Source organism: Bradyrhizobium sp. SZCCHNR1053, assembly GCF_032381235.1.
Taxonomy (GTDB): domain Bacteria; phylum Pseudomonadota; class Alphaproteobacteria; order Rhizobiales; family Xanthobacteraceae; genus Bradyrhizobium.
Genome location: NZ_JAUHJM010000002.1, coordinates 228981 through 284211 on the forward strand (window position 1 = coordinate 228981; position 55231 = coordinate 284211).

Sequence of the window (55231 nt, forward strand, 5' to 3'; positions counted from 1 at the left end):
GTCGACGATGCGCTCCCAGAAGCGGCGGCGCAGCGGCATCTCGGTGATCAGCGGATTGATGGTCCTGCGGAAGTCGCCGATGAAGCTCGCGAGCTCGCCGATCCGCGCCGGCAGCAGCGCCTCGATGCGCTCGCGCACGCGGCGTGCCACCACGGGCGAGGAGCCGCCGGTGCCGATCGCCACCACGACGTCGCCGCGATCGACGATCGCCGGAAAGATGAAGCTGGAATGCGCGAGGTCGTCCATCACGTTGACGGGCAGACCAACGCTGCGTGCCCGCGCCGACATCGCAACGCCGATGTCGCCGGCGCCCGCGCACAGCACGGCGATGACGCCAGTGAGATCGGCGCTCAGCGGGTCGCCTTCGGCGCGCTCGATCTGGCCGTGCTCATCGCGCAGACCCGCGAGATCGAAGTCGCCGTCGGTGGCGAACCAGCGGATGCGCGCGCCCGCGGACAGCAACACGCGCAGCTTGGCGCGCACGAGCTCGCCCGCGCCAATCAGCAGCACGGGGCCGGTCTTCAGATCGAGAAACACCGGCAGATATTGCATCGCGCTCTTCGGTTTCGACTCTTCGGGGTTGACTGGAATTATTTTCTATATAAGTGTCACGCCGCACACGTAAAGAGAAAATTATTCCTTGGCTTCGCCATAGAATTTTCTCCCAAGCAGGCGATGGCTGATAGCATGCACATTCTCACCAACGACGTTTCCAGAGATCGGTTGCCCTCTTCCGAGATCGAGCAAGCATCTTCCATGCCGCGCGTCCTCAGCGCCGCACCGACCATGGATCATCTCGATCAGCTCGAGGCGCAGAGCATTTACATTCTCCGCGAGGCCTTTGCACGGCTGAAGAAGCTCGCGCTGCTCTGGTCGCTCGGAAAAGATTCCAACGTCATGATCTGGCTGGCGCGCAAGGCGTTCTTCGGCCGCGTGCCGTTTCCGGCCATGCATGTCGACACGGCCAAGAAGTTTCCGGAGATGTACGCCTTCCGCGACACCTACGCGAAGGAATGGGGCCTCGATCTCAAGGTCGAGCCGTGCCCGCCGATCGACGCGGTGGATCCGACCCTGCCCCCCGCGGCGCGCTCGGCTGCGCGGAAAACCGAAGGCCTGAAGATGGCGCTCGCCAAGCACGGCTTCGACGGCCTGATCGCCGGCATCCGCCGCGACGAGGAAGCGACGCGCGCCAAGGAGCGCGTGTTCTCGCCGCGCGGCGCCGAAGGCCATTGGGACGTGCGCGATCAGCCACCTGAGTTCTGGGATCACTTCAACGCCTCGCCGCCGCAGGGCGCTCACTTGCGCATCCATCCGATCCTGCATTGGACCGAGGCCGACATCTGGGCCTACACGGCGCGGGAGAACATCCCGATCATTCCGCTGTATCTGTCCAGGAACGGCAAGCGCTATCGCTCGCTCGGCGATCAGGACATCACGTTCCCCGTGGCATCCAACGCCTCCAACATCCCCGAGATTCTCGCCGAGCTCGAAAGCACCAAGGTGCCGGAGCGCGCCGGCCGCGCGCTCGACCACGAGACCGAGGACGCCTTCGAGCGCCTGCGCGTCGCCGGCTATCTGTGAGCGGGGACGAGGCCATGAACATGCGAGTCCCGTCAGCCGCCCCCGCCACGCCGAACGGCACCACCCGTCCGCAGGTCCGCATCGTGATCGTGGGCCACGTCGATCACGGCAAGTCGACGCTGGTCGGCCGCCTGCTGCATGAGACCGGCAGCCTGCCCGAGGGCAAGCTCGAAATGCTGCAGGCGGTCTCCGCCCGCCGCGGCATGCCGTTCGAATGGTCGTTCCTGCTCGATGCGCTGCAGACCGAGCGCGACCAGGGCATCACCATCGACACCACGCAGATCCGCTTCCGCACCAATGCGCGCGAGGTCGTGCTGATCGACGCGCCCGGCCATGCCGAATTCCTGCGCAACATGATCACCGGCGCCTCGCAGGCCGACGGCGCAGTGCTGATCATCGACGCGCTCGAAGGCGTGCGCGACCAGACCCGGCGCCACGGCTATCTGCTGCATCTGCTCGGCGTGAAGCAGGTGGCGGTCGTCGTCAACAAGATGGACCGCGTCGATTTCAGCGAGGAGCGCTTCGACACGATCAAGGCCGAGATCTCCGCGCATCTCGAGGGCCTCGGCGTCGAGCCGGTCGCGATCATTCCGATCTCGGCGCGCGACGGCGACGGCGTCGCCCAGCTGACCTCGCGGATCGGCTGGTATGGCGGCCCGACCGTGGTCGAGGCGCTCGATGGCCTGGAGCCGGCAAAGCCGCTGTCGAGCCTGCCGCTGCGCCTGCCGGTGCAGGCGATCTACAAGTTCGACGACCGTCGCATCGTCGCCGGCCGCGTCGAGGCTGGCGAGCTCAAGACCGGCGACGAGATCGTGATCATGCCGGCCGGCAAGATCGCCAAGATCAAGACCGTCGAGGGCTGGCCGCAGACGCCGGTGACGGCGCCGCAGGGCGCCGGCCGCTCGGTCGGCATCACGCTCGACCGCGAGCTGTTCATCGAGCGCGGCGACGTCATCGCCCATGTCGGCCGCGAGCCGCAGGCGGCTCGACGCCTGCACGCGCGCATCTTCTGGCTGCACGACCAGCCGCTCGCCAAGGGGGACAGCATCCTGGTGCGGCTCGGCACCCGCGAGGCGCGCGGCAGCGTGGTCGCGATCGAGAAGGCGGTCGATCCAGGCTCGCTGTCCAACGAGCAGAATGCCGCGATCGCGCGCAACCATGTCGGCGAGATCGAGATCGCACTGACACAACCGGTCGCCATCGATCCCTACGCCGAGAACGCCCGCACCGGCCGCCTCGTCATCGAGGTCCAGGGCCGCATCGCCGGCGGCGGTCTGGTGCTCACGGTCGACGCCGGCAAGCGCGCCGCGCCGGTCGACATCATGCCGGTGGAATCGGCGCTGCAGCCGCAGGAGCGCGCCGACCGCTACCGCCACAAGGGCGCGGTGGTGTGGATGACCGGCCTGCCCGGCGCCGGCAAGTCGACGCTGGCGCGTGCGCTGGAGCGGCGGCTGTTCGGCCGCGGCGGCGCGCCCGTGCTGCTCGACGGCGACACCGTCCGCGCCGGCCTCAACAAGGATCTCGGCTTCACGCCGGAGGACCGCGCCGAGAACATCCGTCGCCTCGCCGAGGTCGCGACCCATCTCGCTCGCAACGGCCACATCGCGATCGTGGCCGCCGTGTCGCCCGCGCGCGAGGACCGCGCGGCCGCCCGTCGCGTCGCCGGCGACCTGTTCCGTGAGGTCTATGTCGCGACGGCCGCCGAGATCTGCGAGAGCCGCGACCCCAAGGGCCACTACGCCAAGGCCCGCGCCGGCAATCTGCAGAACTTCACCGGCATCGGCACCGACTACGAGCCGCCGCTCGATGCGGAGCTGGTGATCGACACCGCGACGCGCGGGATTGCGGACGCCACCGACGAGCTCGAGGCGCTGCTGTCGCGGACATCAGTGCTGTTCGACGACATCGCCGATCTCGGTGCCAACATCTGATTGCGTCGTCACTGCATGATCATGGACCGCGCACACACGGTCCATGACAGGGTTGGCAGATAATCAAGCCTCTCACGTTTGCCTGTCAGGCTCGTGATACGCACTGTCATTCCGGGGCAAGGCCGCAGGCCTTGAACCCGGAATCTCGACATTGTCTTGCGTCCATTCTTAACAAGCTCGAGATTCCGGGTTCGATCGTCAATGCGAAGCCGCTTCGCGCCTTCGCATTGCCAATCGCCCGGAATGACTGTGAAGACGCGACCGCCAGCTTCTTGTCAGTGCCACGCTACAGCGCGCCGACATAGGCGGTGAGATCGTCGAGCTCGGCGTCGGTCGGCAGCCGCGAATCCATCTTCTTGGCATAGACCTCCCACATCAGCTTGACCGCGTCGCGCAGCGAGGCGGTGCGGCCGTCGTGGAAATACGGCGCCGTCGACGCCACCGCGTGCAGGGTCGGCACCTTGAACTTGCCGCCGGTGCCGATGTCGTCGCGGCTCCTCTTGTCGAAGCTCGGCAGCACGTGGCAGGTGCCGCAGCCGCCATCGCCGACATAGAGCTCATAGCCGCGCTTCACGGCCGCGCTGGCATCGTCCCTCGGCGTGCCGTCGTCCTTGACCTGCCAGTTCGCCGGATAGTTCAGCGTCCGCACATAGGCGACCAGCGCCGCCAGCTTCTCCTTCGACGGCTCCGGCCCCTTCATGCGGTTGACGATGATGCCGCGAATGCTGTCCTCCAGCGTCGCCGCCTGCCCGGCCCAGCCGAACACCGAGCGCTCGCCGACGCCCCACAGGGTCGGCGTATTCCGGCCATTGGGATCGCCGTCGGCGACCACATCGAGGCCGACATAGGTCTTGTTGTTGGTATGCCCGGTCGAGAAGTGGCAGGTGGCGCAGGACGCCTTGCCACCGTCCGACAGGCTCACGTCGTTGAACAGCGCCAGCCCCTTCGCGGCGGGGTCCGCCTCGGAGAGGGGTGCAGGTGGAGTCGCGGCGGCGCCGACCGTGGTGGGCGGCGCCACGGGCGGCTCGGTCGCTACGGCGGCGGGCGGGGCCTTCGGCTTCCTTGCTGCCGTCGCAACGTGCCTGACCCTGGGCCTGTGCGCGGGCTCGGCCGCGTGGACGGATTTCGGCTTCAACGCAGCTACGAGCATCTGAAGCAAGGTCGGCTTTCTCTCAACCGCGCGTCCCTCAGTCGCGTGCAGGTACGGTGCCGTTGGCTTGTCGGCTGCGAGTGCGGGCAGAGCGAACAGACCGAGACACAGGACGACCGACCGCAGCCCAGTGAACGACATGATGCGCCTCCCCACCCCCGCTAGATGCAAGTAGTTATCGATAGCTTTTACGTCCGAAGTGGGACTGTGCGGGGGCAATGAATCGGCGCGGGCGGGATTGAGCGACAGCATCGTGCCGGCCTGACCACGTCTCATGGTGAGCAGGTCGCGCTATCTTGCGCGAGAGGGACATCGACCCCGGCTTGATCGACATCGTCGACCGCACACACCTCACCCGAGGTGCCGCCCGCAGCCTGGCTCAAATTCGGCCTCGTGACGTCACCCGCGACATCGGCGAGCAGAGCGACAGCCGCAGCCAAGCGTGGTCACCTTCTCCCCGAAGAACTACGGAGGAGTGCGCCGGTTCGCTCTTGGACCCTAAGCCTGCCCATGGGGCCGCCGTACGATCTGCAAGCAGAAATTAGCACTTGATCCGCACAGTTCACGGCACGCGCAGCAACGCTGTCGAGGCGCAGGATGGAGCATCTGGCGGCCTATTGGTCGAGGGCAGAACTGGAGACGAACGGGATTCTGCTGCTGCACCTGATGGGTGCAGCAGCCGTCGGCCTGCTGCTGGGCTACGAGCGCACCTATCACGGACGCGCGGCCGGCATGCGGACCTACGCGCTGGTTTGCGTCGCATCGACCTTGCTGACGGCGATCAACGGCTTTCCCGGCAGCTGGTATGGCGGCATGGCGGTGTCGCCGACCGTCTCCGATCCGACGCGCGTGATCCAGGGCCTGATGACCGGCATCGGCTTCCTCGGCGCCGGCGTCATCATCAAGGACGGCTTCACCATCCGCGGCGTGTCGACGGCCGCCTCGATCTGGATGACGTCGGCGATCGGCATCATCATCGGCATCGGCTTCTACGGCACCGCGCTTTGCGCCACGGCATTGTCCCTCGCCGCGATGACCCTGCTCGGCAAGGTCGAACAATGGCTGCCGCATCAGACCACGCTGTCGCTGTCGGTCGTCTACCGCCATGGTCTGCAGCCGAGCGAGGCCGAATTGCGCGAATGCATGCGGGCCTATGGCTTCGACGTGCTGGACTGGTGCTACGAATACAGCGAGGCGAAGCGGCAATTCCATTTCGAGCTCGTGCTGCAGGCCGCCGGCCGGTTCGAGACCGCCCAGATGGCGCGCGACCTGTCCACGGCCGAGGACGTGGTCGAATTCCGCCTGGCGCCGTCAAGGGCATGAGGGGAGCAGGACGGAAGCATATGGCCGTCGATCGCAACTGGGCCGATCGGACAAGCCAGCGATGTGCCGCCCTCGGATTGGTTGAAGCTCCGGCTCGTCACCTTCGGCGCGTTGTAGCCACAGCAACGGCGATTCACACCGCCCGCCGGTTGGACATGCGACATCCCGGAGAGATCCGCGCATCGCAACGCATGCTATCTTGCGAGTGCTTGCCCTATCTCGCATATGGAGTCGCTCGATGTGGAAGGCGCTTTGGCGGACATGGACGATCGACCGACCCGCCCTCCTGGGTGACTGGTTGTGGGACGTCTTTGTCGTCCAGCTCGCGGCCTTCCTGGACCGGCTGACGCTGCGGCGGATCATCGCCTTCCTGCCGGTCATCATCCTCGTTGTGGCGTATTATCACAGCATTCCGATCCCGCCCGAATTGATGCTGGTCGGCGATATCCTGGCCTATATCGATGTCTTCTCCGTCCTGCTCCTGGTCGGCATCCTCAGCCGCCTCACGACGATCCTGTTTCTCATCAAGCAGGCGACCGCGTCGATCGGACGCCTGGCGAACAGCCTGGCGACAGCGGCGCGCCGCTTGGATGGCCGGCATCGGCGCGAGCGCGGCACAAGCGTCCGGAGGCCCGTGACCAAGGGATCCAACAAGGAAAGCGACGGTCCGGCCATCGTGATTGGGATGGCGTGGGCATAGATCCATTGTTGCGTAGGAGGGCAAAAGCGACTTTGGCAGTCGGCGCGTGGCAGCATGCAGAGTCAGGCACGAGATGATGCAACAGACAACAGACCTGCTCCGTCAATCCGTCCTGCAGTTCGTCGCGGCGCAGACGACGACGCGCAGGCCGCTCTTCGACGAGACCGACGTCGCCCGCGACCTCGGCGTGGACGGCGAGGATGCGCGCGAATTCCTGCTTGCATTTCAACGGCAGTTCGAAGTCGACCTGCCCGACTTCGCGTTCGACCGTCATTTTGGACCGGAGGGCTTCACGTTGACCGGGTTTGTCCTACGGCTTCTCAGCTTGCGCCACCTACGGCAGCCCTTGACGATCGGAATGCCGGTCGAGGCGGCACGGCTTAGGCGGTGGCCTCACAACGGCGCGTAGCCGGGATGAACGGGGCGACATCCAGTGCCTGACGATGATGCGCTACTGGTATCTTCGCTTCTTAAACGCCGCTACGTCCGCGTTAGTCAGCTTAAACCACTCACCGTTCGCTCGCTTGTCTACGAAGCGACGATGCCAATATGCCTCGATGCCTGCGGGATCATCGGTGCGGATCGAGTGAACAAGCGTTGCGGCTTCGGGAAGAGCGATACGAATTTCTTTGACTCGGCGTTCCAATTCATCGCTGCGGCCAATTTTGTAGTGGGTACCGGATTTTATGAGATAAACTAGACCTTCCCTCGAGTTGGTCGGAGTTTCGGCCTCCACTTTCTGGCCGAGCATCTGGACGATATCGTCGTATCCCGGCCTGCCCTCCAACCATGCCCTGAGGTTCGAGATCAATCCCTCTTTTGATCCAAAATAAGAGTGGATTGTCTTCTCGTTCGGGAAGTCCTCGCGCTGCCGCCTGAACATCCGAATTTCCATAATGGTCGGCAGCCGCTTATAGTATCGGGCCGCTTCCACGAAGCTCGCCAGAATATGATCGGCCTCAGACTTACCTTGAAACTTGTTCGCCGCGTAGCCAGCCTCGGCTAGGGCATCACTCCAACGAGCCCAATACAGGCCGCGCCAAGTCCCCTCGGTAATGCCGGTTGCGCTCTCGAACGCGCGAACACCTGGAGCCTGACCGCCGTTAGCCTCCGCAAGTCTCTTTATTTCACTCGAGATTCTGGCGCTCATTGTCAATTTCTACGATTTATCGAGTCTGCTGCGAGAATACTCTATTTGAGGCCCGCTTGAGTAAGCAAGATTGCGCTGCAAACTCCACAGACCGTAGAGCCGGCGAGACGACGCGCGCCGATCATTTCAGTCGCCAATCACTTCGGGCAGGCACCGCGTGTCGCGAGAGCTCACGCGGGCTCCCCTTCACGAACCATCCTTCGTATGGGATCATCAACTCGATGTCCTCAGGCACGACGTCATAAAGCCCGGCATGCTCTCCGTCAGAAAAGAACTCGACCAGATATGCCGGCGGCCTGGAACGATGATCGATCACGATGGTACCTTGCGCGCCGATCGGAAGAGGTATGGTTGGCACCAACCTCCGAAGACGAACGACGTCGTACTCCCTGAACAGCCGCTTCCGCCGCCGGAGGCTCGCAAGGCAGGCTCGGAAAGTGCGGAACACGTGTAGCTCCGTATCAGCAACAGCGATACCGAAGGCCAGACCTATATATCGCCCCGTTCACGCTGGTTTAGCCGCCCGCCACGAGGTACTGACTGCATCAGGCGAGGATCTTCAACCCGTGCTTCTGGACGATTGTCAGCAGCTTGAGCGCCATGCCGCTCGGCCGCTTGGCTCCAGTCTCCCATTTCTCGATGGTGCTTTCGCTCGTATTGAGATATCGGGCGAACACCGGCTGACTGACATTGTTGGCCTCACGGAGCCGCTTGATCTGAGCAGGCTTCATTTCACTGGCGACGGCTAGATGACGGGAATCGAAGTCCCGCATCGTCGCCTTGTCGAGCGCGCCGACTTTGTGAAGCATCGTGGCGGACGAATGAAGCGCTTCCGAGAGGTCGCTCTTGAACCTATTTTTTTTCGTCATGACAGATCTCCACCAAGTCTTCGTCCGCCAGGAGTTGCGCGAGTTGTGCGCTATTCAATGCGGCATAGCTCTTTGCGAGAGTTCGGAAGTCTTCCAGCTCATCATCGTCGATGTTCGCTCTATCCTTCTTGGCGAATAGATATTCGTAGATCCAGTATCGACCGCTCTTGGCGAGGATGATGCTCCGGTGCATGTTCTTGTTCAGACGCTTCTTGAAGACCCCACCTCCCAGATCGTCAGCCTGACCCTTGATGACTGCCTCGACGGCCTCGCAGAGCTCGATGTCCCTGATACGAGCCTTGCGTGCCGCCTTCGAGAACCATGCGGTTTTGAAAACTCGCTTGAATTGGCCAGCCATGGTTTTATATAGCACCAGGTGCTACAGATTTCAACGCGTACCTCTCGCACGGAAAAGCCTGTTTCCCTCGTCCGGCCAAGCTGATTTGCCCTATCCAGTCCTCGGCCCAAAAATATTCCTCTTTCCTTTTTTCCGAATTCATGCTTATCTTTGCGCATCCCGTCCCACACGAGGGACAGTTCGCGACCGTCACGGACGTCGGGTGCGGGATGCGGTGGGCGCTTTGGGCTGCGGCGTGAGCAATCATGTCGACGGACAGTCCCGAGGCGCACGGCCAAGCCGTGGGGTCCTGGCATCCCGATGCTGATGCCACGCGCGTGACAGCGCCAACGCGCTGCGCGGGCAACGGTGACCAGAAAGCCCGGCGCACCGGGGAGACCACGGAGCAACCGTAGAGCCATCGCGCAGGGAAGGCCGGATGTCCGGCTCGTACCTGTGGTTCCTGCCGCCTGCATTTTTTTCTGCAGGCGGGCCATGGGTGCAGCCTGCACCCGGCCTTCCCTGCGCCTCTCGTCATCGAGGGGCGGCACGTCAGCAAAGCTCGGACGCGATCACGCGCCGCGAGGACGAAGTCGCATGAGCCATCACCTCCACGAGCGATCACCTTCGTTGAGTTGTCCGCAGCCGTTTGGTGTACGTCGGAACGCCATTTGCGGCACGCTTTGCGTTGTCACCCTCCCCTGGAGGGGGAGGGTCGGCGCGCGTCGCGGCAGCGATGCGCGGCGGGGTGGGGTGATGCCACGCGCACCGGCGCTCGTGGAGAGATCACCCCACCCCGCCTCGCATCTCGCTTCGCTCGTTGCGAGTCGACCCTCCCCCTCCAGGGGAGGGTGGCAGCGTGCCCGATCCGAGAGCTCCGCACGGTTGTGGGCTCGCGGCCGAACTCTGAGGCGGTCCTGCGAAATTACTTGGCATCACTCCGCCCGGAACCAGCCCGCCTGTCCGCTGCCCCCCGACCAACTGCGATACCCCTCCCCCCTTTCGTGGCCCCCGCTTTGGCGCTAAATGCACTGCACACGCCGCCTTCGAGGCGGCCATTTCAGCACGCCAAGACACGCGCAACGTCGCCCTTATTCGAGAGAAACGTCTCATCATGACTCGTATCGACGCCCATGGACTGAAGATCGCCCCCGTCTTGTTCGACTTCATCGCCAAGGAGGCCACGCCGAAGACCGGGATCGATCCGGACGCATTCTGGGCCGGCCTCAGCGCGATCCTGCGCGATCTCGCCCCGAAGAACCGCGAGTTGCTCGCCCTCCGCAATGCCCTGCAGGACAAGATCGACGCTTGGCACCTCGCCAACAAGGGCAAGGCCTTCGACCTCGGCGCCTACACCGCGTTCCTGAAGGAGATCGGCTACCTGCTGCCGGAGCCCGCGACCCACAAGGTCGAGACCGCCAATGTGGACGAGGAGATCGGCAAGATCTGCGGCCCGCAGCTGGTGGTGCCGCTGACCAATGCCCGCTACGCGCTCAACGCGGCGAATGCGCGCTGGGGCTCGCTGTATGACGCGTTCTACGGCACCGACGCCATCCCGCACGATCCGAGCGAGTCCGGCAAGGGCTACAACAAGGCCCGCGGCGACAAGGTGATCGCCAAGGCCAAGGCGTTCCTCGACGCCGCCGTACCGCTCGCCACCGGCAGCCACACCGACGTGACCGCCTACAGCGTGATCGCCGGCCAGCTCTCCGCCAAGCTGAAGAGCGGCAACGCCACCGCGCTCAAGAACGCCGACCAGTTCGCCGGCTACCAGGGCTCGGCCGACGCCCCCTCCGTGGTCCTGCTCGCCAACAACGGCCTCCACGTCGAGGTCGTGATCGACCGCAGCCACATCATCGGCAAGGACGATCCGGCCGGCGTCTCCGACATGATCCTGGAGGCCGCAGTCTCGACCATCCTCGACATGGAGGACTCGGTCGCCGCCGTCGACGCCGAGGACAAGGTGCTGGTCTACCGCAACACGCTCGGCCTGATGAACGGCACGCTGTCGGCCGATTTCGAGAAGGGCGGCAAGACGCTCACCCGCGCGCTGAACAGCGACCGCAGCTACACCACGCCGTCCGGCGGGACGCTCACCTTGCACGGCCGCAGCCTGCTGCTGATCCGCAATTGCGGGCACCACATGTTCACCGACGCCGTGCTCGACGCCAAGGGTGAGGAGGTGCCGGAGGGCATTCTCGATGCCGCCGTCACCGGCCTCCTGGCGATCCACGACCTCAAGAGCAACTCCAAGGTTAAGAACAGCCGCACCGGCTCGATCTACATCGTCAAGCCCAAGATGCACGGCCCGGACGAGGTGGCGCTCACGGTCGAGCTGTTTTCGCGCGTCGAGAAGCTGCTCGGCCTGCCCGAGAACAGCATGAAGGTCGGCATCATGGACGAGGAGCGCCGCACCACGGTCAACCTCAAGGCCTGCATCCAGCAGGCATCGAAGCGCATCGTCTTCATCAACACCGGCTTCCTCGACCGCACCGGCGACGAGATCCACACCTCGATGGAAGCGGGTCCGATGATCCGCAAGAACGAGATGAAGGCACAGCCCTGGATCAAGGCCTATGAGGACTGGAACGTCGATATGGGCCTGATCGACGGCCTGCCCGGCCATGCCCAGATCGGCAAGGGGATGTGGGCGGCGCCGGACAAGATGGCCGACATGCTGGCACAGAAGATCGGCCACCCGCAGGCGGGTGCCACCACCGCCTGGGTGCCGTCGCCGACGGCGGCGACGCTGCATGCCCTGCACTATCATCAGGTCAATGTGCACGCCCGTCAGGAGGAGCTGGCGAAGGCGGGCCCGCGCGCCAAGCTCGGCGACATCCTGACCATCCCGGTGTCGCAGTCGAACTGGGCGCCCGACGACGTGCGCCAGGAGATCGACAACAACTGCCAGGGCATTCTCGGCTATGTCGTGCGCTGGATCGACCAGGGCGTCGGCTGCTCCAAGGTGCCTGATATCCACGACGTCGGCCTGATGGAGGACCGCGCCACCTTGCGGATCTCCAGCCAGCATCTCGCCAACTGGCTTCACCATGGGGTCGTCACCAAGGAGCAGGTGATGGATTCGCTGAAGCGCATGGCCGTCGTGGTCGACAAGCAGAACGCCGGCGACGCGCTGTATCAGCCGATGGCGCCGTCGTTCGACGGCGTCGCCTTCAAGGCAGCCTGCGACCTCGTGTTCGAGGGCCGCACCCAGCCGAACGGCTACACCGAGTACATCCTCACCGCGCGGCGGCGCGAGGCCAAGCAGAACGAGAAGGCTTAGGCCTGACGTCAAAAGCCCCGGCGATCCGCCGGGGCTTTTTTTGATCAGGCGAGAGGTAACATGATCCTCAGATCATATGACCGCGATGTAGCGAAGCAGCGAGATCACGCCGAGCACGATCACGACGACGCGGCAGATCTGCTTGGCGCGGCCGTCGATCGGCAACAGATTGATCAAATACAGAATGAGGATGACGACGAGGAAGGTGACGAGAGCACTGATGAGCATGGGAGTCCCCTGGGAGATGAAGGATGCGCTGGCGCTGTCAATCTAACCCGCTCCGCGACTTGAAGTTCCCGGGCCGGAACTTTGGCCACTCCGTTTTCTCCGTAGTTCCACGGACCCACCTCGCATTCAGTTCTTTACCGGTTTGCGGTCGAATGCCGGGAACCGGAGATCAAAATGTTGAATCGCCTGACCATTTCTTCATTGCTGAAGACGGTCATCGCCACCGCCGCCCTCGCCGTCATCGCCCTCTTCTCGCTGAACGCCTGGAATTCCTGGAGCAGGCTGCAATCTGCCCAGCGGATCGCACGCGTTGCCGAAGTCTCGGGCGTCTTGTTCAAGGCCATGAACAGCATGCGCAGCGATCGTTCGACCACGATCCGCGTCCTGAATGCCGATCAGGCCATGGACGGCGACACCGAGAAATTCCTGCGCTCCGCCCGTGGCATCTACGTCCCTGCGCTGGACCGCAGTCTCGATCTGCTGCAAGGCATCGACTTCCAACAGAACCAGAGCCTGGTTGCCGACCTCGACCGGCTCAACCAGACGCTGACCGCGGAGCACAGCGAGTTCTGGACCGAGATCGTCAAGCCGAAGGCGGCCCGCCGCGCCGGCCTGCCCAAGGAGTATGGCGAGACGTTCGACGCGCTACTGGTCCTGCTCGACAAGATCACGGTCAATATCGCCGCCAGCGTCAATCATCAGAGTGCGACCGTCGATCAGCTATTGATGATCAAGCAGATGGCCTGGCTGATGCGCAACACGGCTGGTGAAGCATCGCTCGTCGTCAGCAATGCGCTGACGGCCGGCAAGGTGTCGCCCGAAGCGGTGCTGGCCTACACCAAGCAGGTCGGCGGCGTCGATGCCGCATGGAAGGCGGTCCAGCTCGCCACCTCCGGCATGAGCTTGCCGCCGGCGCTCTCCGCAGCGATGTCCGGCACGGAGCAGGCCTATTTCACGCCGGAGTATGCCGGCCTGCGCGAACGTCTGCTGGCAGCGGTGCAAAAGGGCGAGAAGCCCGAGCTGACGCCATATCAGTGGAGTCCGTTCTCCGTGAACAAGATGACGAGCGCGGTCGCCCTGGCCGAGGCGGCGCTCGACGCAGCCAAGCACCATTCCAGCGTGCAGCAGAGCGCTGCGACGGAGTCGCTGATGCTCCAGCTGACGCTGCTGCTCCTGGCCGTCGCACTGGGCGGCGCAGCGATCGCCGCCGTGAGCGGCCGGGTGATCCGGCCGCTGCACCGGATGCGCGATGCCATGCTCGCGGTTGCAGGCGGCGATCTCGGCGTCGACACCGGCTACACCCAGCGGCACGACGAGATCGGTGCGCTTGCGAACGCGCTCGAGACGTTCAAGCAGCAGGCCAAGGACAAGCTCGCGATCGAGGCCCAGGAGCGTGAGCGCAACGCCGCGACAGTTGCGCGCCAGCGCGCGATCGAGTCCTACGTCGCGGAGTTCGAAAGTCTGGTGCGCGGGTCGCTGGAGCAGCTCGGCCAGGCCTCCACCGACATGCAGGCGACGTCGGCCGGCCTCACCAACGTGTCGCGGCAAACCAACACCCGCGCCGAGGTCGCCGCGAGGGCTTCGAACGACGCCTCGATGAGCGTGCAGACGGTCGCCTCCGCGGCGGAGGAGCTGAATGCGTCGATCGCGGACATCTCCAAGCAGGCTTCCCATGCCGCCGGCATCGCCAGCCGCGCGGTCGAACAGGCCCGCATGACCGACGGCACGGTGCAGGGGCTGGCGCAATCGGCGAACCGGATCGGCGAGGTTGTCGGGCTCATCAACAGCATCGCCTCGCAGACCAATCTGCTGGCGCTGAACGCGACCATCGAGGCGGCGCGCGCCGGCGAGGCCGGCAAGGGCTTCGCCGTCGTCGCCTCCGAGGTGAAGACGCTCGCGAGCCAGACCGCGAAGGCGACCGACGAGATTTCCGAGCAGATCGCCGACATTCAGCGCGTCGCCAATGACGCGATCGACGCCATCAAGCGGATCGGCGGCATCATCGGCGAGGTCAACGAGGTGGCGACCGCGATCGCCGCTGCCGTGCAGGAGCAAGGCGCGGCGACACAGGAGATCTCGCGCAGCACCCAGTTCGCTGCAGATGGCACCAAGAACGTCTCCGACAACATCACCGGCGTGAAGTCGGACGCAGACGCAGCTGCGGCCGCCGCCGACAACGTGCGCAATGCCTCGGAGACGCTGGAGAGCCAGAGCAGAAATCTTGGTCATCAGGTCACGGACTTCCTCGGCAAGATCCGCGCGGCCTGACGGTCTCGCAGGATCAGTCGGACGCCATCACCGGCGCGCGCTCATACTTCGCGCGCAGCGCCGCGGGCGCCAGCGAGAAGTTCAGCTCGGCGCGCTTGCCGCTGCTGGTCCGGTTGGCGACCTTGAGGCCGTCGTCGCTGGCAACGACGTCACCCTTGCGCAAGGTCGGATCGTTGGCGATCGACACCTTGGCGAGGCCGAAATGGTCCTTGCCGTTGCAGGTGCAGCCGTCGACGATTTCGGTGCGATACTTGAATGCGTTGGGCAGCGCCGAATACGGCTTGCCGCCATCCGTCTCGGCGCCGTCGATCGAGCTGCCATAGACGATCTCGGTCTTGGCCGCCGGGCAGAAGCTGTTGCAGGCGGCCTCCTTGCTCTGGTCACCGGTGGCGCCGAGCGGGAAATAGCGGCCATCACAGGTGCGCACGCACCACGCGGTGCTGCCGCCACCGGAATAGACCGGCTGGCTGCGCGGCGCTGGACGCTGCACCGGCGGCGCCTCGTCGGCGAACGGCATCCGGGGCGCTTGGCGCTGCGGCGCATTGAAGCCGCCGAACAGCGCGGAGATAAAATCCTGCGCTCCCGCCGTGGTCGGCGCTGCCAACGCGCCTGCGGTTGCCATGGTTGCCACTGCGGTGGCAGCGAGGGCACGTCGGCCGTTCATGACACAACTCCCCGCTTAATTGACGGCCGCAACCGGCAGCGACATCGCCTGCCGCCCCGACGGCAGCGACGTCACGCGCGGCGCACGGCCGGCATTGGTGCGCGCCTGCAGCGAGGCGGCTTTCGGCAGCACGACGACCTTCGTCCCCACCTGCACCCGGCTGAACAGGTCGGAGACGTCCTCATTGGTCAGGCGGATGCAGCCCGACGACACGAATTTGCCGATTGTCGTGGGATCGTTGGTGCCGTGGATGCGATACTCGCTGGAGCCGAGATACATGGCCCGCGCGCCGAGCGGATTGCCCGGGCCGCCGGCCATGAAACGCGGCAGATAGGGCTGCCGCGCGATCATCTGCGCCGGCGGATGCCAGTCCGGCCACTCCGCCTTGCGTGTCACGGTCTGCACGCCGGCCCAGGTGAAGCCTTCGCGCCCGACGCCGACGCCGTAGCGCAACGCACGGCTGCCGCCGAGCACGTAGTACAGATAGGTGTTGCTCGTATCGATGATGATCGTCCCCGGCGCTTCCCGCGTATCGAGGTTGACGATCGTGCGGCGCAGACGGTCCGGCAGCCGGCTGTCCTCATCCTGCACCGCAGATGCCGTCGCCTCGTCCGGCGGAAATGCCTGCTGCTCGACCGACGCATATCCGAGAATCTGGGCGTGAGATGCAGTTGCACCTGCGAGCAAGAGGACCGCGACGCCGGCGATCAGCGAAGCCGTCCGCCGCGAATTGCGGCGATGGCCGGAAGCGAGCTGTGTCATGGAATGCCCCTGTCATGCGAGCATCGCGGTGCGATGCGTGATTACCTTCCAAACGCCGAACGTCTCGTCGTAGTTCCGGCTTCGGTGTGGTCGCCCTGCGTCAGTCAAGCGTGTGAGCTCTCACGTTTGCGCGACGGAACCGGATGCCCCCCCGGCTGTTAGATGACAAGTCACGCGAGCTGTGCGCGAACGACTCGATCGGGAGATTCATGGTGCGTGTACTTCCCACCGAGCGGCTGCTCGCCAGCGGGAACGACGATTCAGCCCTGAATGAAAGTCGCCAAGAATTACCTCCCGTGATCAGACGGGTTGACGTCGTCGCCATCGCTCTCATCATCCTCACGGCCGTCTGCGTGACGGGTGTCCTCTATGTCGCCCGTGGATTTTTTCTCCCGATCGTGATGGCCTTCGTGGTCGGCACCATGCTGTCGCCGGCCGCCAACTTTCTCGAACGCTTCCACGTGCCGCGCGGTGTGGGCGCCGTGCTGATCGTGCTCGCGGTTGCGGCAGGGCTCGCCTTCATCATCGGCCTGATCTCGGCGCCGGTGCTGGACTGGACCAATCGCCTTCCCGAGCTTGCCGCCACGCTCAAGTCGAAGCTGCACGTCTTCGATCGGCCGCTGGCGCTGTGGCACGAAATGCAGGCGGCCATCGGCGGCGGAAGCGCACCGGCCTCGGCCAGCCTGGAGCTGCCCAAATTCGATTGGGTTCAGCCGACGATCGAATTCCTGTCGCCGACCTTCACCGAATTCCTACTGTTCTTCGCCACGCTCGTGCTGTTCATCGCAAGCTGGCGCGATCTACGGCGGGCGCTGATCATGACCTTTGGTGATCACGAGGTCCGGCTGCGGACGCTCCGCATCCTCAACGAGCTCGAGCTGCACCTCGGCAACTACCTCCTGACGGTGACGCTCATCAACACCGGTGTCGGCATTGCGGCCGGTCTCGCCTGCGCCATCGCCGGCATGCCCAATCCCGCCGGCCTCGGGGCGCTTGCGGCGACGCTGAACTTCATCCCCATCATCGGGCCCATCGCCATGTTCGCGGTGCTCGTCCTGGTCGGCGCAATCGCATTCCCGACCTTGAGCGCCGGCATGGTCGCGCCCGCCATCTTCGCCGTGATCACCTTCATGGAAGGCCACTTCGTCACGCCGACCATCATCGGCAGGCGCCTTGCGCTCAACGCACTCGCGGTGTTCATCGCGCTGGCATTCTGGACCTGGCTGTGGGGCCCGATGGGAGCCTTCCTCGCCTCGCCGCTCCTGATCGTCGCCCTCATCGTGAAGGAGCACCTGCTGCCGGACGATTCGCCGCAACTGCCGGCAGACTAATTCGGTTTCCACCGTCGGAACTTCGGCCGAGACCCCGCGTTTGTCGAGCAGACGCAATCACCTTGCTCCGGGAGCTTGCCATGCCACCGACTGACGGTGAGACCGCCCTGAAGGATCTCGTCGACAAAGCGAACTACGAACGCCTGCAGAAGGATGTCCACGCCGTGAAAAACGATATCGCAGCCCTCACCGAACAGATCACCGATGCGCTCAATGCTTTCGCGGGGCAGGCCAGCAAGCAGGCCCGCAGCGGCTATCGCCAGGCACGCGACAACGTGGACCAGACGTTCGACGACATGTCCGAGCGGGGCACCGCAATGTTTGGTGCAGCCCAGGATGCCGCAAACTCACTCGAGGAGCGCCTCGAGGACGTGATCTCCCATCGCCCACTTGCCACCGTGGGTCTTGCGCTCGGACTTGGATTCCTCATCGGCGCCGCTTGGAGGCGCTAAGCGGCGGCCCCTGAAATCCAGAGGCTTGTCTTGTTTCGGCGCCGCGTCTTCGGCGCCGATTTGAGTTTGTTGCGCAGATGAATGAGACGCCGAGGGTAATGACATGCTGCAGCGCCTGATTGCGGACTTCCAGGAATCGACCGGGCATGCCGTTCGGCTCACGTCGCTCGCGATCGCTGCAGCGGTCGGACTGTTCGTCACCACGAGCTTTCTGTGCGCCGCAGCTTTCGTCGCCGTGCTGAATCGATACGGGCTCGTGGCCGCGTGCCTCACCGGTGCCGCCATCTTCTTCGTGGTGACGTTGATCGCCGCAATCAGCTACATGGCGCGCAAGCGCGCGATCGCGATCCGTGCCGCGCGGACCGCGGAAACGGCGCGGTCGGCAGTCCAGTCCGCTTTTGCAGACCCGATGTTGCTGGCGAGCGGCCTGCAGATCGTCCGCATGATCGGCATCAAACGGCTGATTCCCATTCTGGCTGTCGGCGGTTTGGCGCTCGGATTCATGGTCAGCCGCCAAGCGGCGGAAGAACAAGCGCCTGCGGAGTGAGGGCTGCCCTGACCGTCATTGCCCGGCATTGATCGACTGCTTACGCCTCGGACCGGGTGCGGCGCTGCTGTAGCTAAGTCACACACCGTCCCGGTTGCAGGCGCTTGGCGATCTCCGTCAGCACCGACACCGACGGCTCGCAGGCCACCGGGTGCTTGGCGGCCCTCTCGTTGCCGGTGGTGATGAGCTGCGATCCCTGCGGCGACGGCGGAGAGCCCGCGCTTACACCCGTGGGGTTGACGGGGAGCCGCACCAGGAAGGAGGTCTCCGCGAAAGCAGCCAGCTTGATCGACACAGTCTGTGACGGCGCCGCAGTACCGTTTTGGTTGGCGCGGTCAGACTTGGCGGCCCGGTTCACGTCATTCGCTGTTGCGACGATCGTCTCGCGAGTGGTGTTCTGAACCGCCAGGCCGGCGCCAAGATCATGGCCGGAAGCCAGTTGCATTGCGCCTACGAGCATGGCGGAAGCCGCAAGCGAACCCAAAACGACAACTTTCTTGGTCTGCGACATGTCTCTGCTCCCCTCGCCGCAAGGCGATCGGCATACCAACGTAAGTCGCAGGAACCGGGTTCTCGGTTGGGCAAATCACTTAACCGTGTGTAAACTGCGGCGACATTCTTCAGCTTTATGGCGTCAAAAAATTCGGTCTCACACGGAACGACTTTTCGGGTCACGCGTCATCTCGGCAGCCGGTTATTCCCCCTGCCCCATTGACCGGCGACGCGGGGCACTGCCGTGGTGATGCCGGCGGTGCCCCGCATTCTTTTCTGATCCAGCACTACCGGTCAGATCTCCGCCCACCCGTCGCGGCGCTTTATCCCCATTTCGTCTGAGGTATATGTTGGAGCGGCGCGGCTGACTTCATGGTCCGCGCGTGGGGACGAAATGCTGAGCACGTTGGATAGCGTCGGCGTATGGCGGGGGATTGGATTGGCTCTGGCTCTCGTAGGCCTCTTTCCTGCGATTGGAGCTGCCGAAAGCGCCAGGGACAATTGGATCAAGAGTCTGGTCGCGCAATTGAAGATTCAGCGCCGCTACCCGTTGCAGGCCTCGGGCGAGGGCGGAACAGCCAAGGTCCTGTTTCACATCGACCGCGAGGGTCATCTCATCTCGGCCGTGCTGGCGGAAACGACTGGCGATCCGGCGCTCGACCGGGAAGCGGTCGCCATGGTCGAGCGAGCCCAGCCATTTGCTCCACCGCCGCCGGAGCTGGCGGATGGTGATCTGACCTTTCTCGTGCCAATCGTCTTCGCGCCGCGGCGGACGTCTGAAATCTTCCAGCTCGACGAGAACAGGTTGAAGTTCCGAGAGACCAAGCCGAACGACGCGGTGCTAAAGGCACGGCTCGACGGCGTCTGCCGCGGCTGCTGATCTCGCCCTTTGTTGTTGGGGCTACAAACGAAGCCGGCGCGCTCCATGACGAACGCGCCGGGACGACATCGTACACCGTGACCTGATCAGGCCGCCGGCTTCGGCATCCGGTTGCGCGAGTTGCGCTGGAAGAAAAGAGCCTGGCTGGCGACTGCCGACACCATGGCCGGCTGGAACGGCTTGGAGATCAGGAACGCCGGCTCGGGCCGCTCACCGGTGAGGAAGCGCTCCGGATAGGCGGTGATGAAGACCACCGGAACCTCGAAGGTGCGCAGCAGCTCGTTCACGGCATCCAGGCCGGACGAACCATCGGCGAGCTGAATATCAGCCAGGATCAGACCGGGCTTCTTGTTCTTGGCGAGAGCCACCGCGTCGGCATGGGTTCGCGCCACGCCGATGACGTTGTGGCCGAGATTCTTGACCAGGCTCTCGAGGTCCATCGCGATGAAAGTCTCGTCCTCGATGATCAGCACATCGGTAGCGATTTCGGCAGCGAGCTCCCGTCCGGCGGCATCCGCCAGCCGGCGGGTTTCGGCAACGTCGATATCGAGGATGAAGGCCACTTCCTCCTCGGGAAAACCCTCGAGCGAGAGCAGCAGGAAGGCCTGGCGTGGCAAGGGCGTGATGTTGGAGAGCCGCCGCTCCGGCGGCATCGGCAGGGTCGCCACTTCGGCGTCGTCGTTGAGGGCCACCGAGTTCCAGATCTGCGTGAACAGCCGGAACAGCGCAGCCCGCGGTCCATAGCGCTCGTCCAGCAGAGCCGGATCCTGAATCAGGGCCTCGAGCATCGCTCCGACATAGGCGTCTCCGGAACCCTGGCTACCGGTGAGGGCCCTCGCATACCGGCGCAACAGCGGCAAATGTTCAGCAACAAGCTGTGATCGGCTCATCCCCACTCCATTCGGTCATCTGGGCTTCCCGCCCGGGTTCCATCATGGGCTGATTACGCCCGAACCGACGAAAAGTTCCCCAAACGCGTGGAACTTTTGTCGCCCCGTCGCATTAGTTCCCGGCAGACCCTCTCGGTGGCGAGAATAATTCTTGAAGCTTCAGGGACTTAACTCTCGGGGAAACGTGGAAAAGGTCATGAAAGATGTAAAGTCTCAAGCCAGCAAGAATGCGGCACCGCGCAAGCCCGGCGGACTGAACGCGGAAATTCAATCCAGGATCGGTCATCAACTCCGCGCGATGTACGACGACGTCGTCCGTCAGGGAGTGCCGGACCGCTTCGCGGAGTTGGTGCGGAAGCTTGATGCGCCGGCAGCACAGTCCCACGTGGAAAACGGCGGGGGATCCAACGACCAAACCGACGGGAGGGAGTGAATGCCTCTCACTGATTCCTTGCGGGACGATATCCTCGCGGCCGTCCCCAGCCTTCGCGCATTTGCGATTTCCTTAAGTGGTAACAGCGATCGCGCCGACGACCTGGTGCAGGAAACCCTGCTCCGGGCGCTGGCCAACATCGACTCGTTCCAACCGGGATCGAATCTGCCTGCCTGGCTGTTCACGATCCTGCGCAACCTGTTCCGCTCCGACTACCGCAAACGCCGGCGCGAAGTGGAAGATGCCGAAGGCAACTACGCCAAGACGCTCAAGACGCATCCCTCGCAGGGCGCGCATCTTGAGTTCGAGGAGTTCCGTGCGGCACTCGAGAAGCTGCCTCAGGACCAGCGCGAGGCACTGATCCTGGTCGGTGCATCGGGCTTCTCCTACGAGGATGCGGCAGCGATCTGCGGCTGCGCGGTGGGCACCATCAAGAGCCGCGTGAACCGCGCGCGCTCGAAGCTGGCAGCGCTGCTCTATGTCGAAGGCGCCGAGGATTTCGGCCCCGACGAAACCGTGCGGGCGGTGATCGGCGGCAGCGGCGGCTGATCAGCCAAGCCGTCGCAAACAATCCAGCAAAGAGGCGGCTCCCGAAAGAGCCGCCTCTTCTTGTTGTTGAACTTGTTGTTGTTGAACAGTTACGCCGGGCATCGTGCGCCTTGATATCCTGTTCACTGACGAGCCCGGCGAGCTATCGCGGCGGATGCACCGGCGCGGAGAACTGCTCGGTGCGATCGCGCTCGGTCATGTCGATGACGGTCTCCATCGGAGCGGTCAGCTCATAGACATAGCTCGCCTCGGTGAAGAAGCGTTTTGACGTGCCACCGAGTGCTTCCGGCGCAACGCGATCGAGTAGGATCAGTCCGAAATCGCTGTCGGGCCGCCGCGTCGCTTCACTGGTATTCAATTCCTCCCAACGGAAGTGGAAAACGGCATTCGGCTCTTCGCCCGTCACCTCCCATCTGGCGGTGATGTGCGGGTGCTTTCCCACCAGCGAGAGGCCCTCGTCCGAGTGCGAGGCGAGTTCGAAGAACAGCAGCGAAAGGCTCTGCGCGGCACGCGCGCTCACGGTGATGTCGGGTCCGTTGACCGCAATCCTCTCGGCATGCGGGATGGCGCGAGCTTCGAACAGCCCGCGCAGCTGCACGCCTTGCCACTGGCTCTCGCTGAGCAGCGTGACGACGTTCGACATCGCATGGATCCGCCCGATCAGCAGCTCGCGCGCGACGTCCATGTCGCTGCCATGACGCAGCGTTCGCGTCACGATGGACTGGATCACTGCCAGGATGTTCTTGACCCGGTGGTTCAGCTCGTCGATGACCGCCGTCAGTCGGCGCTCGAAGCCGATCCGCACCTGGATTTCGCGGCTCAGGCGCAGATTGTTGTAGGCGACGTAGCCGAACAGGCCGCAGATGATGCCGGTGAGCGCCATCCCGATGACGCCGACGATCGCCGCGGTCTGTTGCGCACGCCGGACCGCATTGCTCTTGGCGTAATAGACCAACGACCAGTCGTGATTGCCGAAGGCCACGGTGCGGGTCGACGACGGAGCAGGATCGTCCGGCCCGCGGGTCCGGCTCGTCACCGCCCCCTGATCATTGGCAACCAGCTCGTCCGACGCGTTGCGCGGGTCCTTCAACGCCACCGAGAACAACGACAGATCGTCATTGGTAAGCAGCAGCGGCCCGATCTCGTACGAAAAGGTCACGAAGCCCGCCGGTGCAGTGGCGCCTTGCGGGACGACCGGGGCTGCCAGCACGATCCCGATCGGACCATCGCTCCGCACCAGCGGAGTGGGATCGGACGCAACCGGCTTGCCCTCAGCCATGGCCCGCGCGAGCATCGGTCCGACAATCGGCTGCCGGTCGAGGGCAATACCGGGAAGCTTGGAGGTCTCGGCATTGCGTGGCTCGAGATCCATCAGAACGTCCAACGGACGATCGACGTTCGGCCCCAGCGGCGTGTCATCGAAATTGCGAATGGTCGGATTCGGGAAGCCGGCCTGGCGCAGCTCGGCTTGCGCAATGGAAAACTCATCCGGCCGCAGCCGTGCGATCCACGACGCCACCACGAAGTCGGTCTTGAACGCGTAGATCGACGATCGCAGCGGCTCCAGCATATTGGCCTTGATCACGGAGGGAGCGCGGAACAGCCCGGAGGCCACCCGGGCCAGCAGCTCACGTTCGGTCAGCCGGTCCTGCACCAGGCTGGCATGGACGTCGATGGCGCGGGCCAGCGCAATGCGATCGAGCGCCAGCTCCTGGTCGTGTACGCGGTAGGCAGCCAAGCCGGATAGCGCCGTCCCGAGCAGCGCGATCAAGCCGATGATGACACCCAGCCGGAGCACTCGTTTACTCTGAGGTAAAGGGTTGGTGGCGAAGGAGACGAGTCATCCAATAACCGGGCCTGCAACTCAAGGACGCACCTCGGGGCGACGGGAGCGATCGGAGCGATCAGCGGAAAGCGATCCCAGGATACCGGCCGTCCATCGGCCGCCGAGACGCCTTGAGCAAGGCGCACCCCGGGCCGAGGCAACACCCAGGGGCTCAAGTTGTTCCGGCCGGTTGAGGCTTTTTTGCGTCTGCCATTGCAGCAGATACCTCGCGCAACGAAGAACGGTGCGACGCAGATCAGTCCCCGCGCTCACGCCGACGGCTTGAGACCACCCTTGGCTTCGATGAAGCCGATGATCCGATCAAGCCCCTGGCTCTTCTTCAGGTTGGTCATGACGAAGGGCCGTGCGCCGCGCATGCGCTTGGCATCCGTCTCCATCTTCTCCAGAGAAGCGCCCACATGGGGCGCCAAGTCAATCTTGTTGATCACCAGAAGGTCGGAGCGGGTGATACCCGGCCCGCCCTTCGACGGGATCTTGTCGCCCGCCGCGACGTCAATGACATAGATCGTGATGTCGGCCAGTTCCGGCGAGAACGTTGCCGCGAGGTTGTCGCCGCCGGACTCGATCAACACCAAGTCGAGCCCAGGAAACTTCGCGCGCATGTCGGCCACGGCTGCGAGGTTCATGGACGCGTCCTCGCGGATCGCGGTGTGCGGACAGCCGCCGGTCTCCACGCCGGCAATACGATCCGGGGTCAGCGATCCCGAGCGAACGAGAAACTCCGCGTCCCACTTGGTGTAGATGTCGTTGGTGATCGCGGCGATGTCGTAGTTCTCCCGCATCGATTTGCACAGGAGATCCATCAGCGCAGTCTTGCCGGACCCGACTGGGCCACCGACGCCGACGCGGAGCGGACCGTGAGACGATGCCATGTCATCTACCCTTCTATCGTTCGCGCGACCGCGCGGGGCCGTGATCGGAGCAACCCTTGCCCCGCTTCATCACGACCGAAACAGCCTTGTATATTGCGTCTCGTGATGAAGGCTTGCGAGATCGGCGCGGAATGTTGCGCCGCCGATGTCGTCGAGCGAGGCGAGCAGAGCGCGGTCCGCCGTCGCGGCGACGACAGGTTCCAATGCGGCGAGCACGCGCTGGCTGTCGGTCTGCCCCAACGGTACGAGACGGCTGCCGGCGGAAATCCAGTTCGACGTGACCGCGTGCAGAAAGCCGTACAGCAGGGCCGCCAGAGGAACGCCATGAAGCGCGCCGACCAGCCCCACGGCGACCGGGTAGACGATCGTCTCGCATTGCGCCACCGCCTCGTCGAGACCTGCGCTGTTCCAGGCTGACCGTGCGATCTCGACGAAGGCACGGCCCTGCGCGGTGGTTTCGAGCTGACGTTCGCGCGACGGTACGAAAGCCGCCGCGAGCTCGGCCACCTCGCGGAGGCTGGTCCTGTCGTCCAGCTCGACCGCGCGATACGCGTGCGCGAGGAAAGCCGCATCGCAGAAGCCGGAGCCATTGGTCAGCATCGTCGCAAGCCAGCCGCGCAGCCCCGCCGCATCGCCGATGTCGCCCGCCTCGACGGCCCATTCGATGCCGCTCGAATAGGAGAAGCCGCCGATCGGAAACGCCGGCGACAGCCACGTCAGCAGCCGATACAGCGCGGCCGAATCCGCGGCGCTGATCGAGGCCGGCCGAAGCTCCGGCTCATTTGTGCTCGTGAGCATGGGAATGACCGTGATCGTGATGGTCATGGCCGCAGTGCTCGTCATGCACGTGATGATCATGCGCGTGGCCGTGGTCATGGCCGTGATGCGCATGATCGTGCCCGGCATGATCGTGATGATGATCGTGGCCGTGGTGATCATGATCATCATCGCCATGCGCATGGCTCGGCTCGGCGTAAGCACCGCCTTCCGGATCGAACGGCGCCTCGATCTCGATGACACGCGCGCCGAGACCCTTGACCATGGCCTCGATCACGTGGTCGCGGCGGATGCGCAGGCTCTTGGCCAGGATCTGCGTCGGCAGGTGCCGGTTGCCGAGGTGCCAGGCCAGCCGCACCAGGTGATGCGGATCAGCGGCGCGGATCTCGAGCAGCGGCTCGGCCGCCGCGACGACCTCGATCAGCCGGCCGTCCTCCAGCACCAGCGCATCGCCACCGCGCAGTGCGGTGGCGTGCTCGAGGTCGAGCAGGAACTCCAACCCGCGCGTTCCGGTCATGGCCAGCCGCCGCCGATGCCGGTCGTCGAAATCGAGCAGGACGGAATCGGCGGCAGCCTCTTTCCAACGATGCTGCCCAAACACGCGTGTCGCGCGGATCATGCTGAAACCCTCATTCTCTTTTTCCGCTCAGCGGACATCGACCTTCTCAGGCGTGATGATCTCGATCTTCGGCGGGGCCGACATGCATTTGACCGCGACGCGCCCGAACGTCTTCATGTGCTCGGTCGCGCGGTGCGGCACCAAGGCCTCAGCGTTCTCCCACTGCTCGACGAACACCATCTTGCTCGGATCGGTGACGCTCTCATGCAAATCATAGGCGATATTGCCGGGTTCTTTGCGGGTCCCCGCAATGCAGGCGGTCGCAGCGGCAATGAATTCCGCACGGGTTTCGGGCTTGATGGTCAAGGTGGCAACGACATAGATCACGAACTCGTCCTCCCGGTACTTTTCTGGTTCTGGTACCGGGCGGAAGCTTAGTACATGAAGTAGCGCTGCGCCATGGGCAGCACCTCGGCCGGCTCGCAGGTCAGGAGCTCGCCGTCGGCGCGCACCTCATAGGTCTCCGGATCGACCTCGATGTTCGGCGTCGCATCGTTGTGGATCATGCTCTTCTTCGAGATCCTGCCGCGGGTGTTCTGCACTGCGTAGAGCTTCTTCGAAAGGCCAAGCTTGCGGGCGAGTCCGCCGGTGACGGCCGCCTTCGAGGTGAAGATCACGGACGATGCCGTCAGCGACTTGCCGAAGGCGCCGAACATCGGCTGGTAGTGCACCGGCTGCGGCGTCGGGATCGAGGCGTTGGGATCGCCCATCGGCGCCGCGACGATGGTGCCGCCCTTGATGACACAGTCCGGCTTGACGCCGAAGAAGGCGGGCGACCACAGCACGAGGTCGGCGAGCTTGCCCTTTTCGACCGACCCGATCAGCTTCGACACGCCATGCGCGATCGCCGGGTTGATCGTGTATTTAGCGATGTAGCGCTTGACGCGGAAATTGTCGTTGTCCTTGCCCTTGTCTTGCGGCAGCGCGCCGCGCTGCTTCTTCATCTTGTCGGCGGTCTGCCACGTCCGGATGATGACCTCGCCGAGCCGGCCCATCGCCTGCGAATCCGACGACATCATCGAGAGCGCGCCAAGATCGTGCAGAATGTCCTCGGCTGCGATCGTCTCCTTGCGGATGCGGCTTTCGGCAAAGGCGAGGTCCTCGGCAATGGACGGATCGAGATGGTGGCAGACCATCAGCATGTCCAGATGCTCGTCGATCGTATTGCGCGTGAACGGCCGGGTCGGATTGGTCGAGGACGGCAGCACGTTCTTCAGGCCGGCGACCTTGATGATATCAGGCGCGTGCCCGCCGCCGGCGCCTTCGGTGTGGAAGGCGTGGATGGTGCGGCCCTTGAAGGCCTTGATCGTATCCTCGACGAAGCCCGACTCGTTCAGCGTGTCGGAGTGCAGCATCACCTGGACGTCGTAATCGTCGGCGACCGAGAGACAATTGTCGATCGCCGCCGGCGTCGTGCCCCAGTCCTCGTGCAGCTTCAGCGCACAGGCGCCGGCCTTGACCATCTCGACCAGCGCCGCGGGGCGCGAGGCGTTGCCCTTGCCGGAGATGCCGAGGTTCACAGGAAACGCATCGAACGACTGCATCATCCGGCCGATGTGCCACGGGCCGGGCGTGCAGGTGGTCGCGAAGGTCCCGTGCGAGGGGCCGGTGCCGCCGCCGAGCAGCGAGGTGACGCCACTCATCAGCGCGTGCTCGATCTGCTGCGGGCAGATGAAGTGGATGTGGCTGTCGAAGCCGCCGGCGGTGAGGATCTTGCCCTCGCCTGCGATCACGTCGGTGCCGGGGCCGATCACGATGGTCACGCCGGGCTGGATGTCGGGATTGCCGGCCTTGCCGATCGCAGAGATCATGCCCTCCTTGATCGCGACATCGGCCTTCACGACACCCCAGTGATCGACGATCAGAGCATTGGTGATGACCGTGTCGGCGGCGCCCTGCTTGTTGGTCGCCTGCGACTGGCCCATGCCGTCACGAATGACCTTGCCGCCGCCGAACTTCACCTCCTCACCATAGGTGGTGAAGTCCTTCTCGACCTCGATGATCAGGTCCGTGTCGGCGAGCCGGACCTTGTCGCCGGTGGTCGGGCCGAACATGTCGGCATAGACGGAACGCTTGATCTTGACGGACATCGATGGCCCCCACTCAGCTCTGCTTGTCTTGATTTCGAGACGCTGGCGAACCGCTCACAGCGTCCCCCGCGCGTTGGCAACCGTCTCGTCGAACAGCGCATCGAGCCGCGCGTTCACGCCGCGGCAGCCGGCGACGACCTGCTCGGCCCAGCCAAGATACTCCATCAGCTCCAACTGCTGCTCGAGGTCCGGCTCGAAGAAGATGCGCGCGCGGATATTGCTGATCTTGTCGGCGATCTTGATCTGCTTAGCACCAGCCGATTTGCCGGGAGCCGCGATGACCTGGACCGCGCGCCGCTCGCTCTTCGGCAGGGTCATGTCGTCGGTGACCTCCTCCACCATCCCGGCGACGCGCGGGCCGAAGCGCTGCGTCAGCTCGTCGTGGGTGGTGTCGGTGTCCTCGATGGTGTCGTGCAGCCAGCCGGCCGCGACGAGCTCGGCGTCCTCGCCGTCGCAGGTTGCCGACAGGATGTTCGCGACCTCGGCGAGATGATTGATGTAAGGCTCCTCGTCGCGGCCCTTGCGCTGCTGGCCGGCATGACGGCGCGCCGCCAGTTCGGCGGCTTCGGAGACGAGGCGTAATCCGGTCAGCATCGGCTTACAACTTGCCCATGACGTCGCCGCGGAAGCCGTAGACCATGCGCTTGCCGGCAAGCGCCACCAGTTGCACGTCGCGGGTCTGGCCAGGCTCGAAGCGCACCGCCGTGCCGGCGGCGATGTCGAGCCGCATGCCGCGCGCTTTTTTCCGGTCGAACTTCAGCGCCGGATTGGTCTCGAAGAAGTGGTAGTGCGAGCCGACCTGGATCGGGCGGTCGCCGGTGTTGGCGACCGAGAGCGTCACGGTCTTGCGGCCGGCATTGAGCTCGATGTCGCCGTCCTGAATGAAGAGTTCGCCGGGGATCATGAGTTACCTCGCAGGTTTCCACTGCGTCATGGCCGGGCTTGACCCGGCCATCCACGTTTTTCCATTCAGATCGAACAGCGTGGATGCCCGGGTCAAGCCGGGGCATGACGACCGAAAGAGTTGGGCTCGCTTCACCGGATCGGCTCGTGCACCGTGACGAGCTTGGTGCCGTCCGGAAACGTCGCCTCGACCTGGATGTCATGGATCATCTCGGGGATGCCGGGCATCACCTGGTCGCGGGTCAGGACCTGGGCGCCGGCCTGCATCAGCTCGGCCACGGTGCGGCCGTCGCGCGCGCCTTCCAGGATGAAATCGGAGATGATCGCGACCGCCTCGGGATGGTTCAGCTTGACGCCGCGCTCGAGTCTGCGGCGCGCCACGATGGCCGCCATCGAGATCAAGAGCTTGTCCTTTTCGCGGGGAGACAGGTTCATGCGGACTCTCTGGTGATCGTCTTCTGGTATTCGTCGGTTTGTAAACGTCTAGTTGAGCCACAACCGCGGCAGCGGTTTATTCGAAGCACAGCCGAGCACCGCCATCATGTCGGCGCGCAGACTCGCGGCATCTTGGGCACAGAAGCGCACCATTGCAAATCCATTCCAGGCCGACAGCCCGGCCTCGCCCCGGAAGGCCGGCAGGCTCTCCCTGATACGCTCGACCAACGCGACGTCCCCGGGCACGATCAGCGCGGTCCCGATCGCCGCGCCGCCCTTGGCGATGGCGGGCTGCGCAAGCTTTGCGCCGATGTCGCCGTCGAGGCGGATCGTTTCGGCGAACACGAGCTTACCGCCGCGCCGCACCCGCCAGCGATCGACGAACTCGCCCTCCCGCATCGTCTCCCCCATGGCTGTGCGCCCGAACACGACGATCTCGCAGAGCAGGAGGGAGGCGGTATCGGCAAGGTCGATGTCGATGCGGCGATGGATACGGGCGCGGTCGAACAGGATGGTCTCCTGCGGCAGCCAGGAGATGTGCGCGTTCGCCGCGGCCGTCAGCGCAATGTCGAGCTCCGCCGGCTTTCCGGCCGCGCGGTAGACCTTTTCCGCTGCGGCGCTCGAGAGCGTCACGCGGCTGTCTTCGCCGGCCGCGACCTCGATTGCGAAACGATCGCCGCCGGCGATTCCGCCCGCGGTATTGACGAACATCGCCGACAGACTGTCGTCCTCGGGCGAGGGAAAGCGCACCCGCAGCGAGCCGGATTCATGCAGATGATGACGCCGCGTCATGCCGTCCTGCAGCCGCACGTCGAAGCGCACCGCGCCGCGGGCGCGGTTGGCCTCGAAGATGTCGGCGGCGGCGTTGGCGGGATCGGCCCGCATCGATCCCCTCCCCCTGGGACCAGACGCGGGGCGAGTCCGCGTCGAGAAGCTACGTGATGATCAGAGCGCCATCTGGCGGCTGATCTCGGCCGGATCGAGGTTGGCGCGGGTGCAGGTAAATTTTACCGCGCCGCGATCCATGACCGCGAAGTTGTCGCCGAGTTCGCAGGCAAAGTCGAGATACTGCTCGACCAGCACGATCGCGATGTTGCCGAGATTGCGCAGATACGAAATCGCCCGGCCGATGTCCTTGATGATCGAGGGCTGGATGCCCTCGGTCGGCTCGTCCAGCAGCAGGACCTTTGGCCTCATCACCATGGCGCGGCCGATCGCGAGCTGCTGCTGCTGGCCGCCGGAGAGATCGCCGCCGCGCCGACCGAGCATCGATTCGAGCACCGGAAACAGCGAGAACACGTCATCGGGGATGCTGCGGTCGGCGCGCTTCAGGGGGCCGAAGCCGGTCTTGAGGTTCTCCTCGACCGTCAGCAGCGGGAAGATCTCGCGGCCCTGCGGCACGAAGCCGATGCCCTTGCGCGCCCGCTCATAGGGCTTGAGATGGGTGATGTCGGCGCCGTCGAAGGTGATGGTGCCGGAGGCCAGCGGATACTGCCCGACCAGCGCCCGAAGCAGCGAGGTCTTGCCGACGCCGTTGCGGCCGAGCACGCAGGTGACCTTGCCGGGCTCCGCCGCGATCGAGACGCCGCGCAGCGCCTGGGCGGCGCCGTAATAGAGGTTGATGTTGTCGACGGTGAGCATCAGCGACCTCCGGCCGCTGATGGGCGAATGGCGAATGGCGAATAGCGAATAGATTGAATTCTCTGCGTCATCGTCCCTTGCCCTATTCGCTACTCGCCATTCGCCGGCCGACTAACGGCCCAGATAGACCTCGATCACCCGCTCGTTCGACGACACCTGATCGATGGTGCCCTCGGCCAGCACCGTGCCTTCATGCAGGCAGGTGACCTTGACGCCGAGCTCGCGCACGAAGGTCATGTCGTGCTCGACGACCATGACGGTATGATCCTTGTTGATTTCCTTGAGCAGCTCGGCGGTCTGATGCGTCTCGACGTCCGTCATGCCGGCCACCGGCTCGTCGACCAGCAGGAGCTTCGGGTCCTGCGCCAGCAGCATGCCGATCTCCAGCCACTGCTTCTGGCCATGCGACAAGCTGCCGGCGAGCTTGCGCCTGAGGTCCTTGAGCCGCACGGTTTCGAGCACCTTGTCGATCTGCTCGGCTTCGCTTCTCGATCCGCGCCAGAACAGCGTGCCCTTGACGCTGTGGTCGACGTTGAGGGCGAGCAGCAAATTGTCCTCGACCGACTGGCTCTCGAACACGGTCGGCTTCTGGAACTTGCGGCCGATGCCGAGCTCGGCGATGCGGGTCTCGTCGAGGCGGGTGAGATCCGTCTTGCCGTCGAACAGCACCGTGCCCTCGTCGGGCTTGGTCTTGCCGGTGATGATGTCCATCATCGTGGTCTTGCCGGCGCCGTTCGGGCCGATGATGGCGCGCATCTCGCCGGGCTCGAGCATCAGCGAGAGATTGTTGATGGCGTGGAAGCCGTCGAAGGAGACGTGCACGCCGTCGAGATAGAGCAGCGACGACGTCGCGCGGGTATCCATCACGTTCATGCGCTCACTCCGCCATCTTGGGTTCGGTGACGCCGTCCTCGCGGGCGGCGCTCTCGGCGTTGGGCGTCTTGGTGCTGAGTTGATCCCACCACGTATTGAACGTGCCGATGATGCCCTTGGGCAGCAGCAGAGTGACGAGCACGAACAATGCGCCGAGCATGAACAGCCAGTACGGCGCCAACACGCCCGAGGTGAAGAACGTCTTGGCGTAGTTCACGACGACGGCGCCGAGCGCAGCGCCGACCAGCGTACCGCGGCCGCCGACCGCGACCCAGATCACGGCCTCGATCGAATTGCCGGGCGCGAACTCGGATGGGTTGATGATGCCGACCTGAGGAACGTAGAGCGCACCGGCGACGCCGGCCATGCATGCGGACAGCGTGAACACGAACAGCTTGTAGGACTCGACGCGATAGCCGAGGAAACGCGTCCGCGACTCGGCGTCGCGGATCGCGATCAGCACCTTGCCGAGTTTCGACGACACGACGGCTCGGCAGATCAGGAACGCGAGAATGAGCGCGAGACAGCTCAGTGCGAACAGCGCGGCGCGGGTGCCTTCCGCCTGGACGTTGAAGCCGAGGATGTCCTTGAAGTCGGTCAGGCCGTTGTTGCCGCCGAAGCCGAAATCATTGCGGAAGAAGGCGAGCAGCAGCGCGTAGGTCATCGCCTGGGTGATGATCGACAGATACACGCCGGTGACGCGCGAGCGGAAGGCGAGCCAGCCGAAGCAGAAGGCGAGCAGGCCGGGCACCACGAGCACCATCAAAGCTGCGAACCAGAACATGTCGAAGCCGTGCCAGTACCAGGGCAGCTTGGAATAGTTCAGGAACACCATGAAGTCCGGCAGGATCGGATTGCCGTAGACGCCGCGGGTGCCGATCTGGCGCATCAGATACATGCCCATCGCATAGCCCCCGAGCGCGAAGAACGCGCCGTGACCGAGCGAGAGGATGCCGCAATAACCCCAGATCAGGTCGATGGAGAGCGCCAGGATCGCGTAGCAGACATATTTGCCCCACAGCGCGACCAGATAGGTCGGCACCTGCAGCGCCGAGCCGGCCGGCAGCAGCAGGTTGGACAGCGGGATCAGGATGCCGCAGGCGGCAACGATCAGCACGAAGATGGTCGCGGCGCGGTCCAGCGACCTCGTCAGCATATGCGGCATCATGCTTCCACCGCCCGGCCCTTGAGCGCGAACAGGCCGCGCGGGCGCTTCTGAATGAACAGGATGATCAGGACCAGGATCGCGATCTTGCCGAGCACGGCGCCTGCCACCGGCTCCAGGAACTTGTTGGCGATGCCGAGCGTGAAGGCGCCGACCAGGGTGCCCCAGAGATTGCCGACGCCGCCGAACACCACGACCATGAAGGAATCGATGATGTAGCTCTGGCCGAGGTTGGGGCTGACGTTGTCGATCTGCGACAGCGCCACGCCGGCGATGCCGGCGATGCCCGACCCCAGCCCGAAGGTGAGCGCATCGACGCGCGAGGTGGCGATGCCCATCGACGCCGCCATGCGCCGGTTCTGCGTCACGGCGCGCATTTCCAGACCGAGCGCGGTGTAGCGCAGCATCGCGAGCAGGATCGCGAACACGGCCATCGTGAAGCAGAGGATCCAGAGCCGGTTGTAGGTGATGGTGATCTGGCCGAGTTCGAACGCGCCGCTCATCCAGGAGGGATTGCCGACTTCGCGGTTGGTCGGGCCAAACGCGGAGCGCACCGCCTGCTGCAGGATGAGCGAGAGGCCCCAGGTCGCGAGCAGCGTCTCGAGCGGCCGCCCGTAGAGGAAGCGGATGATGGTGCGCTCGATCAGCACGCCGATGGCTCCGGCCACCAGGAAGGCGAGCGGCGCGGCAATCAAGAGCGAGTAGTCGAACAGCGCCGGATAGCGGGTGCGGATGACCTCCTGGACCACGAAGGTGGTGTAGGCGCCGAGCATCACCATCTCGCCATGGGCCATGTTGATGACGCCCATGACGCCGAACGTGATGGCAAGCCCGATGGCGGCCAGCAGCAGCACCGAGCCGAGCGACAGGCCGTACCAGGCATTCTGCACGCCGGACCAGATCGCGAGCGAGCGCTGGATCGAAGCGATGGCACCTGCCGCGGCCTTGGCGACGCTTGCGGGCTGATCGCCACTGCTGATCTCGGTGAGCAGCGCCAGCGCCTCCTGGTCGCCGCGCGCCTTCACGGTGGCTACCGCTTCGAGCTTGTCCACCTCGCTGGCATCGGACTTGAACAGGAGAATTGCGGCGCGGGCCTCGGCGAGCGCCTGCTTGACCGAACGATTGGTTTCCTTGGCGAGCGCCGTTTCCACGGTCGGCAGCGTCGCCTCCTCATGCGATTTGAACACCGACTTGGCGGCCGACAGGCGCGTGTTCACGTCCGGCGACAGCAGGGTCAGGCCGCCCAACGCGGCGTCGACGCTGCGGCGCAGGCGGTTGTTGAGGCTGACCGCCGCGGCGTTGTCGGGCAGCCTGTCGACGGCGGCGCCGGTGGCGGCATCGATGATCTTGCCGTCGGTCTGCTTGACATAGACCTTCTTGGTGTCGGTATCGAACATCAGCCGCTCATCCTGCAGCGCGCTGATGATCGGATAGGCCAGCGGATTGCCCGACACGGCGATCTCGCCCACCGCATCATCGGTGTCGGAGAAATCGTCATTGGCGAACTTGGCGACGGACTCTTCGAAGCTGGCCGCGAATGCAGGCGCGGCCACGGCAATCAGGACAATAGAAAGAAGAATGCGACGAAGAATCGCGCAAATAGTTGCAGGCACTGGACAACCCCGGCAGGAGGAAGTGAGAAGGCGGCGCTATCCACCGCCTTCTCCAGTCGTGACTTGGACGTCAGATCGATCTCAGCTGCCCGAGCCCAGGCACTTGTTGGTCTTGACGTTGAAGTTGCCGCACTTCTTGCCGACCCAGTCGCCGATCAGGTCCTTGGAGCCCTCGAGCTCCTTCGACCAGGCGTCGCCCGGGACGAGGTCCTTGGTCTTGTAGACGACGCTGAACTGGCCATCGCCCTTGATCTCGCCGATGAACACCGGCTTGGTGATGTGGTGGTTCGGCAGCATCTTCGACACTCCGCCGGTCAGGTTCGGGGCCTCGGTGCCAGGGAGGGCGTCGATGACCTTGTCCGCATCGGTCGACTTCACCTTCTCGACCGCCTTCACCCACATGTTGAAGCCGATCACGTGCGCTTCCATCGGATCGTTGGTCACGCGCTTCGGGTTCTTGGTATAGGCCTGCCAATCCTTGATGAACTTCTCGTTGGCCGGGGTCTTGATCGACTCGAAGTAGTTCCAGGCGGCGAGATGGCCGATCAGCGGCTTGGTGTCGATGCCGGCGAGCTCTTCCTCACCCACCGAGAACGCGACGACCGGGATGTCCTTGGCCTTGATGCCCTGGTTGCCGAGCTCCTTGTAGAACGGAACGTTGGCGTCGCCGTTGATGGTCGAGACCACCGCGGTCTTCTTGCCGGCCGAGCCGAACTTCTTGATGTCGGCGACGATCGTCTGCCAGTCGGAGTGACCGAACGGCGTGTAGTTGATCATGATGTCGTCCTGAGCCACGCCCTTCGACTTCAGGTAGGCTTCCAGGATCTTGTTGGTGGTACGCGGATAGACGTAGTCGGTGCCGGCCAGCACCCAACGCTTCACCTTCTCTTCCTTCATCAGGTAGTCGACCGCCGGGATCGCCTGCTGGTTCGGCGCCGCACCGGTGTAGAACACGTTGCGCTCGCTCTCCTCGCCCTCGTACTGGACCGGGTAGAACAGGATGCTGTTGAGTTCCTTGAACACCGGCAGCACCGACTTGCGCGACACCGAGGTCCAGCAGCCGAACACGACCGCGACCTTGTTCTTGGTGATCAGCTCGCGCGCCTTCTCGGCGAACAGCGGCCAGTTCGACGCGGGATCGACCACGACGGCCTCGAGCTTCTTGCCGAGCACGCCGCCCTTCTTGTTCTGTTCGTCGATCAGAAACAGGATCGTATCCTTCAGCGTGGTTTCGCTGATGGCCATGGTGCCGGACAGAGAATGCAGAACACCAATCTTGATGGTGTCGTCGGCAGCCATGGCCGGGCCGAAGCCGGCGACGCCGAGCGCCAGGCCGGCAGCAGCAGCCAGCCAGCGACGGCGGCTGAATGGCGCCGTTAATTCCTGAGTGAGTCGAGTAAGCATGAGGTAATATCTCCCTGACGCAGACGTGCTTCACAGCCAAGGCGGCCGGCGGTCTGCGGCGGAAGAATCGCAAGAAGCATGCCATGCCGTTCACATCTCGTAAGCCATTGATCCCAATCTGGAACTTGGGCTAATCGCGACGGAAGGTCGCAATCTCGTGCCGCCGGCTTAGGCAGGCACGGTGATCATTCGGCTGGCATCGAGCTCACGATTTATGCACTTTGTTTTGAATGGCTAAAATTAAAGCAGCAGAGTACCGGCTCAATCGCCGATCCGTTGCGCACCGGCCTTGAAAGTGCCGCCAGTCTGTTCCATATATCTGATAGATCGAGGCGAATCGGCCGGATCTTTGCAAGCCGCGTGTTCTTTAGCTCGTTCAGAGCTTCTGGCTTCGCATTCTCACCCATCCAATCTCGACGCTCCAAACACGCGGGTGTCTCTTCAACCACCCACCCGCGTCCGGCTGGCTGCCGACACGGGCCTCATCCTCTTATGGAAAGCCCAATCTTTTGACATCCTTTCAGGATTTTAACCTCGCCGACGCGCTGACGCGCGCGCTGAAGGAAGAGAACTACACCACCCCCACCCCGATCCAGGCACAGACCATCCCGCTCGCCCTCGAAGGCCGCGACGTGATCGGTATCGCCCAGACGGGAACCGGCAAGACCGCCTCGTTCGCCCTGCCGATCCTGCACCGCCTGCTGCAGAACCGGATCAAGCCGCAGCCGAAGACGGCGCGCGTGCTCGTTCTGAGCCCGACCCGCGAACTGTCCGGCCAGATCCTCGACAGCTTCAACACCTATGGCCGCCACATCCGCCTGACCTCGGCGCTCGCGATCGGCGGCGTGCCGATGGGACGCCAGGTCCGCGCGCTCATGCCGGGCCTCGAGGTGCTGGTCGCCACGCCTGGCCGGCTGCTCGACCTCGTCCAGGGCAACGCCGTGAAGCTGAACCAGGTCGAGTTCCTGGTGCTCGACGAAGCCGACCGCATGCTCGACATGGGCTTCATCAACGACATCCGGAAGATCGTCGCCAAGCTGCCGATCAAGCGGCAGACGCTGTTCTTCTCGGCCACCATGCCGAAGGACATCGCCGAGCTTGCGGACGCCATGCTGCGCGACCCCGCGCGGGTCGCGGTGACCCCCGTTTCCTCGACGGTCGAGCGCATTGCCCAGCGCGTGATCCACGTCGACCACTCGGCCAAGCCGAACCTTCTGGCTCAGTTGCTCAAGCAGGAGCCGGTCAACCGCGCGCTGGTGTTCACCCGTACCAAGCACGGCGCCGACAAGGTCGTGAAGAGCCTGGAAAAGGCCGGCATCCCCGCCCAGGCGATTCACGGCAACAAGTCACAGAACCACCGCGAGCGCACCCTCGCAGCGTTCCGCACCGGCGAGATCCGAACCCTGGTCGCAACCGACATCGCGGCCCGCGGCATCGACGTCGACGGCGTCAGCCATGTCGTGAATTTCGACCTGCCCAACGTGCCGGAGACCTACGTCCACCGCATCGGCCGCACGGCACGCGCCGGCGCTGAAGGCATCGCGATTTCGCTCGTCGCCGGAGCGGACGAGCTGTCCTACCTTCGCGACATCGAACGGCTGATCAAGATCTCGCTGCCGCGCGACGATCGCCGCACGCCGGGCCTCCGCGAGGCCGCGGCACCGGCCAAACCGCCTCAGCGTGGCGGCCGTCCTGGCATGCAGAATGCGCGGACCAACGAGGGTGGCACCGCCGCAAAAGGCCCTCGCCGTCGCCGTCGTTCCAATGCTAAGATGGCACCTCTGCCAGGCAATCGTCAGGAGCCCCAGCGGCCGTCGCAAGGCGGCGGCAAGGCCGGGTCGATTCAAGGCGTTGCTTTCCTGCATCGCGAGGGCAGACCCAAAAACCACGCTCACAACCGCAACCAACGGCCAAACTAGACGTCTATCGATCTGGAGAGAGACATGGCTAAGGAAGAGCTGATCCAGTTCGAAGGGCTGGTCACCGAAATCCTTCCCGACGCGCGCTACCGGGTACAACTCGATGCGGGGCACGAAATCGTCGCCTACACCGCCGGCAAGATGAAAAAGAATCGCATCAAGACGCTCGCGGGAGACCGCGTGACCGTCGAGATGTCGCCCTATGATCTGGAAAAGGGCCGGCTGATCTTCCGCCACAAGGACGAGCGCCCCAGCTCGACCGGCGGACCTCCGCGTGGCGCAGCGCAGCGCGGCGGCCAGTTCCGGCGGCGCTAGAGCCTTGGGCGGAGCAATGGTTCCGCCCAACCCAGCGAATTGATCAACTCTTGCGCAATCAGCGACAATTCAGCGCGTCGGCCTCAAGCCGGCGCGTCAAAAAATCATGCGCCCTCGCGCAGCTCAGGATTGTTTTGCGCGGGCATTTCCAATAGTATATCCCGCAATCGATTTTCGGCCGGACGAGATTAGCTATTACCGGTACAGCCGGTTCAGACGCTGACGACCCTTCCAAAAATTCGATCTAACCAGCCCAGGAATCTGGGTTACGCATTTGATATCTGAGAAGGGAACTACCCCCGTGAGCATGGGAACCGTGAAGTGGTTTAACGCAACCAAGGGCTATGGCTTCATTCAGCCGGATGACGGCGGCAACGACGTGTTCGTGCACATCAGCGCCGTCGAGCGCGCTGGTCTCGGCACGCTGCGCGAAGGCCAGAAGATCTCCTACGAGATCGTGGCGGACCGCCGTTCGGGCAAGTCGTCGGCCGATAATCTCCGCGCCGCCAATTGAGCGACGCCAGGGTAATCGCCTGCGCGATTGCCCGCCTGGACAACGAAAGGCCGCCTTGCGCGGCCTTTTTTATTGCCTGCTTTTCGCTGCCTGAATGCCCATCGCCGCGCTCCGCTCGCCCGAAAGACCGCATGTCGCGCCGGTTCGCAGGCGCGTGCGACCGCGGCCCCGGCGCGGGCGGCCTCCGTTGCGGCAGCCCTCACCTCAGCAGTAGGTCGCCGGGCTATACATCACACAGGTCGACTGCCGCGGGCGGGTATAGGCGACGTCGCTGAGATTGACGCCCGTCTTGCCCATGACGTAGCCGATCGTCGGAACGTACTGGTAGTTCACCTCGCTGAAGATCAGATAGGTGCCGGACACCAGCAATTCAGCCGGCACGCCGACCGTCATGCCGACGGTTCGCGGTGTCGACCCCTTGCTCCACTTCACCGTCGCCTGCTTGGTGGTGGGATCGACATAGAGCTCGGTGATCGTCGCATTCACCGGCGTGGTGGAATAGGGGTACATGATGCCGGTCGAGGCGGCGAAGAAGTTCGACATGTCGCTATCGCCGACCGTGGTCGATTGCGATGTCAGATCCGACAGGGTTCGCGCCATCAAGGTGACCTTGCGGTCGACGGCGATCGCCGAGCAGAATTCGACCGTGCCGAAGAACATCACCAGCATCAGCGGCACGATGAATGCGAATTCGGTGGCCGCGACACCGCGTCGATCGGCGGCAAAGGCGTCGATGCGACGCCACAGGCGCAGGCTCGAAGACATACCCGGCATTCTTCCCAACGGCATGATGAATTCCTGGTGTCCCTCTGAAGGAGCTCGCGAGAGCCTTGTCGTGAGAGCCGTGTTATGAATACGGCTCGTTCTTGAATGCGGCCGTGCCCACCAGCAGCCGCTTGCTGCCGCTCAGGTTGGCGATGTTGTAGCCGAGCCCCGTCACGAAGATCGGCCATTGATAGAACAGCCTGACGACGACGATGTCTCCGGCGGCACCCGGGCTGTAGGTCATGTTGTTGACGAAGTTGCCGCTGTTGTCGATCTGGTTGCTGATCGAGACGCTCCCGAACGAGGAGTAGCTCTTCACGTCGATATAGATCTTGTTGCAGTCGAACAGCGCGGGAACCTGGGTGCAGACGTAGCTCGCGAACTGCGCCTGCGTATAGGCGCCCTGTTGCGCCTGTCCGGTCAGGATCATGCGCGCCGAGTCCTGCGTGATCGTCTCGAGCACCTGGCCGGCAAAGAACATCAGCGCCGTTTCGATGATCGCGAACAGCAGCGCGAAGAAGACCGGCGCGACCAGCGCGAATTCGAGCGCGGCCGATGCCCGCCGGTTGCGCCGGAAGCGGCGCAGCATCCGGCGCATCGAAGCGGTCGAGGAGACGGGGGCTTGCATGGGTTCATCCGGACTGGAAAGGCACATCAATCTGAGCGAAAGGAATAGCGGAAACTCCTTGGGAAAGGGTTTCCCACGATGCGGACAGTATGGCCTGCCGCATCAACGTCCCGCTAACCGTGCTTGGGGGTTCGCACGCAGCCAGCCCTTCGAGACAGCGCGTCAGCGCCCGATCCGATCATCGAAACCAAACGAGAAACCAAACGAATCGGGCGACCCAGCCGCAGCACCAGCGGCAAGGCTCGCCGCATCGTCGGCGCGGACACGCGTGGAGAGGCGGTCAGGCGCTGCCATCGACCCGGGCAGGCGTGGCAAGGCCAGCGCTCAGTTGGTCTTCGAGGCCGCCGCCGCGTTGCCGCTCGCCGTGCTGGACATCGTTCCAGCCTGGTCGAGCACCGATTTGAAGTAGTTGTCGCCGTCGCCCAAGGTCACCCGGCGCTGGCAGATCGGCATGCAGCTATAGGTCTCACGGTCGACGCCGCGATACACCGTCACGAGCTGGTCGGTGGGCCCGGCGACCTGGATCTGGCGATCGATCAGCACCTGTCCGCCACGATCCATCGCAATGAAGTTGGTGGCACCGTAGCTCTTGCCGGTGACGACGATGATGCCGCCGCTCTGCAAGGTCACATCGGCGATCATCGGATTGCCGACGACGAGGGTCGCGACCCGATCGGGCAGCTTGACCAGCTTGGCCTGGTCGACATTCACGGCGATGGCGGGATCAGGCTCCGCCAAGGCGGCAGCCGGCCACAGCAGCACCGCGGCGACAGCTGCCCGCAATGCGAAGGAAACACTAGGACGACGCGACACACAGAACGACATACTCAAACCCCGGGACATTGACGAGCCGTCTCAAGCGATACGCAGCGGTGACGGCGCCCGACGCGGCAAATCTGCGCTCAATTGGTGAATGATCTGCAAACGTCGCCATTTGATCTGGGGCGGTTGCAAAACCCCTCATCGCCGGAACGGAAACGCGAGCTGGCCGCCGAACTCGCCGGGCATCGTCGCCTCGTCCTTGCCGTAGGCCATGGGCAACTGCCCCGCCGGCATCCGGAACGTGCCGAACAGGATGTCCCAGATCGGGAACGTGCCGGCGAAGTTGGTATTGCCGCCCTGCTCCATCGACGTGTGGTGCCAGCGGTGGAAGACGGGCGTGGCGAGGACATATTTCAGCGGGCCCAGCGTCCAGTTGAGATTGGCGTGCACGAAGGCCGAATGGAACGTGGTGAATGGTCCGACCCAGATCATGACATTGGGCGAGATGCCGGCCATCAAGAGGATGACGTCGACCGCGATCGTGCCGAGGATCAGGTTGATCGGATGGAAGCGGGCAGCCGAAATCCACTCCAGATCCTCCGACGAGTGGTGAACCGCGTGGTATTTCCAGAACTCGCCGCCATGGAACAGACGATGCGTCCAGTACAGCATGAAGTCGGAGAGCACGAGGAAGAGCATCCCCTGCAGCCATTCGGGAAGCTGCGCCAGCGGGCCGTGCCCGTTCTCATAGAAGGCGATCAACTCGTCGGCGTCGCGGATCTTGAAGAGAACGCTGGCGCCGAGCACGAGAAAGCCGATGCGGAGCACCCGGGCGAACACCGGCACGAAGAACCAGTAGACCACGTCGGTGACGAGCTCGCGCTTCTGCCACCACGGCTTGCCGGGATTGCAGGCCCAGAAGTGACTGAGCACCGAGAACACCACCGCCAGCACCAAGGTGATCGGCAACACCTTCTCGATGGTCTGGCCGAGCATCAGCGCGACTTCCCATGGCAGACCGGACATCACATTCCTCATCTCATGAACTGTTCCGAGGGGTACTCCTTGGCGCTTAAGGAGCCGTGAACCTCGGCGCCGGCAAAACCGCTCTGCCTATCGGCCCAGCGCGATCGACATCGAGCCACATGCTCCGCCAGCCAGGTCGACACGGCCATATGCATATAGTGCGGAATGCGGAGCAGGCCCCGCGATGGACCGGTCGGGCATGATCGCCGAAACCCTGCGCTCATCTTTTCAACGAGACCGACCGCGGCGCGACCATGCATCATTTCGAATGATCGCGCCGCGCTTCATCCTATGTTTACTCTGCACAATAACAGCCATTTGTCGCCGTGTTTCGGCGACCGAATTAACTACGCCGAAATTCCTGCCCCCTAGGGTGGCCGCATGGTCACGGTGCTGAGAACGCCGCAACGACCAGAGTTTGTTCGACCAGCCACGTGTACATGGAGTTACCTATGAAGAATCTTCTTGCTCGCTTCGTGAAGGATGAATCCGGCGCGACCGCGATCGAATACGGTCTGATCGCCGCCGGCATCTCGCTCGCGATCATTGCCGCGGTGAACGGTCTCGGCTCCAGCCTGAGCTCCAAGTTCGGCGCGATCAACACCTCGCTGAAGTAAGCGGTCGTCACGGCCGAGCAAAGAAGGCCCCGGACATCCGGGGCCTTTATCATTTCCACATTCAGCTTCGCGGCGTTCAGTGATGCGTAACCACGTTTTGTCCGCAGCCGCGTCCCGGCCCCCGCCCAGGGCGGCCGACGTCGCCTTGCGTTGGATCTGCGGCGGCCTCGGCCTGTCCATCCTCGCTCTCGCGGCCCGCATCGTCAGCGTCTGGTGAGATCGACAGCCAACCGGCCATTCCGGCTGTTTCCCGATCGTTTATTTCTTGCAGCTAGACTCTGGCGCAGCGGCGCACCCACGCGCCGCGTCGATGCCATTGAGAGCCCATGACCCTCGATCTCGCGCGCCTTCTGCTGTTTCCGGCCCTGATGGCCTTTGCCGCGGCGAGCGATTTGTTCACGATGACCATTTCGAACCGGGTCTCCCTTGCGCTCGTCGCCGGCTTTCTGGTTCTGGCGCCGCTGAGCGGCATGAGCATGGCTGACATGCTCATGCACCTCGGCGCCGGCGCGACCCTGCTGGTGATTGCTTTCACCTGCTTTGCATTCGGCTGGATCGGCGGCGGTGACGCCAAGGTCGCATCCGCCGCCGCGCTGTGGTTCGGCTTCGCCCACCTGATGAACTACCTGTTGTACGCCTCGATCTTCGGCGGCGTGCTCACTCTCGCCCTCATGCAGTTCCGGCAATGGCCGTTGCCCTACATGCTGGCGGGGCAACCCTGGCTTGCACGCCTGCACGCCAAGGAGAGCGGCGTGCCCTATGGCATCGCGCTCGCCCTGGGCGCTCTGATGGTTTATCCGGAGACCGATTGGGTGAAGGCGATCGACGCTGCGCGTCTTGCATTGCTCTGAAAGCACCGTGTCAACGCGGTGTTAAGGCGATTTAGATACGCCTCATTAACCATGCTTTGACGAATAACTGCTCAACTCCCATCACGGCGGCGGAAACGTCGCGGCGTCATGTGGAAAGTGAAGCGTATGAATACCGCACGCATTGTGGTTCTGACCATCGCTGTAGGCGCTGGCGGCGTGGCCGCATATCTCGCGAGCGGGTCCGACGACCGGCCGGCTCAAGTTGCCGCGCCCGCGCCGCAGATGCCCACCGTCGACGTTCTCGTCGCCAAGGGCGACATCGCCCTCGGCCATTCGCTCAAGCCCGAAGATCTGCAGTGGCAGAGCTGGCCGGCGGCCACGGCCAGCTCCAGCTTCATCCGGCGCAGCGAGCGGCCCGAAGGACAGACGCAGATCACCGGCACGATCGCGCGGGCGCCGTTCATTGCCGGCGAGCCCATCCGCGAACAGAAGCTCGTCAAGGCCGACGGCTCGGGCTTCATGGCCGCGATCCTGCCCGCCGGCATGCGCGCCGTTTCCACCGAGATTTCTCCGGAGACCGGCGCCGGCGGCTTCATCCTGCCGAACGACCGCGTCGACGTGATCCTGTCCAAGCGCGAGCGCAATCCGGATCAGCCCAACGCGGGCGACGTCGTCAGCTCCGATATCATCCTGTCGAACATCCGCGTGCTGGCGATCGATCAGGCTCCGAAGGAAAAGGACGGCCAGACCACGGTGGTCGGCAAGACCGTCACGCTGGAGCTGAAGCCGGAACAGGCCGAGACGCTCGCGCGTGCCCGTCAAACCGGAACGCTGTCCCTGGCGCTCCGCAGCATCGCCGACGTCAACGTGGCCGAGCACCGCACGGACGAGACCAGCCGCAAGCGCAGCGACAGCGTTGCCGTCGTCCGCTTCGGCATTCCCAGCACGATGACGACGCAGAAGTGAGCAAGAGGACCACCAAGATGACCTGCAGCGAAAATCAGCGGAAGATGCGGACCCTGTTGGTCCGCGCGCTGTCGTTTTCGGCCGCCGCTGCGCTGACCCTCAATCCGGCGATCGCGCCGGTGATCGCGGCAGACTACCGCCCGGCGACCGCAGCCGCCGCGGACGGCCAGATCAATGCACGCTTCCTTGCGCTCGGCATCGGCAAGTCCGTCGTCATCGATCTGCCGCGCGACATCAAGGACGTTCTCGTCGCCGATCCGAAGATCGCGAATGCCGTCGTGCGCTCCGCCCAGCGCGCTTACATCATCGGTGCGGCGATCGGCCAGACCAATATCGTCTTCTTCGACGCGCAGGGCCAGCAGATCGCGGCCTACGACATCGCGGTCAAGCGCGACCTGAACGGCGCGCGGGCGGCGCTGAAGCAGTTGCTGCCGAATGCCGATATCCAGATCGAAGGCCTCGCCGACAGCATCGTGCTGACCGGCTCGGCGTCGAGCCAGATCGAAGCCCAGCAGGCCGGCGAACTCGCCGCCCGGCTCGCCGGCGGCGCCGACAAGGTCGTCAACTCGATCACCGTGCGCGGCCGCGACCAGGTCATGCTGAAGGTGACGGTCGCCGAGGTGCAGCGCTCGATCGTCAAGCAGCTCGGCATCGATCTGTCCGGCCAGCTCAACTATGGAACGGCCGTCGTCAAATTCGCCAACTCCAATCCGTTCACGGCCTATGGCAGCAATCTGGTCTCGAACAATGCCGTGAGCGCAGCGTTCGGAGCGGCCCCGACGGTGCAGGCGACGCTGCGCGCGATGGAGAACGCGGGCGTGATCCGTACCCTCGCGGAACCCAATCTGACCGCCATCTCGGGCGAGTCCGCGACCTTCATCGCCGGCGGCGAGTTTCCGGTTCCTGCCGGCTACTCCTGCGATCCGACGACCCATGTCTGTACGACGCAGATCAGCTTCAAGAAGTTCGGCATCTCGCTCAACTTCACGCCCGTCGTGCTCAGCGAGGGCCGGATCTCGATGCGGGTGATGACCGAGGTCTCGGAGCTCTCAAACGAGAACTCGATCACGCTGTCGCAAGCCGTCAGCTCGACGACGGTCAACTCGTTGACGGTTCCTTCGATCAAGACCCGGCGTGCCGAGACCACGCTGGAAATTCCCTCCGGCGGCGCCATGGCGATGGCCGGCCTGATCCAGCAGCAGACCAAGCAGGCGATCAGCGGCATGCCGGGCCTGATGCAGCTGCCGGTCCTCGGCGCGCTGTTCCGCAGCCGCGACTACGTCAACAACCAGACCGAACTGATGGTTCTGGTGACGCCGTTCGTCGTCCGCGCCGTGGCACAGAAGGATCTCTCCCGCCCTGACGACGGCTTCGCGGCCGCGTCCGACCCCCAGGCCGATCTCCTGGGCAGCATCAACCGCATCTACGGCGTACCCGGCCGGGCCGAACCCGGACGCAACTATCGCGGCACCTATGGCTTCATCACGGACTGAGCCGGGACAAGGACCTGCAACGATGACCATCACATCCAGCCCCGCTCGATACCGCCGCCTGCCCCTTGCCGCAGCGCTCGCCGGAGCCGCAGCCCTGCTCGGCGCCTGCAACTACACCAGAGACGCTGCCACCACGGCGAGCATCCCGGACGACTACCGGCTGCGCCACCCGATTGCGATCCAGGAGGCCCCGGACTCCCTGGTGGTCTTCGTCGGCCAGGGCCGTGGCGGCCTGACCGCCGAGCAGCGCGCCGACGTGATGGGACTGGCCCAGGGCTGGATTCGCCAAGGCACGGGCGCGATCAGCGCCGACGTGCCGAGCGGCACCCCCAATGCACGGGCGGCCGCCGACTCGATGCGGGAGATCCACTCCCTGCTTGCCGCCGCCGGCGTTCCGCCGCACGGCATCACCGTACGCAATTATCAGCCGAAGGACCCGCGCCAGATGGCCGCGATCCGGCTGAGCTATCCTAAAATGTCGGCCACGGTCGGGCCCTGCGGCGTCTGGCCGGACGACCTCGGGCCGTCGATCAAGAACAAGAACTGGTTCGACAACAAGCCTGACTGGAACTACGGCTGCGCCTACCAGCGCAACATGGCGGCAATGGTCGCAAACCCGTCTGATCTCGTGCAGCCGCGATCCGAAACGCCGTCCTATACCACCCGGCGCACGGCGTTGTTCGACAAATATCGCAAGGGACAATCAACCGCGATCACGTATCCAGAGGCCGACAAGGCCAAACTCAGCGACACAGGCAAATGATCAGCTACGCCCGACAGACCCAAGAGGAGCAGCCTGACGTCGTGCCGCCGCCGGCCGACGATCACATCGCGCCCGCGCCGCGCGTGTCCGTGCAGGCGTTCTGTGAGACGGTGGAAACCGCCGCGACGGTTCAGGCCGCCGGTGAGGACCGGCGCCTCGGCAAGGCGCATCTGAAGGTTCAGATGGGCGGCATGGCGGCGGCGATCGAGGCCTACCGGTCGGCACCGACCCCGAACGTCATCATCCTGGAGACGGATGCGCGCACCGACATCCTGGCAGGCCTGGATCAGCTCGCCACGGTTTGCGACCCGGGCACGCGCGTCGTCGTGATCGGCCGCGTCAACGACGTCACGCTGTATCGCGAGCTGGTGCGGCGCGGCGTCAGCGACTATGTGCTGTCGCCGGTGACGCCGATCGACGTCGTCCGCTCGATCTGCAACCTGTTCTCGGCGCCAGAGGCCAAGGCCGTCGGGCGCATCATTGCCGTCGTCGGCGCCAAGGGTGGCGTCGGAGCTTCGACCCTCGCCCATAACATCGCCTGGGCGATCGCGCGCAACCTGTCGATGGATTCCGTCGTGGCCGACCTTGATTTGGCGTTCGGCACCGCCGGCCTCGACTACAACCAGGATCCCGCGCAGGGCATCGCGGACGCGGTGTTCTCGCCGGACCGGATCGACATCGCCTTCATGGACCGGCTGTTGTCGAAATGCACCGATCATCTGAGCCTGCTGGCCGCGCCCGCGACGCTCGACCGGGTCTACGATTTCGGCGCCGAGGCATTCGATGCGGTCTTCGACACGCTGCGGGCCTCGATGCCCTGCATCGTGCTCGACGTTCCGCATCAATGGGCAGGCTGGACCAAGCGGGCGCTGATCTCCGCGGACGACATCCTGATCGTCGCGGCGCCGGATCTCGCCTCGCTACGCAACACCAAGAACATGTTCGATCTCCTCAAGGCCGCCCGGCCGAACGATCGCATGCCGCTCTACTGCCTGAACCAGGTCGGCGTTCCCAAGCGGCCCGAGATCAATGCGAGCGAGTTCGCCAAGGCGATCGAAAGCCCGCCGATCGCGACGATCCCGTTCGAGCCGCAGATCTTCGGCGCCGCCGCCAACAACGGCCAGATGATTGCGGAAATGTCTCCCAGTCATCGGACGACGGAGATGTTTCTCCAGATTGCGCAGCGGCTCACCGGCCGCAGCGAGACCAAGAAGCCGAAAGGCTCCTTCCTGTCGCCTCTGCTGGACAAGCTGAGGGCGAAGTAGGCACGCGTGGAGTTCTAAGTCGTGTTTGGTAAGCGTAGCGGATTGGACAACGATACCAGGACCCTCAGGCCGGCTGCGCCAGCGCCCGAGCCGGCGCCGGCAGCACCACGCGCGGCGTCTCCGGCCGTGCCGTCGCCACCTCTGGCTCCGACCCGGCAGGCTCCGCCGCCGCCGCCACCGGTTGTCGAGGCCCGGCGTTCGGACAGTTACTATCAGGTCAAGGCGACGATCTTCGGGGCGCTGATCGAAGCGATCGATCTCGCTCAGCTGGCCAAGCTCGACGGCGAATCCGCGCGCGAGGAAATCCGCGACATCGTCAATGAGATCATCGCGATCAAGAATATCGTGATGTCGATCGCCGAGCAGGAAGAGCTGCTCGACGATATCTGCAACGACGTGCTCGGCTATGGCCCGCTGGAGCCGCTGCTGTCGCGCGACGACATCGCCGACATCATGGTCAACGGCGCCGGTACGGTCTTTATCGAAGTCAACGGCAAGATCCAGCGCACGGGCATCCGGTTCCGCGACAACCAGCAGCTCCTGAACATCTGCCAGCGCATCGTCAGCCAGGTCGGCCGCCGTGTCGACGAATCCTCGCCGATCTGCGACGCGCGTCTCGCCGACGGCTCGCGCGTCAACGCCATCGTTCCGCCGCTTGCGATCGACGGCCCCGCGCTCACCATTCGTAAGTTCAAGAAGGACAAGCTGACGCTCGATCAGCTGGTCAAGTTCGGCGCGATCTCGCCGGAGGGCGCGGAGATCCTGCAGATCATCGGCCGCGTCCGCTGCAACGTGCTGATCTCCGGCGGTACCGGTTCGGGCAAGACCACGCTGTTGAACTGTCTGACCAATTACATCGATCACGACGAGCGCGTCATTACCTGCGAGGACGCCGCCGAGCTCCAGCTGCAGCAGCCACACGTGGTGCGCCTCGAAACCCGGCCGCCCAACATCGAAGGCGAAGGCCAGGTGACGATGCGCGAGCTGGTGAGAAACTGCCTGCGTATGCGACCCGAACGCATCATCGTCGGCGAGGTCCGCGGACCCGAGGCCTTCGACCTGCTGCAGGCCATGAACACCGGTCACGACGGATCGATGGGCACGCTGCACGCCAACAACCCGCGCGAAGCCTTGTCCCGCTGCGAATCCATGATCACGATGGGCGGCTTCTCGCTGCCGTCGCGGACCATCCGTGAGATGATCTGCGCTTCGATCGACGTCATCGTCCAGGCGGCGCGCCTGCGCGACGGCTCCCGCCGCATCACGCACATCACCGAGGTGATGGGCATGGAAGGCGACACCATCATCACCCAGGACATCTTCCTCTACGACATGATCGGCGAGGACGCGAACGGCAAGATCATCGGGCGCCACCGCTCGACCGGAATCGGTCGGCCGCGGTTCTGGGAGCGTGCGCGCTACTACGGCGAAGAGAAGCGGCTTGCGGCTGCACTCGACGCCGCCGAAGTCGCGAGCAAGGACTGAGGAGAGACCCCATGAAGCTTCAGGCTCTCGCCCTTGCCTTCCTCGCCGCCACCGCCATCGGCGGCATCGCCTGGGTGTTCCTTTATCCCCTGCTGTCGGGTGAGCGGAAGGCCGAGCAGCGGCGCAGCACCGTCGCCAAGTCCGAGCCGGTGGTCCGCCAGGCCGAACGCAGTCAGCGCTCGCGCCGCGAGCAGGTCGAGTCGTCGCTGAAGGATCTCGAGGCGAAGGCCCAGAAGCAGAGCAAAGTCCCGCTGAATATGCGGATTTCGCAGGCTGGGCTCGACTGGACCGTGCAGAAGTTCTGGATCGTTTCCGGCGTCCTCGGCTTCGTCGTCTGCGCGGTCGCCTTCTTCGCCGGTGGCGGCCCGCTCGGCGCGCTCGGGCTCGGCTTCGCTGCAGGTCTCGGTTTGCCGCGCTGGATCCTCGGCTACCTCAAGAAGCGGCGCGAGAAGAAATTCCTGGCAGCATTGCCGGACGCCGTCGACGTGATCGTGCGCGGCATCAAGGCGGGCCTGCCGCTGTTCGAATCGATCAAGGTCGTCGCCGCCGATGCGCCGGAGCCCTTGCGCAGCGAGTTCCTCGCGATCATCGAGACCCAGGCGATCGGCATGCCGCTCGGCGAGGCCTGTGCGCGGCTGTATGAGCGTATGCCGCTGCCGGAAGCCAACTTCTTCGGCATCGTCATCGCGATCCAGCAGAAGTCGGGCGGCAACCTCTCCGAGGCTCTCGGCAACCTCTCGAAGGTGCTGCGCGACCGCAAGAAGATGAGCGAGAAGATCCAGGCGATGTCGATGGAAGCCAAGGCCTCCGCGGGCATCATCGGATCGCTGCCGCCGATCGTGATGCTGCTGGTCTATCTGAGCACGCCCGACTACATCTCGCTGCTCTGGACCCATCCGACCGGCCAGCTGATGCTGGTCGGCTGCGTGATCTGGATGTCGATGGGCATCCTGGTCATGAAGAAGATGATCAATTTCGATTTCTGAGGTGGACCATGGTCGACTTTCTGGTCACCAAGCTGCACGACCCGCACTTCATGACGATGTTCTTCGCCGCCATCGCGGCGACGGCCACCGTCTATACGCTGATCATGCCGCTGTTCGCGGGCGAAAACCTGAACAAGCGCATGAAGGCGGTCGCCAGCGAACGCGAGCGGATCAAGCAGCGTGAGCGCGAGCGGTTGAACGCCGGCGAGAAGGTCTCGCTGCGGCAGACGCCGAAGCAGCTCATCTCTCGTGTCGTGGAGGATTTCAACCTCACCAAATGGCTCGCCCAGGAAGCGGCCCGCGAGAAGCTCATCATGGCGGGCTACCGCGGCCAGGCGCCCTACATCACTTTCCTGTTCGCGCGCATGGTGACGCCGCTGGTGCTGTTCGTCGGCTCCGTGCTGTACGTCTTCGTGATCGCGCATCTGCAGAAATCGATGCCGGTCAAGATCGGCATCTGCGTCGGCATGGCCTATCTCGGACTGCAGGCTCCGATGCTGTTCCTCAGCAACGCGATTTCCAAGCGGCAGTTGTCGATCAAGCGCGCGTTTCCCGACGCGCTCGACCTGCTGCTGATCTGCATCGAGTCCGGCATGTCGATCGAGGCCGCCTTCCGCCGGGTGGCGATCGAGATCTCGAGCCAGTCGATCGCGTTGTCGGAGGAGTTCACGCTGACCACCGCGGAGCTCTCCTACCTGCAAGACCGCAAGGTCGCCTATGAGAACCTCGCCCGCCGCACCGGCCTGGAGGGCGTGAAGTCGGTCTGTCTCGCGCTCCAGCAATCGGAGCGATACGGCACGCCGCTTGGGCAGTCGCTGCGCGTGATGGCGCAGGAAAATCGCGATATGCGCATGAACGAGGCCGAGAAGAAGGCCGCGGCGCTGCCGCCGAAGCTGACGGTGCCGATGATCCTGTTCTTCCTGCCGGTGCTGTTCGTGGTCATTCTGGGACCGACCGGCATCAAGGTCGCGGCCATGCAGTAGACGTAGACCGCTCGCGAGAAATTTCGCTTGCGGTCGCGGCTCTACCCTGGAAGCTAGGCGGAGCATGATCGAGGTCTCCGCCTGATGTCCGACAAGCTCCGCCGCGCCGACGGCGCCCGCGTTCTGGCCGATCTGAACGCGCTGCGTGCCTTCGGCACCTACAAGACCGGCGTACACCGGCCGACGTTCTCTGAGGCCCATCGTCAGTCGCTGGCCTGGCTCGCCGAGCGCCTGCCCGACGCGCAGCTCACGCCTGATATCGACGGCATCGGCAATGTGCTCGGCACCAGCGCCAAGCCGGGCCCCAAGCTGCTGGCCGGATCGCATCTCGAGAGCCAGAATCAGGCCGGCTGGCTCGACGGCCCGCTCGGCGTCATCTACGCGCTGGAGGCGGCGCGCGTGCTCAATCCAGACCCGTCCATCAACGGTGCGGTGGAGGTCGCCTCCTGGTGCGACGAGGAGGGCCACTTCGGCAGCATGCTCGGCAGCCGGTCCTATGTCGGCGACGTCAGCGAGGCCGACATCGATGCTGCCCGCGACCGCAGCAGCCCGCGCACGATGCGCGAGGCGCTTGCCGAGATGGGCCTCGCCGGACGGCCGCGCCTGCAGGCCGAGCGCGGCCGGCATATCGGCTATCTCGAAGCTCATATCGAGCAGGGCGACACGCTCGAGGCGAGCGGGCTCAAGATCGGTGTCGTCACCTCGATCGTCGGCATCTGGCAATACCGCATCACCTTCACCGGCGAGCAGAACCATGCCGGCACGACGCGGATGGCGGTGCGCAAGGATGCCGGGCTCGCGCTCGCCAAGTTCTGTGTCGCGATCGATGCGCGCTTTCCGGCCGCCTGCGGCCCGCGCACGGTGTGGACCACGGGACGCATCACGCTCGATCCGGGCGCACCGAGCATCATCCCCGGCCAGGCCGAGATGCTGTTCCAGATCCGCGACGACAATGCCGCCGTGGTCGACCGGCTCGAACAGCTGCTGCGTGAGATGGCCACGCAGGCGTCCGAAGCAGGTCCCTGTCAGGTCGGGGTCGAGCGCATCCGCACCGGTGCACCGGCCATGATGGACGGCACGTTCCAGGATGCGATCGAGGCCGCCAGCCGCGATCTCGCCGGCGGCAAGTCGCTGCGGATGCCGAGCGGCGCCGGGCACGACGCGCAGGTGTTGGCCACCATCATGCCGGCCGGCATGCTGTTCGTGCCGTCGATCGGCGGCATCAGCCATCACTGGACCGAGAATACCGCCGACGCCGACATCGTCACCGGCGCCGACGTGTTCGTCGACACATGCCGCCGCCTGCTCACAGGCGCGACACGATAGGGCACGCCGTCAGTCCGGCTGGTTGAGCGCGGCCATCGGCGCCGCGTTGCGCGCCTTGCCCTTGCCTTGGCTCTGCCCCTGAATCATCTGCTTGAGATAGGCGACGTTGGCGGCGGCCTCGTCCGGCGGCAGATCGGCCCGTGCGATCTGCTCGGCCTCCGCGAAGCGTCCCTGCAGGCCGACGACGAGGGCGAGGTTCTGGCGCACCCGCGCGTCCGCCCGCTGCGAGCCGTAGGCCTGGCGCAGCACCTCCTCGGCCTTCGGGAGCTCCCGCGTCAGCATGTAGGACAGGCCGAGATTGGACAGCACCGAGGGCTCGCCCGGCACGATCTTCAGCGCGCTGTCGTAATAGCGCCGCGCCTCGTCGTGGCGGCCCATCTGGTCCAAGACGGTGCCCTGCACCGACAGCAGCTTCCAATCGGGATTGTCGGGCGAGTGCGCGCGCGACAGCACGTCGAACGCCAGCTTGAAATTGCCGTTGTCGGCGAGTGCACGTCCGTAGGCCGCGAGCACGGTCTTGTTGCCGGCGTTGGCGAGCGTGGCCTGCTCGAGCACGGCGACCGCCTGCTCGCGCTGGCCGTTGTTGCGCAGCGCCTGGCCGTAGGCGAGCGCGATGGCCGCATCCTTCGGGTTGGCGCGGTAGCGCTCGCCATAGACCTCGACCGCGCGCTGCGGGGTCGCGGGCGGCGGCGGCTCGGCCCGGCTGCGCAGCGAGCCCGTGACGTCGGACATAGTCTGGCAGCCGCCGAGGCCCGCAGCAACGAGCGCGGCGATGGCAACGGACGCGAGGAGCCGGGGAATGGGAGGCGCTTGACGCATGTCACTTGGACTCGAACGGGCGAATTGAACGCGCCAGCAATAAACTGTTAACGCTAACAGCCGGTTAATGGCGTGTTCCAGGCGCAGCCGTCACATTTGCGTCGGCTTGCAGGCGATGCGGCCGGCGCGATTGCAGCGGCCTTCAAACTCTGCGAAGTCTGGCTGCCGCGCGCCAGTTAGGGAACCATTAGGCATGCCGTCGATGTTCGAGACCGCCTCCACAACGTCCGCCATCCCGATCACCTTCGTGACGAAGGCGAGCTGGCCGGGGATCAAGGAGAGCCTGTCGGCTGAAGCGCGCAACTTCGCCGAGGCCAACGTCTACACCGCCAAGCCCGGCAGCTATCTGGCGCTGCCCGCCGCCGACGGCCGCATCGCGCAGGTGCTGTTCGGCATCGAGGACGACGACGCCGGGCACCGCGATCTGTTCCGGCCCGGCGCCCTGCCCGGCCTGCTGCCCGCCGGCACCTACCGCTTTGCCAATGCTCCCCATGATGCGCGGCTGGCGGCGCTCGCCTTCGCGCTCGGCAGCTACCGCTTCGGCCGCTACCGCAAGACCGAGACGCCGGAGGTTCGCCTCGTTCCGCCGGATGGCGTCGACGCCGCCGAGCTGAACCGACTTGCCGACGCGGCGACATTGGCGCGCGACCTCGTCAACACGCCGTCCAACGACATGGGGCCCGAGGAGCTCGAGGCCGCTGCAAAGCAGCTCGCCGACCGCTTCGGCGCCCGCTTCAGCAGCGTCGTCGGCGACGATCTGCTGCGCCAGAACCATCCGCTGATCCATGCCGTCGGCCGCGCCTCGACCCGCGCGCCGCGCCTGATCGAGCTCGTCTGGGGCGATCCATCGCATCCCAAGGTGACCCTGGTCGGCAAGGGCGTCTGCTTCGACACCGGCGGGCTCGACCTGAAGCCGTCGAGCAGCATGCTCCTGATGAAGAAGGACATGGGCGGCGCCGCCAACGTGCTGGCGCTGGCGCAGATGGTGATGGATGCCAAGCTCAAGCTGCATCTGCGCGTGCTGATTCCAGCGGTCGAGAACGCGGTCGCCGGCAACGCCTTCCGTCCGCTCGACGTGTTTCCCTCGCGCAAGGGCATCACGGTCGAGATCGGCAACACCGATGCCGAGGGCCGGCTGGTCCTGGCTGACGCGCTGGCGCTGGCCGACGAGGACAAGCCCGACCTGCTGATCGACATGGGCACGCTGACCGGCGCGGCGCGCGTCGCGCTCGGTCCCGATTTGCCGCCATTCTACACCCAGGACGAAGCGCTCGCCGCCGACGTCGCGCGCTGCGCGGCCGCCGAGAACGATCCGCTGTGGCGCATGCCGCTATGGGCGCCCTACGACAGCTGGCTCGACTCCAAGGTCGCGACCATCAACAACGCGCCGTCCGGCGGCTTCGCCGGCTCGATCACCTGCGCGCTGTTCCTGCAGCGTTTCGTCGAGCACGCGAGGAGCTGGCTGCATCTCGACATCTTCGCCTGGACGCCGTCGGCCAAGCCGGGCCGGCCCGAAGGCGGCGAGTGCCAGGCCGCACGCGCGCTCTACAAGCTTCTGAGCGAACGCTATGGCTGATCCGCGCCTCACGCCCGCGCGCGGCGACATCGCGGCCAAGCATCTCGAAGGCCAGGTGACGGCCGCGCGCTTCGTCGAGGGCGAGATGCTGGTGGTCGCCGATTCCATCGCCCCGCTGCGCCAGCAGCCGTTCTCCGGCGCCGAGCTGGCGAC

59 protein-coding genes (2 of these 59 only partly in view) are annotated in these 55231 nt (G+C 64.7%); 28 read left to right on the top strand and 31 right to left on the bottom strand.

Features of this window, described 5'->3' with window-relative positions; translation table 11 throughout:
* On the bottom strand, positions 1 to 552 hold the 5' end (the start) of the coding sequence (cysG, locus tag QX051_RS05995) for a siroheme synthase CysG (protein ID WP_315775457.1). It extends 879 nt beyond the left edge of the window; 552 of the gene's 1431 nt are visible here — the first part of the coding sequence; it begins with the start codon at positions 550 to 552; the stop codon falls past the left edge of the window.
* Between the two features lie 234 nt (positions 553 to 786).
* On the opposite strand from cysG, the gene cysD reads away from it, so the two are divergent.
* Both cysD and cysC read left to right on the top strand, forming a co-directional pair.
* The gene (gene cysD, locus QX051_RS06000) at positions 787 to 1581 is read left to right on the top strand and encodes a sulfate adenylyltransferase subunit CysD (RefSeq protein WP_315735681.1); all 795 of its coding nucleotides are present in this window, start codon (positions 787 to 789) and stop codon (positions 1579 to 1581) included.
* 14 nt (positions 1582 to 1595) lie between these two features.
* Entirely contained in the window at positions 1596 to 3512 is a 1917-nt protein-coding gene (gene cysC / locus QX051_RS06005; protein ID WP_315775458.1) for an adenylyl-sulfate kinase, read from the top strand.
* A gap of 286 nt (positions 3513 to 3798) precedes the next feature.
* On the opposite strand, the gene QX051_RS06010 is transcribed toward cysC, so the two are convergent.
* A complete protein-coding gene (locus QX051_RS06010; RefSeq protein ID WP_409998069.1) occupies positions 3799 to 4803 on the bottom strand; it encodes a cytochrome c peroxidase in 1005 nt (334 codons plus the stop codon).
* A 456-nt stretch (positions 4804 to 5259) separates the two neighbouring features.
* Between QX051_RS06010 and QX051_RS06015 the strand changes: the two genes are divergently transcribed.
* The 3 genes from QX051_RS06015 to QX051_RS06025 all read left to right on the top strand — a co-directional run bounded on the left by QX051_RS06015 (position 5260) and on the right by QX051_RS06025 (position 7094).
* Complete coding sequence (locus tag QX051_RS06015) at positions 5260 to 5985, top strand: MgtC/SapB family protein (protein WP_315734536.1); 726 nt, start codon at positions 5260 to 5262, stop codon at positions 5983 to 5985.
* A 205-nt stretch (positions 5986 to 6190) separates the two neighbouring features.
* Complete coding sequence (locus QX051_RS06020; RefSeq protein ID WP_315775844.1) at positions 6191 to 6685, top strand: hypothetical protein; 495 nt, start codon at positions 6191 to 6193, stop codon at positions 6683 to 6685.
* 73 nt (positions 6686 to 6758) lie between these two features.
* Positions 6759 to 7094, top strand: coding sequence for a DUF1493 family protein (locus QX051_RS06025; protein WP_315775460.1), 336 nt, complete (start codon positions 6759 to 6761; stop codon positions 7092 to 7094).
* Between the two features lie 42 nt (positions 7095 to 7136).
* Here the strand turns inward: QX051_RS06025 and QX051_RS06030 are convergent, their stop codons facing one another.
* The 4 genes from QX051_RS06030 to QX051_RS06040 form a co-directional block, all read right to left on the bottom strand.
* Positions 7137 to 7835 carry a GIY-YIG nuclease family protein gene (locus tag QX051_RS06030; protein WP_315775461.1) on the bottom strand — a complete coding sequence of 233 codons (699 nt, stop codon included), beginning with the start codon at positions 7833 to 7835 and terminating at the stop codon, positions 7137 to 7139.
* Positions 7836 to 7956: 121 nt separating this feature from the next.
* A complete protein-coding gene (locus QX051_RS29460) occupies positions 7957 to 8283 on the bottom strand; it encodes a DUF4926 domain-containing protein (RefSeq protein WP_409997682.1) in 327 nt (108 codons plus the stop codon).
* A 97-nt stretch (positions 8284 to 8380) separates the two neighbouring features.
* Positions 8381 to 8704, bottom strand: a complete 324-nt coding sequence (locus tag QX051_RS06035) for a DNA-binding transcriptional regulator (RefSeq protein ID WP_315734545.1) — start codon at positions 8702 to 8704, stop codon at positions 8381 to 8383.
* Entirely contained in the window at positions 8688 to 9062 is a 375-nt protein-coding gene (locus QX051_RS06040; RefSeq protein WP_315734547.1) for a type II toxin-antitoxin system RelE/ParE family toxin, read from the bottom strand. The genes QX051_RS06035 and QX051_RS06040 overlap by 17 nt, the downstream gene beginning before the upstream one ends.
* A 1093-nt stretch (positions 9063 to 10155) precedes the next feature.
* Between QX051_RS06040 and QX051_RS06045 the strand changes: the two genes are divergently transcribed.
* Entirely contained in the window at positions 10156 to 12324 is a 2169-nt protein-coding gene (locus QX051_RS06045; RefSeq protein WP_315775462.1) for a malate synthase G, read from the top strand.
* A gap of 72 nt (positions 12325 to 12396) precedes the next feature.
* On the opposite strand, the gene QX051_RS06050 is transcribed toward QX051_RS06045, so the two are convergent.
* Positions 12397 to 12552: a Thivi_2564 family membrane protein gene (locus QX051_RS06050; protein WP_315734551.1), complete on the bottom strand. Its 156-nt coding sequence runs from the start codon at positions 12550 to 12552 to the stop codon at positions 12397 to 12399.
* Between the two features lie 174 nt (positions 12553 to 12726).
* Between QX051_RS06050 and QX051_RS06055 the strand changes: the two genes are divergently transcribed.
* Positions 12727 to 14820, top strand: coding sequence for a HAMP domain-containing methyl-accepting chemotaxis protein (locus QX051_RS06055; protein ID WP_315775463.1), 2094 nt, complete (start codon positions 12727 to 12729; stop codon positions 14818 to 14820).
* A 13-nt stretch (positions 14821 to 14833) separates the two neighbouring features.
* Here QX051_RS06055 and QX051_RS06060 read toward each other — a convergent pair whose 3' ends face one another.
* Positions 14834 to 15484: a DUF2865 domain-containing protein gene (locus QX051_RS06060; protein ID WP_315775464.1), complete on the bottom strand. Its 651-nt coding sequence runs from the start codon at positions 15482 to 15484 to the stop codon at positions 14834 to 14836.
* Between the two features lie 15 nt (positions 15485 to 15499).
* The gene (locus QX051_RS06065; protein WP_315775465.1) at positions 15500 to 16246 is read right to left on the bottom strand and encodes a L,D-transpeptidase; all 747 of its coding nucleotides are present in this window, start codon (positions 16244 to 16246) and stop codon (positions 15500 to 15502) included.
* Between the two features lie 212 nt (positions 16247 to 16458).
* On the opposite strand from QX051_RS06065, the gene QX051_RS06070 reads away from it, so the two are divergent.
* The 3 genes from QX051_RS06070 (at position 16459) to QX051_RS06080 (ending at position 18576) form a co-directional block, all read left to right on the top strand.
* Complete coding sequence (locus QX051_RS06070) at positions 16459 to 17577, top strand: AI-2E family transporter (RefSeq protein WP_315775466.1); 1119 nt, start codon at positions 16459 to 16461, stop codon at positions 17575 to 17577.
* Between the two features lie 80 nt (positions 17578 to 17657).
* Positions 17658 to 18029 (top strand): YqjD family protein, encoded by a 372-nt coding sequence (locus QX051_RS06075; protein ID WP_315734561.1) that lies wholly within the window; start codon positions 17658 to 17660, stop codon positions 18027 to 18029.
* Between the two features lie 103 nt (positions 18030 to 18132).
* Complete coding sequence (locus QX051_RS06080) at positions 18133 to 18576, top strand: hypothetical protein (RefSeq protein ID WP_315775467.1); 444 nt, start codon at positions 18133 to 18135, stop codon at positions 18574 to 18576.
* A gap of 73 nt (positions 18577 to 18649) precedes the next feature.
* On the opposite strand, the gene QX051_RS06085 is transcribed toward QX051_RS06080, so the two are convergent.
* Positions 18650 to 19087 (bottom strand): hypothetical protein, encoded by a 438-nt coding sequence (locus QX051_RS06085; RefSeq protein ID WP_315734565.1) that lies wholly within the window; start codon positions 19085 to 19087, stop codon positions 18650 to 18652.
* 375 nt (positions 19088 to 19462) lie between these two features.
* Here QX051_RS06085 and QX051_RS06090 point away from each other — a divergent pair, with 375 nt between their 5' ends.
* Entirely contained in the window at positions 19463 to 19948 is a 486-nt protein-coding gene (locus QX051_RS06090) for an energy transducer TonB (RefSeq protein WP_409998070.1), read from the top strand.
* 86 nt (positions 19949 to 20034) lie between these two features.
* Here QX051_RS06090 and QX051_RS06095 read toward each other — a convergent pair whose 3' ends face one another.
* Positions 20035 to 20838 carry a response regulator gene (locus QX051_RS06095; protein WP_315713838.1) on the bottom strand — a complete coding sequence of 268 codons (804 nt, stop codon included), beginning with the start codon at positions 20836 to 20838 and terminating at the stop codon, positions 20035 to 20037.
* A 196-nt stretch (positions 20839 to 21034) separates the two neighbouring features.
* Here QX051_RS06095 and QX051_RS06100 point away from each other — a divergent pair, with 196 nt between their 5' ends.
* A complete protein-coding gene (locus QX051_RS06100) occupies positions 21035 to 21271 on the top strand; it encodes a NepR family anti-sigma factor (protein ID WP_315734569.1) in 237 nt (78 codons plus the stop codon).
* Positions 21272 to 21820 (top strand): sigma-70 family RNA polymerase sigma factor, encoded by a 549-nt coding sequence (locus QX051_RS06105; RefSeq protein ID WP_006612137.1) that lies wholly within the window; start codon positions 21272 to 21274, stop codon positions 21818 to 21820. It abuts the gene before it with no gap.
* 142 nt (positions 21821 to 21962) lie between these two features.
* Here the strand turns inward: QX051_RS06105 and QX051_RS06110 are convergent, their stop codons facing one another.
* From QX051_RS06110 to urtA, 15 genes are all read right to left on the bottom strand, one after another.
* The gene (locus tag QX051_RS06110; RefSeq protein ID WP_315734572.1) at positions 21963 to 23618 is read right to left on the bottom strand and encodes an HWE histidine kinase domain-containing protein; all 1656 of its coding nucleotides are present in this window, start codon (positions 23616 to 23618) and stop codon (positions 21963 to 21965) included.
* A gap of 296 nt (positions 23619 to 23914) precedes the next feature.
* Complete coding sequence (gene ureG, locus QX051_RS06115; RefSeq protein WP_315753407.1) at positions 23915 to 24538, bottom strand: urease accessory protein UreG; 624 nt, start codon at positions 24536 to 24538, stop codon at positions 23915 to 23917.
* Between the two features lie 69 nt (positions 24539 to 24607).
* Positions 24608 to 25336: an urease accessory protein UreF gene (locus QX051_RS06120; protein ID WP_409998074.1), complete on the bottom strand. Its 729-nt coding sequence runs from the start codon at positions 25334 to 25336 to the stop codon at positions 24608 to 24610.
* On the bottom strand, positions 25317 to 25934 hold the full coding sequence (locus tag QX051_RS06125) for an urease accessory protein UreE (protein ID WP_315775469.1): 618 nt from the start codon (positions 25932 to 25934) through the stop codon (positions 25317 to 25319). The genes QX051_RS06120 and QX051_RS06125 overlap by 20 nt, the downstream gene beginning before the upstream one ends.
* A gap of 27 nt (positions 25935 to 25961) precedes the next feature.
* The gene (locus QX051_RS06130; RefSeq protein WP_315734580.1) at positions 25962 to 26261 is read right to left on the bottom strand and encodes a putative quinol monooxygenase; all 300 of its coding nucleotides are present in this window, start codon (positions 26259 to 26261) and stop codon (positions 25962 to 25964) included.
* A gap of 47 nt (positions 26262 to 26308) precedes the next feature.
* A complete protein-coding gene (gene ureC / locus QX051_RS06135) occupies positions 26309 to 28024 on the bottom strand; it encodes an urease subunit alpha (protein ID WP_315775470.1) in 1716 nt (571 codons plus the stop codon).
* Between the two features lie 54 nt (positions 28025 to 28078).
* Positions 28079 to 28618 carry an HD domain-containing protein gene (locus QX051_RS06140; protein ID WP_315775471.1) on the bottom strand — a complete coding sequence of 180 codons (540 nt, stop codon included), beginning with the start codon at positions 28616 to 28618 and terminating at the stop codon, positions 28079 to 28081.
* A gap of 4 nt (positions 28619 to 28622) precedes the next feature.
* Complete coding sequence (locus QX051_RS06145) at positions 28623 to 28928, bottom strand: urease subunit beta (protein ID WP_315775472.1); 306 nt, start codon at positions 28926 to 28928, stop codon at positions 28623 to 28625.
* A gap of 131 nt (positions 28929 to 29059) precedes the next feature.
* Positions 29060 to 29362, bottom strand: a complete 303-nt coding sequence (locus tag QX051_RS06150) for an urease subunit gamma (RefSeq protein WP_015669637.1) — start codon at positions 29360 to 29362, stop codon at positions 29060 to 29062.
* A gap of 48 nt (positions 29363 to 29410) precedes the next feature.
* Entirely contained in the window at positions 29411 to 30247 is an 837-nt protein-coding gene (locus QX051_RS06155) for an urease accessory protein UreD (protein ID WP_315775473.1), read from the bottom strand.
* 60 nt (positions 30248 to 30307) lie between these two features.
* Positions 30308 to 31003: an urea ABC transporter ATP-binding subunit UrtE gene (urtE, locus tag QX051_RS06160; protein ID WP_315734594.1), complete on the bottom strand. Its 696-nt coding sequence runs from the start codon at positions 31001 to 31003 to the stop codon at positions 30308 to 30310.
* 111 nt (positions 31004 to 31114) lie between these two features.
* The gene (urtD, locus tag QX051_RS06165; protein ID WP_315775474.1) at positions 31115 to 31876 is read right to left on the bottom strand and encodes an urea ABC transporter ATP-binding protein UrtD; all 762 of its coding nucleotides are present in this window, start codon (positions 31874 to 31876) and stop codon (positions 31115 to 31117) included.
* A 4-nt stretch (positions 31877 to 31880) separates the two neighbouring features.
* A complete protein-coding gene (urtC, locus tag QX051_RS06170; RefSeq protein ID WP_315775475.1) occupies positions 31881 to 33044 on the bottom strand; it encodes an urea ABC transporter permease subunit UrtC in 1164 nt (387 codons plus the stop codon).
* The gene (urtB, locus tag QX051_RS06175) at positions 33041 to 34603 is read right to left on the bottom strand and encodes an urea ABC transporter permease subunit UrtB (protein WP_409998075.1); all 1563 of its coding nucleotides are present in this window, start codon (positions 34601 to 34603) and stop codon (positions 33041 to 33043) included. Before urtB ends, urtC begins: the two co-directional genes overlap by 4 nt.
* A 132-nt stretch (positions 34604 to 34735) precedes the next feature.
* Entirely contained in the window at positions 34736 to 36058 is a 1323-nt protein-coding gene (gene urtA / locus QX051_RS06180) for an urea ABC transporter substrate-binding protein (protein WP_315734602.1), read from the bottom strand.
* Positions 36059 to 36567: 509 nt separating this feature from the next.
* On the opposite strand from urtA, the gene QX051_RS06185 reads away from it, so the two are divergent.
* The 3 genes from QX051_RS06185 to QX051_RS06195 all read left to right on the top strand — a co-directional run bounded on the left by QX051_RS06185 (position 36568) and on the right by QX051_RS06195 (position 38806).
* Entirely contained in the window at positions 36568 to 37977 is a 1410-nt protein-coding gene (locus QX051_RS06185; RefSeq protein WP_315734604.1) for a DEAD/DEAH box helicase, read from the top strand.
* 24 nt (positions 37978 to 38001) lie between these two features.
* Positions 38002 to 38292 carry a translation initiation factor IF-1 gene (infA, locus tag QX051_RS06190; protein ID WP_315734606.1) on the top strand — a complete coding sequence of 97 codons (291 nt, stop codon included), beginning with the start codon at positions 38002 to 38004 and terminating at the stop codon, positions 38290 to 38292.
* Positions 38293 to 38593: 301 nt separating this feature from the next.
* Positions 38594 to 38806 (top strand): cold-shock protein, encoded by a 213-nt coding sequence (locus QX051_RS06195; protein WP_006612155.1) that lies wholly within the window; start codon positions 38594 to 38596, stop codon positions 38804 to 38806.
* Positions 38807 to 39010: 204 nt separating this feature from the next.
* On the opposite strand, the gene QX051_RS06200 is transcribed toward QX051_RS06195, so the two are convergent.
* From QX051_RS06200 to QX051_RS06215, 4 genes are all read right to left on the bottom strand, one after another.
* On the bottom strand, positions 39011 to 39571 hold the full coding sequence (locus QX051_RS06200; protein ID WP_315775477.1) for a TadE/TadG family type IV pilus assembly protein: 561 nt from the start codon (positions 39569 to 39571) through the stop codon (positions 39011 to 39013).
* An 82-nt stretch (positions 39572 to 39653) separates the two neighbouring features.
* Positions 39654 to 40199: a TadE/TadG family type IV pilus assembly protein gene (locus QX051_RS06205; protein ID WP_315734610.1), complete on the bottom strand. Its 546-nt coding sequence runs from the start codon at positions 40197 to 40199 to the stop codon at positions 39654 to 39656.
* Between the two features lie 324 nt (positions 40200 to 40523).
* Positions 40524 to 41024 (bottom strand): pilus assembly protein N-terminal domain-containing protein, encoded by a 501-nt coding sequence (locus tag QX051_RS06210; protein ID WP_315734613.1) that lies wholly within the window; start codon positions 41022 to 41024, stop codon positions 40524 to 40526.
* A 135-nt stretch (positions 41025 to 41159) separates the two neighbouring features.
* Positions 41160 to 41987 carry a sterol desaturase family protein gene (locus tag QX051_RS06215; protein WP_315775478.1) on the bottom strand — a complete coding sequence of 276 codons (828 nt, stop codon included), beginning with the start codon at positions 41985 to 41987 and terminating at the stop codon, positions 41160 to 41162.
* 452 nt (positions 41988 to 42439) lie between these two features.
* Between QX051_RS06215 and QX051_RS06220 the strand changes: the two genes are divergently transcribed.
* The 10 genes from QX051_RS06220 (at position 42440) to QX051_RS06265 (ending at position 52683) form a co-directional block, all read left to right on the top strand.
* Positions 42440 to 42604, top strand: a complete 165-nt coding sequence (locus QX051_RS06220; RefSeq protein WP_231317342.1) for a Flp family type IVb pilin — start codon at positions 42440 to 42442, stop codon at positions 42602 to 42604.
* Positions 42605 to 42930: 326 nt separating this feature from the next.
* Positions 42931 to 43455 carry a prepilin peptidase gene (locus QX051_RS06225; protein ID WP_315734617.1) on the top strand — a complete coding sequence of 175 codons (525 nt, stop codon included), beginning with the start codon at positions 42931 to 42933 and terminating at the stop codon, positions 43453 to 43455.
* Between the two features lie 126 nt (positions 43456 to 43581).
* The gene (gene cpaB / locus QX051_RS06230; protein ID WP_315753439.1) at positions 43582 to 44382 is read left to right on the top strand and encodes a Flp pilus assembly protein CpaB; all 801 of its coding nucleotides are present in this window, start codon (positions 43582 to 43584) and stop codon (positions 44380 to 44382) included.
* A 17-nt stretch (positions 44383 to 44399) separates the two neighbouring features.
* Complete coding sequence (locus QX051_RS06235) at positions 44400 to 45875, top strand: type II and III secretion system protein family protein (RefSeq protein ID WP_315735683.1); 1476 nt, start codon at positions 44400 to 44402, stop codon at positions 45873 to 45875.
* A gap of 22 nt (positions 45876 to 45897) precedes the next feature.
* Positions 45898 to 46638, top strand: coding sequence for a CpaD family pilus assembly protein (locus tag QX051_RS06240; RefSeq protein ID WP_315734622.1), 741 nt, complete (start codon positions 45898 to 45900; stop codon positions 46636 to 46638).
* Positions 46635 to 47903 carry a CpaE family protein gene (locus tag QX051_RS06245; RefSeq protein WP_315734624.1) on the top strand — a complete coding sequence of 423 codons (1269 nt, stop codon included), beginning with the start codon at positions 46635 to 46637 and terminating at the stop codon, positions 47901 to 47903. Before QX051_RS06240 ends, QX051_RS06245 begins: the two co-directional genes overlap by 4 nt.
* A gap of 21 nt (positions 47904 to 47924) precedes the next feature.
* Positions 47925 to 49388, top strand: coding sequence for a CpaF family protein (locus QX051_RS06250; protein WP_315734626.1), 1464 nt, complete (start codon positions 47925 to 47927; stop codon positions 49386 to 49388).
* A gap of 11 nt (positions 49389 to 49399) precedes the next feature.
* Positions 49400 to 50374, top strand: a complete 975-nt coding sequence (locus tag QX051_RS06255; RefSeq protein WP_315734628.1) for a type II secretion system F family protein — start codon at positions 49400 to 49402, stop codon at positions 50372 to 50374.
* Positions 50375 to 50382: 8 nt separating this feature from the next.
* Positions 50383 to 51357 carry a type II secretion system F family protein gene (locus tag QX051_RS06260; RefSeq protein ID WP_315775479.1) on the top strand — a complete coding sequence of 325 codons (975 nt, stop codon included), beginning with the start codon at positions 50383 to 50385 and terminating at the stop codon, positions 51355 to 51357.
* A gap of 84 nt (positions 51358 to 51441) precedes the next feature.
* A complete protein-coding gene (locus QX051_RS06265) occupies positions 51442 to 52683 on the top strand; it encodes a Zn-dependent hydrolase (RefSeq protein WP_315775480.1) in 1242 nt (413 codons plus the stop codon).
* Positions 52684 to 52692: 9 nt separating this feature from the next.
* Here the strand turns inward: QX051_RS06265 and QX051_RS06270 are convergent, their stop codons facing one another.
* Positions 52693 to 53502: a tetratricopeptide repeat protein gene (locus QX051_RS06270; RefSeq protein WP_315775481.1), complete on the bottom strand. Its 810-nt coding sequence runs from the start codon at positions 53500 to 53502 to the stop codon at positions 52693 to 52695.
* Between the two features lie 193 nt (positions 53503 to 53695).
* Here QX051_RS06270 and QX051_RS06275 point away from each other — a divergent pair, with 193 nt between their 5' ends.
* Together QX051_RS06275 and QX051_RS06280 are read left to right on the top strand one after the other, a co-directional pair.
* On the top strand, positions 53696 to 55078 hold the full coding sequence (locus tag QX051_RS06275; RefSeq protein ID WP_315775482.1) for a leucyl aminopeptidase family protein: 1383 nt from the start codon (positions 53696 to 53698) through the stop codon (positions 55076 to 55078).
* On the top strand, positions 55071 to 55231 hold the 5' portion of the coding sequence (locus QX051_RS06280; RefSeq protein WP_315775483.1) for a C40 family peptidase. It continues 685 nt past the right edge of the window; the window shows 161 of its 846 coding nt (coding positions 1–161); it begins with the start codon at positions 55071 to 55073; the stop codon falls past the right edge of the window. The genes QX051_RS06275 and QX051_RS06280 overlap by 8 nt, the downstream gene beginning before the upstream one ends.

What these genes read in the sequence shown, in the direction of transcription:
- cysD (WP_315735681.1), top strand. Translation starts at nt 787, where the DNA reads ATGGATCATCTCGATCAGCTCGAGGCGCAGAGCATTTACATTCTCCGC.
- cysC (WP_315775458.1), top strand. Translation starts at nt 1,596, where the DNA reads ATGAACATGCGAGTCCCGTCAGCCGCCCCCGCCACGCCGAACGGCACC.
- QX051_RS06010 (WP_409998069.1), bottom strand. Translation starts at nt 4,803, where the DNA reads ATGTCGTTCACTGGGCTGCGGTCGGTCGTCCTGTGTCTCGGTCTGTTC.
- QX051_RS06015 (WP_315734536.1), top strand. Translation starts at nt 5,260, where the DNA reads ATGGAGCATCTGGCGGCCTATTGGTCGAGGGCAGAACTGGAGACGAAC.
- QX051_RS06025 (WP_315775460.1), top strand. Translation starts at nt 6,759, where the DNA reads ATGATGCAACAGACAACAGACCTGCTCCGTCAATCCGTCCTGCAGTTC.
- QX051_RS06030 (WP_315775461.1), bottom strand. Translation starts at nt 7,835, where the DNA reads ATGAGCGCCAGAATCTCGAGTGAAATAAAGAGACTTGCGGAGGCTAAC.
- QX051_RS06035 (WP_315734545.1), bottom strand. Translation starts at nt 8,704, where the DNA reads ATGACGAAAAAAAATAGGTTCAAGAGCGACCTCTCGGAAGCGCTTCAT.
- QX051_RS06040 (WP_315734547.1), bottom strand. Translation starts at nt 9,062, where the DNA reads ATGGCTGGCCAATTCAAGCGAGTTTTCAAAACCGCATGGTTCTCGAAG.
- QX051_RS06045 (WP_315775462.1), top strand. Translation starts at nt 10,156, where the DNA reads ATGACTCGTATCGACGCCCATGGACTGAAGATCGCCCCCGTCTTGTTC.
- QX051_RS06050 (WP_315734551.1), bottom strand. Translation starts at nt 12,552, where the DNA reads ATGCTCATCAGTGCTCTCGTCACCTTCCTCGTCGTCATCCTCATTCTG.
- QX051_RS06055 (WP_315775463.1), top strand. Translation starts at nt 12,727, where the DNA reads ATGTTGAATCGCCTGACCATTTCTTCATTGCTGAAGACGGTCATCGCC.
- QX051_RS06060 (WP_315775464.1), bottom strand. Translation starts at nt 15,484, where the DNA reads ATGAACGGCCGACGTGCCCTCGCTGCCACCGCAGTGGCAACCATGGCA.
- QX051_RS06065 (WP_315775465.1), bottom strand. Translation starts at nt 16,246, where the DNA reads ATGACACAGCTCGCTTCCGGCCATCGCCGCAATTCGCGGCGGACGGCT.
- QX051_RS06075 (WP_315734561.1), top strand. Translation starts at nt 17,658, where the DNA reads ATGCCACCGACTGACGGTGAGACCGCCCTGAAGGATCTCGTCGACAAA.
- QX051_RS06080 (WP_315775467.1), top strand. Translation starts at nt 18,133, where the DNA reads ATGCTGCAGCGCCTGATTGCGGACTTCCAGGAATCGACCGGGCATGCC.
- QX051_RS06085 (WP_315734565.1), bottom strand. Translation starts at nt 19,087, where the DNA reads ATGTCGCAGACCAAGAAAGTTGTCGTTTTGGGTTCGCTTGCGGCTTCC.
- QX051_RS06090 (WP_409998070.1), top strand. Translation starts at nt 19,463, where the DNA reads ATGCTGAGCACGTTGGATAGCGTCGGCGTATGGCGGGGGATTGGATTG.
- QX051_RS06095 (WP_315713838.1), bottom strand. Translation starts at nt 20,838, where the DNA reads ATGAGCCGATCACAGCTTGTTGCTGAACATTTGCCGCTGTTGCGCCGG.
- QX051_RS06100 (WP_315734569.1), top strand. Translation starts at nt 21,035, where the DNA reads ATGAAAGATGTAAAGTCTCAAGCCAGCAAGAATGCGGCACCGCGCAAG.
- QX051_RS06105 (WP_006612137.1), top strand. Translation starts at nt 21,272, where the DNA reads ATGCCTCTCACTGATTCCTTGCGGGACGATATCCTCGCGGCCGTCCCC.
- ureG (WP_315753407.1), bottom strand. Translation starts at nt 24,538, where the DNA reads ATGGCATCGTCTCACGGTCCGCTCCGCGTCGGCGTCGGTGGCCCAGTC.
- QX051_RS06120 (WP_409998074.1), bottom strand. Translation starts at nt 25,336, where the DNA reads ATGCTCACGAGCACAAATGAGCCGGAGCTTCGGCCGGCCTCGATCAGC.
- QX051_RS06125 (WP_315775469.1), bottom strand. Translation starts at nt 25,934, where the DNA reads ATGATCCGCGCGACACGCGTGTTTGGGCAGCATCGTTGGAAAGAGGCT.
- ureC (WP_315775470.1), bottom strand. Translation starts at nt 28,024, where the DNA reads ATGTCCGTCAAGATCAAGCGTTCCGTCTATGCCGACATGTTCGGCCCG.
- QX051_RS06140 (WP_315775471.1), bottom strand. Translation starts at nt 28,618, where the DNA reads ATGCTGACCGGATTACGCCTCGTCTCCGAAGCCGCCGAACTGGCGGCG.
- QX051_RS06145 (WP_315775472.1), bottom strand. Translation starts at nt 28,928, where the DNA reads ATGATCCCCGGCGAACTCTTCATTCAGGACGGCGACATCGAGCTCAAT.
- QX051_RS06150 (WP_015669637.1), bottom strand. Translation starts at nt 29,362, where the DNA reads ATGAACCTGTCTCCCCGCGAAAAGGACAAGCTCTTGATCTCGATGGCG.
- QX051_RS06155 (WP_315775473.1), bottom strand. Translation starts at nt 30,247, where the DNA reads ATGCGGGCCGATCCCGCCAACGCCGCCGCCGACATCTTCGAGGCCAAC.
- urtE (WP_315734594.1), bottom strand. Translation starts at nt 31,003, where the DNA reads ATGCTCACCGTCGACAACATCAACCTCTATTACGGCGCCGCCCAGGCG.
- urtD (WP_315775474.1), bottom strand. Translation starts at nt 31,876, where the DNA reads ATGAACGTGATGGATACCCGCGCGACGTCGTCGCTGCTCTATCTCGAC.
- urtC (WP_315775475.1), bottom strand. Translation starts at nt 33,044, where the DNA reads ATGATGCCGCATATGCTGACGAGGTCGCTGGACCGCGCCGCGACCATC.
- urtA (WP_315734602.1), bottom strand. Translation starts at nt 36,058, where the DNA reads ATGCTTACTCGACTCACTCAGGAATTAACGGCGCCATTCAGCCGCCGT.
- infA (WP_315734606.1), top strand. Translation starts at nt 38,002, where the DNA reads ATGGCTAAGGAAGAGCTGATCCAGTTCGAAGGGCTGGTCACCGAAATC.
- QX051_RS06200 (WP_315775477.1), bottom strand. Translation starts at nt 39,571, where the DNA reads ATGTCTTCGAGCCTGCGCCTGTGGCGTCGCATCGACGCCTTTGCCGCC.
- QX051_RS06205 (WP_315734610.1), bottom strand. Translation starts at nt 40,199, where the DNA reads ATGCAAGCCCCCGTCTCCTCGACCGCTTCGATGCGCCGGATGCTGCGC.
- QX051_RS06210 (WP_315734613.1), bottom strand. Translation starts at nt 41,024, where the DNA reads ATGTCGTTCTGTGTGTCGCGTCGTCCTAGTGTTTCCTTCGCATTGCGG.
- QX051_RS06215 (WP_315775478.1), bottom strand. Translation starts at nt 41,987, where the DNA reads ATGTCCGGTCTGCCATGGGAAGTCGCGCTGATGCTCGGCCAGACCATC.
- QX051_RS06220 (WP_231317342.1), top strand. Translation starts at nt 42,440, where the DNA reads ATGAAGAATCTTCTTGCTCGCTTCGTGAAGGATGAATCCGGCGCGACC.
- QX051_RS06225 (WP_315734617.1), top strand. Translation starts at nt 42,931, where the DNA reads ATGACCCTCGATCTCGCGCGCCTTCTGCTGTTTCCGGCCCTGATGGCC.
- cpaB (WP_315753439.1), top strand. Translation starts at nt 43,582, where the DNA reads ATGAATACCGCACGCATTGTGGTTCTGACCATCGCTGTAGGCGCTGGC.
- QX051_RS06235 (WP_315735683.1), top strand. Translation starts at nt 44,400, where the DNA reads ATGACCTGCAGCGAAAATCAGCGGAAGATGCGGACCCTGTTGGTCCGC.
- QX051_RS06240 (WP_315734622.1), top strand. Translation starts at nt 45,898, where the DNA reads ATGACCATCACATCCAGCCCCGCTCGATACCGCCGCCTGCCCCTTGCC.
- QX051_RS06245 (WP_315734624.1), top strand. Translation starts at nt 46,635, where the DNA reads ATGATCAGCTACGCCCGACAGACCCAAGAGGAGCAGCCTGACGTCGTG.
- QX051_RS06255 (WP_315734628.1), top strand. Translation starts at nt 49,400, where the DNA reads ATGAAGCTTCAGGCTCTCGCCCTTGCCTTCCTCGCCGCCACCGCCATC.
- QX051_RS06260 (WP_315775479.1), top strand. Translation starts at nt 50,383, where the DNA reads ATGGTCGACTTTCTGGTCACCAAGCTGCACGACCCGCACTTCATGACG.
- QX051_RS06265 (WP_315775480.1), top strand. Translation starts at nt 51,442, where the DNA reads ATGTCCGACAAGCTCCGCCGCGCCGACGGCGCCCGCGTTCTGGCCGAT.
- QX051_RS06270 (WP_315775481.1), bottom strand. Translation starts at nt 53,502, where the DNA reads ATGCGTCAAGCGCCTCCCATTCCCCGGCTCCTCGCGTCCGTTGCCATC.
- QX051_RS06275 (WP_315775482.1), top strand. Translation starts at nt 53,696, where the DNA reads ATGCCGTCGATGTTCGAGACCGCCTCCACAACGTCCGCCATCCCGATC.